This is a genomic window from Pseudomonas sp. IT-P44 (genome assembly GCF_949768225.1).
GTDB classification, from domain to species: Bacteria; Pseudomonadota; Gammaproteobacteria; order Pseudomonadales; family Pseudomonadaceae; genus Aquipseudomonas; species Aquipseudomonas migulae.
Genome location: NZ_CATKQM010000006.1, coordinates 1 through 57,671 on the forward strand (window position 1 = coordinate 1; position 57,671 = coordinate 57,671).

The 57,671-nt window shown below is 57.2% G+C and carries 43 protein-coding genes and 1 pseudogene (1 of these 44 running past the window's edge); 18 read left to right on the top strand and 26 right to left on the bottom strand.

Annotated elements, in window-relative coordinates; all coding sequences use genetic code 11:
- Positions 1-203: 203 nt before the first annotated feature.
- From ACM6IO_RS02375 to ACM6IO_RS02385, 3 genes are all read left to right on the top strand, one after another.
- Positions 204-791 (top strand): YecA family protein, encoded by a 588-nt coding sequence (locus tag ACM6IO_RS02375; RefSeq protein WP_008035840.1) that lies wholly within the window; start codon positions 204-206, stop codon positions 789-791.
- A gap of 10 nt (positions 792-801) precedes the next feature.
- Positions 802-1,188: a YbaN family protein gene (locus ACM6IO_RS02380; RefSeq protein ID WP_008040608.1), complete on the top strand. Its 387-nt coding sequence runs from the start codon at positions 802-804 to the stop codon at positions 1,186-1,188.
- A gap of 149 nt (positions 1,189-1,337) precedes the next feature.
- Positions 1,338-2,846, top strand: a complete 1,509-nt coding sequence (locus ACM6IO_RS02385; protein WP_192225990.1) for a hypothetical protein — start codon at positions 1,338-1,340, stop codon at positions 2,844-2,846.
- A 63-nt stretch (positions 2,847-2,909) separates the two neighbouring features.
- Here the strand turns inward: ACM6IO_RS02385 and ACM6IO_RS02390 are convergent, their stop codons facing one another.
- From ACM6IO_RS02390 to ACM6IO_RS02400, 3 genes are all read right to left on the bottom strand, one after another.
- Positions 2,910-5,189: an autotransporter outer membrane beta-barrel domain-containing protein gene (locus ACM6IO_RS02390; RefSeq protein ID WP_414910837.1), complete on the bottom strand. Its 2,280-nt coding sequence runs from the start codon at positions 5,187-5,189 to the stop codon at positions 2,910-2,912.
- Between the two features lie 211 nt (positions 5,190-5,400).
- Positions 5,401-7,362 (bottom strand): hypothetical protein, encoded by a 1,962-nt coding sequence (locus tag ACM6IO_RS02395; RefSeq protein WP_414910838.1) that lies wholly within the window; start codon positions 7,360-7,362, stop codon positions 5,401-5,403.
- A gap of 287 nt (positions 7,363-7,649) precedes the next feature.
- Positions 7,650-13,529 carry a retention module-containing protein gene (locus tag ACM6IO_RS02400; RefSeq protein ID WP_414910839.1) on the bottom strand — a complete coding sequence of 1,960 codons (5,880 nt, stop codon included), beginning with the start codon at positions 13,527-13,529 and terminating at the stop codon, positions 7,650-7,652.
- 590 nt (positions 13,530-14,119) lie between these two features.
- On the opposite strand from ACM6IO_RS02400, the gene ACM6IO_RS02405 reads away from it, so the two are divergent.
- From ACM6IO_RS02405 to ACM6IO_RS02415, 3 genes are read left to right on the top strand one after another with little or no spacing between them, the layout of a single operon-like run.
- A complete protein-coding gene (locus tag ACM6IO_RS02405; protein WP_008040966.1) occupies positions 14,120-15,478 on the top strand; it encodes a TolC family outer membrane protein in 1,359 nt (452 codons plus the stop codon).
- 18 nt (positions 15,479-15,496) lie between these two features.
- The gene (locus ACM6IO_RS02410) at positions 15,497-17,656 is read left to right on the top strand and encodes a type I secretion system permease/ATPase (protein ID WP_008034252.1); all 2,160 of its coding nucleotides are present in this window, start codon (positions 15,497-15,499) and stop codon (positions 17,654-17,656) included.
- 10 nt (positions 17,657-17,666) lie between these two features.
- Entirely contained in the window at positions 17,667-19,022 is a 1,356-nt protein-coding gene (locus tag ACM6IO_RS02415; protein WP_223481428.1) for an HlyD family type I secretion periplasmic adaptor subunit, read from the top strand.
- A 138-nt stretch (positions 19,023-19,160) separates the two neighbouring features.
- Here ACM6IO_RS02415 and ACM6IO_RS02420 read toward each other — a convergent pair whose 3' ends face one another.
- On the bottom strand, positions 19,161-19,757 hold the full coding sequence (locus tag ACM6IO_RS02420) for a tRNA-uridine aminocarboxypropyltransferase (protein WP_414910840.1): 597 nt from the start codon (positions 19,755-19,757) through the stop codon (positions 19,161-19,163).
- Positions 19,758-19,761: 4 nt separating this feature from the next.
- Positions 19,762-20,655 carry a LysR family transcriptional regulator gene (locus ACM6IO_RS02425; protein WP_008034255.1) on the bottom strand — a complete coding sequence of 298 codons (894 nt, stop codon included), beginning with the start codon at positions 20,653-20,655 and terminating at the stop codon, positions 19,762-19,764.
- Between the two features lie 333 nt (positions 20,656-20,988).
- On the opposite strand from ACM6IO_RS02425, the gene speB reads away from it, so the two are divergent.
- From speB to ACM6IO_RS02455, 6 genes and pseudogenes are all read left to right on the top strand, one after another.
- Positions 20,989-21,939 carry an agmatinase gene (gene speB / locus ACM6IO_RS02430; RefSeq protein ID WP_008034256.1) on the top strand — a complete coding sequence of 317 codons (951 nt, stop codon included), beginning with the start codon at positions 20,989-20,991 and terminating at the stop codon, positions 21,937-21,939.
- A 9-nt stretch (positions 21,940-21,948) separates the two neighbouring features.
- Positions 21,949-22,371, top strand: coding sequence for a YybH family protein (locus ACM6IO_RS02435; RefSeq protein WP_008034257.1), 423 nt, complete (start codon positions 21,949-21,951; stop codon positions 22,369-22,371).
- Between the two features lie 54 nt (positions 22,372-22,425).
- Entirely contained in the window at positions 22,426-23,937 is a 1,512-nt protein-coding gene (locus ACM6IO_RS02440; protein ID WP_008034259.1) for a purine-cytosine permease family protein, read from the top strand.
- Positions 23,938-24,127: 190 nt separating this feature from the next.
- Positions 24,128-25,507, top strand: coding sequence for a sodium:solute symporter (locus ACM6IO_RS02445; protein WP_008034261.1), 1,380 nt, complete (start codon positions 24,128-24,130; stop codon positions 25,505-25,507).
- 85 nt (positions 25,508-25,592) lie between these two features.
- Positions 25,593-26,318: an MBL fold metallo-hydrolase gene (locus ACM6IO_RS02450; RefSeq protein ID WP_008040969.1), complete on the top strand. Its 726-nt coding sequence runs from the start codon at positions 25,593-25,595 to the stop codon at positions 26,316-26,318.
- Between the two features lie 34 nt (positions 26,319-26,352).
- Positions 26,353-26,442: pseudogene (locus ACM6IO_RS02455) on the top strand (acyl carrier protein); the annotation flags it as partial.
- Between the two features lie 93 nt (positions 26,443-26,535).
- On the opposite strand, the gene ACM6IO_RS02460 reads toward ACM6IO_RS02455, so the two are convergent.
- The 3 genes from ACM6IO_RS02460 to ACM6IO_RS02470 all read right to left on the bottom strand — a co-directional run bounded on the left by ACM6IO_RS02460 (position 26,536) and on the right by ACM6IO_RS02470 (position 28,782).
- Positions 26,536-26,664, bottom strand: a complete 129-nt coding sequence (locus ACM6IO_RS02460) for a PA1414 family protein (protein ID WP_007914492.1) — start codon at positions 26,662-26,664, stop codon at positions 26,536-26,538.
- A gap of 183 nt (positions 26,665-26,847) precedes the next feature.
- Positions 26,848-27,780, bottom strand: a complete 933-nt coding sequence (locus ACM6IO_RS02465) for a DMT family transporter (protein ID WP_223435077.1) — start codon at positions 27,778-27,780, stop codon at positions 26,848-26,850.
- 165 nt (positions 27,781-27,945) lie between these two features.
- Positions 27,946-28,782, bottom strand: coding sequence for a S1 RNA-binding domain-containing protein (locus ACM6IO_RS02470; protein WP_192225978.1), 837 nt, complete (start codon positions 28,780-28,782; stop codon positions 27,946-27,948).
- Positions 28,783-29,133: 351 nt separating this feature from the next.
- On the opposite strand from ACM6IO_RS02470, the gene ACM6IO_RS02475 reads away from it, so the two are divergent.
- Both ACM6IO_RS02475 and ACM6IO_RS02480 read left to right on the top strand, forming a co-directional pair.
- Positions 29,134-29,322 carry a hypothetical protein gene (locus tag ACM6IO_RS02475; protein WP_028621608.1) on the top strand — a complete coding sequence of 63 codons (189 nt, stop codon included), beginning with the start codon at positions 29,134-29,136 and terminating at the stop codon, positions 29,320-29,322.
- A gap of 275 nt (positions 29,323-29,597) precedes the next feature.
- Positions 29,598-30,467 carry a DUF6279 family lipoprotein gene (locus tag ACM6IO_RS02480; protein WP_414910841.1) on the top strand — a complete coding sequence of 290 codons (870 nt, stop codon included), beginning with the start codon at positions 29,598-29,600 and terminating at the stop codon, positions 30,465-30,467.
- A 124-nt stretch (positions 30,468-30,591) separates the two neighbouring features.
- Here the strand turns inward: ACM6IO_RS02480 and ACM6IO_RS02485 are convergent, their stop codons facing one another.
- Positions 30,592-30,981, bottom strand: coding sequence for a transcriptional regulator (locus tag ACM6IO_RS02485; RefSeq protein ID WP_414910842.1), 390 nt, complete (start codon positions 30,979-30,981; stop codon positions 30,592-30,594).
- Between the two features lie 177 nt (positions 30,982-31,158).
- Here ACM6IO_RS02485 and ACM6IO_RS02490 point away from each other — a divergent pair, with 177 nt between their 5' ends.
- On the top strand, positions 31,159-31,893 hold the full coding sequence (locus tag ACM6IO_RS02490; protein WP_414910843.1) for a DUF899 domain-containing protein: 735 nt from the start codon (positions 31,159-31,161) through the stop codon (positions 31,891-31,893).
- A gap of 143 nt (positions 31,894-32,036) precedes the next feature.
- Here the strand turns inward: ACM6IO_RS02490 and ACM6IO_RS02495 are convergent, their stop codons facing one another.
- From ACM6IO_RS02495 to ACM6IO_RS02565, 15 genes are all read right to left on the bottom strand, one after another.
- Positions 32,037-32,456, bottom strand: coding sequence for a DUF2846 domain-containing protein (locus tag ACM6IO_RS02495; protein ID WP_414910844.1), 420 nt, complete (start codon positions 32,454-32,456; stop codon positions 32,037-32,039).
- A 100-nt stretch (positions 32,457-32,556) separates the two neighbouring features.
- A complete protein-coding gene (locus tag ACM6IO_RS02500; protein WP_414910845.1) occupies positions 32,557-32,892 on the bottom strand; it encodes a hypothetical protein in 336 nt (111 codons plus the stop codon).
- Positions 32,893-33,116: 224 nt separating this feature from the next.
- Complete coding sequence (locus ACM6IO_RS02505; RefSeq protein ID WP_414910846.1) at positions 33,117-33,677, bottom strand: hypothetical protein; 561 nt, start codon at positions 33,675-33,677, stop codon at positions 33,117-33,119.
- A gap of 341 nt (positions 33,678-34,018) precedes the next feature.
- Positions 34,019-34,426: a contact-dependent growth inhibition system immunity protein gene (locus tag ACM6IO_RS02510; RefSeq protein ID WP_207286314.1), complete on the bottom strand. Its 408-nt coding sequence runs from the start codon at positions 34,424-34,426 to the stop codon at positions 34,019-34,021.
- A gap of 261 nt (positions 34,427-34,687) precedes the next feature.
- The gene (locus tag ACM6IO_RS02515; protein WP_414910847.1) at positions 34,688-34,972 is read right to left on the bottom strand and encodes a hypothetical protein; all 285 of its coding nucleotides are present in this window, start codon (positions 34,970-34,972) and stop codon (positions 34,688-34,690) included.
- Between the two features lie 266 nt (positions 34,973-35,238).
- Entirely contained in the window at positions 35,239-35,709 is a 471-nt protein-coding gene (locus ACM6IO_RS02520; RefSeq protein WP_414910848.1) for a hypothetical protein, read from the bottom strand.
- Between the two features lie 97 nt (positions 35,710-35,806).
- Entirely contained in the window at positions 35,807-36,154 is a 348-nt protein-coding gene (locus ACM6IO_RS02525; RefSeq protein ID WP_414910849.1) for a hypothetical protein, read from the bottom strand.
- 90 nt (positions 36,155-36,244) lie between these two features.
- On the bottom strand, positions 36,245-36,514 hold the full coding sequence (locus ACM6IO_RS02530) for a hypothetical protein (protein ID WP_414910850.1): 270 nt from the start codon (positions 36,512-36,514) through the stop codon (positions 36,245-36,247).
- Positions 36,515-36,820: 306 nt separating this feature from the next.
- On the bottom strand, positions 36,821-37,165 hold the full coding sequence (locus ACM6IO_RS02535) for a hypothetical protein (RefSeq protein ID WP_414910851.1): 345 nt from the start codon (positions 37,163-37,165) through the stop codon (positions 36,821-36,823).
- A gap of 5 nt (positions 37,166-37,170) precedes the next feature.
- Positions 37,171-39,675 carry a DUF637 domain-containing protein gene (locus ACM6IO_RS02540; protein WP_414910852.1) on the bottom strand — a complete coding sequence of 835 codons (2,505 nt, stop codon included), beginning with the start codon at positions 39,673-39,675 and terminating at the stop codon, positions 37,171-37,173.
- 65 nt (positions 39,676-39,740) lie between these two features.
- Positions 39,741-40,328, bottom strand: coding sequence for a hemagglutinin repeat-containing protein (locus tag ACM6IO_RS02545; protein WP_414910853.1), 588 nt, complete (start codon positions 40,326-40,328; stop codon positions 39,741-39,743).
- Positions 40,329-40,381: 53 nt separating this feature from the next.
- The gene (locus tag ACM6IO_RS02550) at positions 40,382-40,741 is read right to left on the bottom strand and encodes a DUF6124 family protein (protein WP_207286306.1); all 360 of its coding nucleotides are present in this window, start codon (positions 40,739-40,741) and stop codon (positions 40,382-40,384) included.
- Between the two features lie 1,149 nt (positions 40,742-41,890).
- A complete protein-coding gene (locus ACM6IO_RS02555) occupies positions 41,891-42,127 on the bottom strand; it encodes a hypothetical protein (RefSeq protein WP_207286305.1) in 237 nt (78 codons plus the stop codon).
- 10 nt (positions 42,128-42,137) lie between these two features.
- Entirely contained in the window at positions 42,138-51,044 is an 8,907-nt protein-coding gene (locus tag ACM6IO_RS02560; RefSeq protein ID WP_414910854.1) for a hemagglutinin repeat-containing protein, read from the bottom strand.
- 24 nt (positions 51,045-51,068) lie between these two features.
- Positions 51,069-52,775 (bottom strand): ShlB/FhaC/HecB family hemolysin secretion/activation protein, encoded by a 1,707-nt coding sequence (locus tag ACM6IO_RS02565; protein ID WP_414910855.1) that lies wholly within the window; start codon positions 52,773-52,775, stop codon positions 51,069-51,071.
- A 292-nt stretch (positions 52,776-53,067) separates the two neighbouring features.
- Here ACM6IO_RS02565 and ACM6IO_RS02570 point away from each other — a divergent pair, with 292 nt between their 5' ends.
- Positions 53,068-53,343, top strand: a complete 276-nt coding sequence (locus tag ACM6IO_RS02570; RefSeq protein ID WP_253405724.1) for a hypothetical protein — start codon at positions 53,068-53,070, stop codon at positions 53,341-53,343.
- 152 nt (positions 53,344-53,495) lie between these two features.
- Here the strand turns inward: ACM6IO_RS02570 and ACM6IO_RS02575 are convergent, their stop codons facing one another.
- Positions 53,496-54,842, bottom strand: a complete 1,347-nt coding sequence (locus ACM6IO_RS02575; protein WP_008034278.1) for a DEAD/DEAH box helicase — start codon at positions 54,840-54,842, stop codon at positions 53,496-53,498.
- A 193-nt stretch (positions 54,843-55,035) separates the two neighbouring features.
- Here ACM6IO_RS02575 and ACM6IO_RS02580 point away from each other — a divergent pair, with 193 nt between their 5' ends.
- Positions 55,036-56,334, top strand: coding sequence for a mechanosensitive ion channel family protein (locus tag ACM6IO_RS02580; protein ID WP_008034280.1), 1,299 nt, complete (start codon positions 55,036-55,038; stop codon positions 56,332-56,334).
- Between the two features lie 132 nt (positions 56,335-56,466).
- On the opposite strand, the gene ACM6IO_RS02585 is transcribed toward ACM6IO_RS02580, so the two are convergent.
- Entirely contained in the window at positions 56,467-57,111 is a 645-nt protein-coding gene (locus ACM6IO_RS02585; protein ID WP_008040938.1) for a hydrolase, read from the bottom strand.
- Between the two features lie 159 nt (positions 57,112-57,270).
- Between ACM6IO_RS02585 and ACM6IO_RS02590 the strand changes: the two genes are divergently transcribed.
- Positions 57,271-57,671 carry the beginning of a LysR substrate-binding domain-containing protein gene (locus tag ACM6IO_RS02590; protein ID WP_414910856.1) on the top strand. The gene runs 487 nt beyond the window's last position, so only the first 401 of its 888 coding nucleotides appear in the window; it begins with the start codon at positions 57,271-57,273; the stop codon falls past the right edge of the window.

Below are 57,671 nucleotides of genomic sequence, written 5' to 3' on the forward strand. Positions count from 1 at the left end.
GATAGCAGCCATCACCACAGAAACGGATATGTACACCATCAAAATCCTCGCCGACAGACACACAGCATTCGCGAGCAGGCTCGCTCCCACAAGGATTGCGGTGTTCCGTGAGGTCACTGAGCGCAAATATGCCGCGCGGCTGGCCTGAGTGCTCAAGAAGGCCTAGAATTCCCGCATCTGTTAATTCCCAAGGTAGCCCTTTAATGTCCTTCGCTGAGCAACTAACCCGCCTGCAAGTCTTCCTCGACGCCGATGAACTGCATGACGAGGCGCTGGACTACGTGGCCGCCCACGGCTACCTCACCGCGCTGTCGATCTGTTCCGAAAGCGTTCCCGACCGTGAATGGATCGACGCCCTCTTCGCCGAAGAGCCGCATTACGCCGACGACACCGAGCGTGAAGCCATCGAATCCACCCTGCTGGCCCTCAAGGCTCACATCGCCCGTCAACTGGCGTCCGATGAAGAGTTCGAGCTGCCGTGCGAACTGGACCTCGGCGACGATCCGGACGATTCCGACCTGCGTGGCTGGTGCATCGGCTTCATGGAAGGCGTGTTCCTGCGCGAAGCGGCCTGGTTCGAAACCGCCGAAGACGAAGTCAGCGAAATGCTGCTGCCGATCATGGTCGGTTCGGGTCTGTTCGACGAACAGCCCGAGTTCTCCGACATCGCGGCCGACGCCAACCTGATGGACGACATGATCGTGCAGATCCCGGAAGCCCTGACCGCGCTGTACCTGCTGTGCAACGCGCCAGACGAAAAACCGGCGATCCTCAAGCCACGTCACCACTAAGGTTTTGCCTATGGACAACCCCATAGGCAACCGCTCCCTGATGTTGCGTTACGGGCTGCTGGCCATCGGCTGGCTGAGCGTAGCGCTGGGGGTGATCGGGATTTTCCTCCCGGTATTGCCCACCACGCCTTTCCTGCTGCTGGCGGCCGCCTGCTTCGCCCGCAGTTCGCCGCGTTTTTACAACTGGCTGGTGGAGCATCCACGGCTGGGTCCGTGGATTCGCGACTACCTCGACGGCAACGGCATTCCGCTCAAGGGCAAGGTCTACGCCATCGGCCTGATGTGGGCGAGCATTCTGTTGTCCTGCTACCTGGTGCCCCTGCCGTGGGCGCGCGGGTTCATGCTGACCAGTGCGGTGCTGGTGACGGTATATATTCTTCGGCAAAAAACACTCTGAAAATCCGGGCCATTGCGATGTGATGCTGGCTGTCACTCCAACCGCTTATCGGAAACCCTCCCACAACTGTTATTTCTGACAGTAGTCAATGCTGATGCTTCACGCATTAAATCAATCCGGCACTCACACCAGGACCGGAGTCCATCACCATGACAGCCAGACAACCGAACGTCCCGTCGGGCACTGCGCCCGAGGAAACAGATTTGACATTGAGTATCACAGCCGTCTGGGACTCCGAAGGGGTCCTTGTAGGTCAAAACCGCGAGACCTCCGACACCTTCTTCAAGGTCGGTGGAACCGCTGAGCCGAACAAGCCGATTCTGGTACGGGACGGCTTCAGTGTATTGGCACCCGCCCAAAGCGACGTGGACGGCATTTGGAAGACCGAGTTGTTCGAAGTCAGGGAAGTCAAACGCTACAGCCTGACGGCCTTGGGTGATTACGGCAGTAAGCCCGTTTCTACCCCCCCTCGAAACTTCACCGTGGTCGCCGACGCCCCCATCATCGAGTCCCTGAAAGATGAGGAGGGAACGATTGATGAAGGCGCAACGACCTACTACCGATTGGTGAACGTCACAGGTAAAGCCCTCCCGAATCAGAGAGTTCAGGCGTTCAATGGCAGCACACCACTTGAAGAGGCGCCGGTTAGTCCAGGTGGCGATTACACACTTGAACTCAAGAATCTGCTGGTAGGCACCTCCTACACCATCACCGTCAAGGCACTCTACGGCGAAGGTAAAACATCCGAACCACGAAGCTTCGCCGTTGCAGCTGACATCGGCTTGTCTCTCGATGCTGTCGGTGACTCGGACGGCAATCCTGTCAACGAAGGTGACACTACCTCCGACCAAAACCTCACCGTCGTGGGCAAGTGCAGGCCAGGCAAGAATGTTCAACTCCTCGACCACGACGACCCAGAAGGATTTCCGCCGGCGACCGCCAAGGGTAACGGAGAGTGGGAAATCAAAATCAAACTGGACCCTGGCGACTACGAACTGAAAGTCCAAAAACTATACGGTGACGGGGAGGTAACCCCTACGCCCAGAACCTTTACCGTTAAAGGAGCGGATCTTGTAACGCTGGACACCGTGACTGACCCCCATGGAAAAACCGTCGATGACGGCGGTTTCACCTATGAGAGCAACCTGATTGTCAGAGGCGAAGGCGAAGCAGGCGAGTACGTCGAGATCTTCAACGGCGACGACTCTTTAGGTGAGGGGCAAATCGGAGCTGACGGCTACGAAGTCCCCATCGGCCCGCTGCCACTCGATAATTATCGCCTTGTTGCCAAGGCAAAATACCCCGATGGCGGTGAGTCTGGCCCGTACTCGTTTGAGGTCAGAAAATCCATCGCACCACGCGAAACCCAAGTGCATGATGCCAAAGATGAAATCGTCGATAACGGTCACACCACCTCCAGTTATGTAAGAGTCGGCGGCAAAACCGAACCGCTATCGTCGGTCAACCTCAAGGTCAACGGGACCGTCGACCCGAAAGCAGAGTTGGCCAACGAGGATGGAAATTGGGCGACACTTCTCACCGGTTTAGAAGTAGGCAGAACCTATGTGGTCAGTGGCGTTGCTTCCGACGATCATAACGCCGAATCGAATAAAGTAAGGTTCATGCGCGTTTCGGCGAACGGCTCTACCGACAGCTAGCAAAGTCCGTTGCCGGCAGTGCAAAAAAAACCGCTAATTAGCGGTTTTTTTGTCCCTCACATTTTAAAACCGATAGTCCACACCAACGGTGAAGGCCATTGGCTGTTCGATGTTTTTACCCTTGGCATAATCGACGCCGACATCAAAACGCAACTTCTCGGAAAACGAAGCGGTCAACCCGATACCGGCTTCAATACCGGAACCCGCAAGGTTGGTATTGATCGAGTTTCCATTGACCCGCACGTTGTTATCGTTCGATGCAAATTCATGGACCACCGCCACTCGCCCGTATGGACGCAACTGAGTGTCGCCCAGGTTGATGCTTCGACCCGCCATGACGCCGAGCTTTGTGCGCAACGAATGCGTGTCGTCACCTTCAGCGTTCATGCCATTGTCCAAGTAATAGTTTTCTCCCTGGATGATTGCAGCGGAGACCTGAACAGAAGGTTTGGCAAACCAGCCATCCCCCAGATCAATTTGGCGCCCCCCTTCTACCATCGCACTCACAGCCGAGTTGTTGTAATCGCCTTCGGCACGTTTGCCATCGCTCATACCGACTTTGGACTCGTTACGGAAATGGTTGAACTTCAGGGCGCCATCAACGAAGTAGCCATTGTCCTGATTCAGCCAGCCGAAATAGGGACCGAAGTAGTAGCTGTCAACCGTGGCCGAAGTGCCGCCGCTGAGATTCAGATCGGACTGGCTGTAACCTGCCAGCATACCGACAGTCCAGGGACTGTCGCCCAGTCGGGTATCGGCGCCCAGAGTGAAACCCTGTTGCTCTTGACGATAACCCACACCCATCGAACCGTCGTCAACGTTCCACTTGTTGCCATAAGCTCGTACCCACAGGCCATGGCGTTTGTCATCCGCCTGCAACTCGCCCATGCGGTTTTCCAGCGACTTCAACTCGCCATAGGACACGGTAAGGGCTGTCTGAAACAATGCCGCTACCGATTGAGCACCGGAACTGAGCCGGGTGGTAGGGTTCAGGTAATACTCCGCTTCGCCGGAGGCATTGGTTCTTTCAGCTAAATCGTATTGCCATGTCCCCACATCGACCCGGCCACCCAACAGCGCGAAATCTGCCTGGTTATTGCCGATCTGCACCAGCGTCAATTGTCGAGGAGACGTCGCGTCCTTGCCCGAAGCGTTGACGGCCAATTCATAGCTGCCAGTGGCCGCACCGGCTTTCAGCAAGTCACTTTCACCGGTCTGGAAGTTGCCCTGCATGGCAATGATGCCGCTGCCATTGAGCGTACCCACCTCAAGTTGACGATTCGCACGTGGCGCGCCAGGCGTACCGAAATTAACCGTGCTGTTGCTCAACGTCAGGGTGCCGATGCGGTCATCGCCAACCATGGTCAGGTTCGAACCGCTGTTAAGGCTGAGGTTGCTGTTGTTCAGGCGTCCGGTGAACGATGAGCGATTGTTCAAGGTGACATTGGCCGTCGAGCCGTTCTCGCGCAGGATATCGCCTACCATCGAAGCGCTATTGAAGGTGAGATTGGCGGTGCTATTGCCAGTCACTTGCACATTGTCTTGCAAGGTGCTGTTCGCAACCCGCATGTTCGCCGTCGAGGCCCCTTCTACTTCGAGTACATTGCCGTTTCCGCCAATCAGCGTGGAGTTGTTCAACACCTCGATGGTGGCGTTGATGCCCTGCTCCACAACAATGGCCGCTCCATTGCGCCCTTCAGCTGTCGAGTTATCCAGCACCAATGTGTTAGCGCCGACGCCGGCAGGGTCCCTGTCCATTATCACGCCAGCCCTGTCACCGCTAATACGAGAACCGGCCGATGCGAGCACTTCACCGCCGCGCACGTTCAAGCCAACACTGCCGACGTCGGTTCCCGTCAAGCTCGTATTGAACAGGGTAAGAGTGCTGAAGCCTGTCACCCTGGCGCCGAGTTCACCGCCATGGAACTCACTGTTTGTGGCAGAAACAACCGAACCTTGTAGCGAGTTGTTGACCCGATTGACCACCAGGCCGTCTGTATCGCTGAAAACCTTGGTGGACTTGATGGTCGCACTGCTGTTGGTAATCGATATACCTTCAATGCCAGTGTCGGCATTAATGGTCCCGCCGTCGATGTTTAGCGTAGATCCGGTTTCGACAAAGATACTCTTGGTGGTACTACCTGCCACATTCAAAGTGCTGTTGTTGCGCACCAGATAATCAGTAACGGGGGTTCCCGTATCGATATCCTTAATGTTGCCGTTATCGATAATATCAGCAGCAAATAGCGACGAATTTACGAAAAAAAATGCTGGCAGCATTGCCAGTTTCTTGAATGAGCCTGTGCCTGCGGCTGTACGCGGCCTGATATTTTTAAAAGTCATGTTCGTGCGTCCTGTTCGTCAGTTCGTCAACCTCATCGAATTGCGGGTGACGTCGAGAGGTGCGCACGATACCGGCTCGTCTTACAGAAAAATGTAGGATTAATCTCTCTGAGCATGAGGAAATCACCCCGCGTCAAACCAGAGAGCTCAATAAAATAAAACTAAAAACACGCCGTAAAAAAAGGAGGCGCATAAAGCGCCTCCACTTCAGTTACTCCAACGGAGGGACAACACATGACCCGCCTCCACCCTCCCTCATATGCACCTGAACCAAATGCCTATCGGATTTTGTTGGAACCCCCCCTAGCGTCACAGTGTATTCAACAGCACCGTAGGCACTGCCAGTCTGATCGAAGACGGCGAATGGGAAATTGATATAGACGCCATCGATGGACTCCTGCACACTGATTTTGTAATTAACCTTGTCGGTTACACCAACGATTGGAGTAATACCAGCGGCATCTGAATACGCCTGATAAACAAGCTCGATATCTTGATCCGCCAGTTGAGCATCCGGTGGAATAAAGACAATAATTGCCAATCCACCGCCCGAAACTCTGCGAACGGAATTACAGTTAAGATAACCAAAGTCCTCATCAAGATGCTGGAATACCGGATCAGACACATCAACATCATGAATTTGAACATCAACTTCTGTCGGCAGAGAAACAGCATAGCCATCCGCAACAGCATCAAAGGCGATGTAGTGAACCAGCGTATCGATATCATTGCCTGATTCATTAACTAACGCCCATGGGACCGTGAAAGTAATTTCAAAACCGGTGGCTTCGGTACCAAGAACGGTGTAACGCCCGCCTTCATTCGGCGCGGCAGATACCGGAACTTCTACGCCGTTCCAGTAAAGCTGCACTTCTTCGCCTGCTTTAGACCCAGCGTACAAAAGTACAGTGACTGTCACTGGCCCCGACGAGTCAACTTTACGTATCACATTGTCCTCAGGTGTAACGGTGCCTTTCGCCGTCACCTTAGGCAAACTTTCGTCCGGTGGCCCTGGTTCTTCAGGGTTTATGGTGCCGGGCCTTCTCAAATCTTTGTTGACAAGTGTAACGAGAGGGCCTGCATCAGGGTAGAGTTTGTTACCACGCCGAACCCGCAGCCCTACCGGGACGTCATCCTTAAAGGCAACACCGTTATAGACGTCTCTAAAATGCACGTCAGTAAAAACTGGAAAACCAGTGATCAACTTTTCCTGTTGTACCTTGCCATCCCAGGTAATTTGCATATAGTCACGACCGGACACATAACCCACATACTGTTCTTTGATGCCAACTCCCACGCCGGTAACGGTCTGCGCGTCAATCAAGCTGATGACCCCGTCGTCATCGAACAGTGGAACAAAGGCTGGTACCAACACCGGAGGATCAGTCAGAACCAAGTCAAGATGCAGACGATCCGATTGCGCCGATCGATTGCCTTTACGGTCAGTATGATCAGTCCAAAGCGCTTTAGGGATTTCCTCCGTGCCTACCATCTCTTTGGTTAAACGGAACACCGGCGCAGTAATCGGGCTTTTGAGAGTCTCTGAACCGACCAATACGGTATCGTTTATGCGTGAACCAAACCAACAGCGGATGACATCACCAATTTTGTTGGCTTGAGTCAGCGGCGCTGTCACTTCTATATATCCGTGAAGATCTAGGTATTCCTTGGTAATTTCAGTAACCGGGGCAGTCGGCTTAATGGGCGGAGGTGCTTCCCTGTCGACATTGACAGTCAATGGAGTGACTACAGCTCCGGTATTCCCCCCATGATTAATACGGTACTTTAACTCGTGCTTACCGGCTTTATCTGTCAATCCGGCAGGCAACGTCAAATTAAAAGGGAAATCAGCAGGATTAACGGGGGTTCTATAACGCTGACTTGGCTCATTCAGCACAGTCCCGTTCCACATAAGCCGAATGATCCCGTCGATGGGAGGATTAGTTTGCTGCGACTGTTCAAACTGGTCTATCTGGACCTTAAGTGGCAAACCCTGAAACTGGAAATGAAGCTGATTCACATCATCATCGACTTCATGGTTCATGAAGGCGTTATCCGAGTGTAGTCTTGGCGGAGCAGCCGGTACTGGGTCGGCTGAAAATCGCAGCTTTCGGTAAGCCAGTGCGTTTTCCTGTTCCTTCGTCAGTCGAGTCAGCTTGATGTAGTTCGACATATTATCGTTCCTTTCAGTGCCTGGGCTTTACCTGCCCTTAGGTATAACAACCCAGCGCCTGACCAACGACTGCAAGGCGCCGATAAACAACCTGCTTTGCAAACATTCGCTACAACTAAAAACCTGCAACCTCATGGTTGGATTTAAAGACAGGCCGCTAGCGCTGGCTACTGTCAGAAATCACAGGTTTTGCTACCGCTGGTCGGACACTTCCCTAAACAACGCACAACAAAAAACCCGCCATCCCTTACACAGGGATGGCGGGTTTTGTTGTTTAAGGTTTCAGGTCACACGGTATCCACCTTCAACGAATGGTCATTCAGCATGCCGTTGATGATGGTCGCCGTATCCGCCCCGGCAATCACCCCACCCGCGCCCGGTGTCACACCGTAATGGCTGGCCAGGTCCACACCGGCCAGGTCGATAGTCTGGTTCGGCGCTGCCCCCGCCATGCCGCTGACGTCGATGCTGGTGACCAGTGAATCGCCGCTGCCGGTGACTTTGAAGTGCAGGTAGTCATCCAGCGACGCCGCCGTGCCGTTCTCCCCTTGCAACAGTTGCGACAGGTCGAGTTTGTCGGTGCCTGGCGTGAAGTCGGTAACCACGTCGTGGCCGCTGTTGCCTTTGAGCCACAGGAAGGAGTCGGCACCGGCACCACCGGTGAGGGTGTTGTTGCCGAGGCCGCCGATGAGCACGTCATCGCCGCCGCCACCGTTGAGCACGTCGTTGCCGAGGCCGCCGGTGATGATGTTGTTGTGGCTGTCGCCGGTCAGTTTGTCATCGAAGCTGGAACCGGTGAGGTTTTCGATGGCGGTCAGGGTATCGGTGCCGGCACCCACGGTGTTTTGCGCGCCGAGCAGGCTCAGATCCACTTTGACCCCGGCGGTGGCGTGGGCGTAGCTCGCGGTGTCGATACCGGTGCCGCCGTCGAGCAGGTCGTTGCCCGCGCCGCTGTAGAGCAAGTCATTGCCGGCGCCACCGTGCAGCTCGTTGTTGCCTGCACCGGCAGTGAGCACATCGTTGCCGTCGCCGGCGTTGATCACGTTGTTGCCGGTGCCCGCCACCAGCATGTCGTCACCCGTTGTGCCGGTGAGGGTGTGACCGTCCTGATAGCTGATGGTCACCGCTGTGCTGTCGTCGACGGCGTAGGCGCCGTGATAGTCCGGGGTGGTGTTGTGGGCGCCGGAGTAGTCGACGGTCATGGTCAGTTGATAATTTTCCGTGCCCTTGCCGTTGCCATGCCCGCCGTCATCGATGTTGATGATATGGATCTGGTAGGTGCCGTCTACTGCGGCGGTGATGGTCTGGCCATCGCCGATGCCGATGAACGAGCCGCCGTTGACCGAGTACTCCATGGTGACGTGACCGCCCGCCAGGTTGTGATCGAGGTTCAGGGTTTCACCCTGTTTGAGGGTGACGGTGATGTGGTCCTCGTCATTGGTGTTGCCGTTGCCGTTGCCGTTGTTGTTTTTGACTTCGCCCAACGCTCCGCTGACCACCAGCACCGCGGTCATGGCTGCGGTGTTGGCGACGAATGCGCTGCGCGCGATGGTCACCGATTGAGCGTTGTTGCCGGTGAAGCTGTAGCTCTGGTTGCTGCCGGTAAAGTCCGCACCTTTGACAATCCAGCCAGTGTTGAAGGTGGTTGGCGCTACGGTCAGCGGGTTGGAGTTGGCATCGATGTCGTTGGCCAGCAGCACGTCGCCCGGCACCGTGACGTTGCCCGACAGGACGTTGGTGATGATGGCGACGCCATTGTCGCTGACTGCGTTGATGCAGCCGTTGCTGACGTCGATGGTGATGGTCGTGGTGCTTTCGTCGCCGTCGTTATCACGCAGGGTGTAGGTGAACACGTCGGTCGCACCTGGGCCGTTCACGGCATTCGGGGTGCTGTGGTATTCGACGTTGCCCTGGGCGTCCAGGGTCAGGTAACCGTAGGTGCCGTTGATGTGAGTGTTGAGCCCGCCGTTGACCGGGGTCGAAGTATCCGAGCCGGCGCGCACGCCGACCACGCCACCGCCGAGCAAGGGTCCATCGGAGCCGGCGACGTCATTCCACAGCACGTTGCCACTGACGGTGCCGCCCTCCACCACCGACGTTGCCTCTGGGTTGGCGTTCGGCGTGTCATCGACGATGTTGACGTTGATCTGCCCGGTCGCAGTGCTGCCGTTGACATCCTTGGCCGCCACGTCGAAGTGCTCGGAGATGCTGTCGGCACCACCGGCATTCGGGTGGTCGCTGTCGTAACGCAACGTGTAGCTGTAACTCACCACACCGGTGGCCGGGTTGTAACCGGTGATGGTGAAGATCGCACCGGTATCGGTCTCGCTCGATTGCGGGAAACCTGCCGCCACGCCCGCCGTAACCACGGCGATGCCGCCCACGGTGAGGGTCAGTAGGCCATCCGGCGCGTTGACGTTGAAGGTGCCGGTCTGGGTCAGCGCCGGGGCATCCGGGTCGGTGCCGTAGGTGAGGTTTTTTTCGTAGACGGTCAGTTCACCGCCATACGCGTCGAGGCCGCTGAGGGTCACCGGGCTGATGCAGCCGTTGCTGACGTCGATGGTGATGGTCGTGGTGCTTTCGTCACCGTCGTCATCGCGCAGGGTATAGGTGAACACGTCGGTCGCACCGGGGCCGTTCACGGCATTCGGGGTGCTGTGGTATTCGGCGTTGCCCTGGGCGTCCAGGGTCAGGTAACCGTAGGTTCCGTTGATGTGGGTGTTGAGGCCGCCGTTGACCGGCGTCGAGGTGTCCGAGCCGGCGCGCACGCCGACCACGCCACCGCCGAGCAAGGGGCCGTCGGCGCCGGCGACGTCATTCCACAGCACGTTGCCACTGACGGTGCCGCCCTCCACCACCGACGTTGCCTCAGGGTTGGCATTCGGCGTGTCATCGACGATGTTGACGTTGATCTGCCCGGTCGCGGTGCTGCCATTCACATCCTTGGCCGTCACATCGAAGTTCTCGGAGATGCTGTCGGCACCACCGGGATTCGGGTGGTCGCTGTCGTAACGCAACGTGTAGCTGTAGCTCACCACGCCGGTGGCCGGGTTGTAACCGGTGATGGTGAAGATCGCGCCGGTATCGGTCTCGCTCGATTGCGGGAAACCTGCCGCCACGCCGGCAGTGACCACGGCGATACCGCCCACGGTGAGGGTCAGCAGGCCATCCGGCGCGTTGACGTTGAAGGTGCCGGTCTGGGTCAGCGCCGGGGCATCCGGGTCGGTGCCGTAAGTGAGGTTTTTTTCGTAGACGGTCAGTTCACCGTCACACACGTCGAGGCCGCTGAGGGTGACCGGGCTGATGCAGCCGTTGCTGACGTCAATGGTGATCGTCGTGGTGCTTTCGTCACCGTCGTTATCGCGCAGGGTGTAGGTGAACACGTCGGTCGCGCCCGGGCCGTTCACCCCGTTCGGGTAGCTGTGGTATTCGGCGTTGCCCTGTGCGTCCAGGGTCAGGTAACCGTAGGTGCCGTTGATGTGGGTATTGAGGCCGCCGTTGACCGGGGTCGAAGTGTCCGAGCCGGCTCGCACGCCGACCACGCCACCGCCGAGCAAGGGGCCATCGGCACCGGCGACGTCGTTCCACAGCACGTTGCCGCTGACGGTGCCGCCCTCCACCACCGAGGTCGCGTCAGGGTTGGCGTTCGGCGTGTCATCGACAATGTTGACGTTGATCTGCCCGGTTGCGGTGCTGCCGTCGACATCCTTGGCCACCACGTCGAAGTGTTCGGAAATGCTGTCAGCACCGCCGGCATTCGGGTGGTCGCTGTCGTAACGCAACGTGTAGCTGTAGCTCACCACGCCGGTCGCCGGGTTGTAACCGGTGATGGTGAAGATCGCGCCGGTGTCGGTCTCGCTCGATTGCGGGAAACCTGCCGCCACGCCTGCGGTGACCACGGCGATGCCGCCGACGGTGAGGGTTTGCAGACCGTCCAGCGCGGTGACGGTGAAGGTGCCGGATTGGGTCAGGGCCGGTGCGTCCGGGTCGGTGCCGTAGGTGAGGTTTTTCTCGTAGACGGTCAGCTCGCCGCCCTCTACGTCGAGGCCGTTGAGGGTCACCGGGCTGTTATGGATGTTCAGCTCCAGCGTCGCAGTGCTGATGTCGCCGTCGGCATCGGTGAGGGTGTAGTTGAATTTCTCCTTCCCCTCGCCGCCATTGTGCAGCGCCTTGAAATCGGCATCGCTGATGTTCAGCGTGTAGGTGTAGGTGCCGTTGGCATTCAGTACCAGGGTGCCGTAAGTCCCGGTGAACGTGCCCGCGGTAATCGGTCCGCTGTCCGGCCCGGTAGGCACGCGATCCGCGCCTTGCACGTCGTTGCTCAGGACGTTGCCTTCGAGGCTCAGGTGCGTTGGCGTGGCGACACCGTCGTTGCTGTCATCCATCGCTTTGGGCACGTCGTCGACAATGTTGACCTTGATCGTGCTGGTGACGGTGTTGCCCAGGGAGTCGGTGGCCTGGTAAGTGAAGCTTTCGCTCAGGGTGTTGGCGCCGTTGTCCGCGTGCGGCGTGGTGCTGGCCGGTGAGGTCAGGGTGTAGGTGTAAGTGCCGTTGGGGTTGAGCAGGATCTGGCCATAGGTTCCGGTGGCGCTGCCGACCAGAGTGTAGGTGATCGCGCCCGTCGCGCCGCTGACCGAGCCGACCAGTGTGCCGCTGGCAGTTTCGCCGATATGGCCCGGCTCGCTACCGGTGACGGTGCCTGCCGCGAGGTCCTGGCCATCCTTGCTCAGGTCGAGGGCTTTTTCGTAGACGGTGACGTCGTTGTCGGTGGCTGCCGTGATGCAGCTGTTGGTGACGTCGATGGTGATGGTCGTGGTGCTTTCGTCGCCGTCGTTATCACGCAGGGTGTAGGTGAACACGTCGGTCGCACCGGGGCCGCTCACCCCGTTCGGGTAGCTGTGGTATTCGGCGTTGCCCTGTGCGTCCAGGGTCAGGTAACCGTAGGTGCCGTTGATGTGGGTGTTGAGGCCGCCGTTGACCGGGGTCGAAGTGTCCGAGCCGGCGCGCACGCCGACCACCCCGCCACCGAGCAACGGACCGTCGGCGCCGGCGACGTCATTCCACAGCACGTTGCCGCTGACGGTGCCACCCTCCGCCACCGAGGTCGCGTCGGGGCTGGCGTTCGGTGTGTCATCGACGATGTTGACGTTGATCTGCCCGGTTGCGGTGCTGCCGTCGACATCCTTGGCCACCACGTCGAAGTGCTCGGAGATGCTGTCGGCACCACCGGGATTCGGGTGGTCGCTGTCGTAACGCAGCGTGTAGCTGTAACTCACCACACCGGTCGCCGGGTTGTAACCGGTGATGGTGAAGATCGCGCCGGTGTCGGTCTCGCTCGATTGCGGGAAACCTGCCGCCACGCCTGCGGTGACCACGGCGATGCCGCCCACGGTGAGGGTTTGCAGACCGTCCAGCGCGGTGACGGTGAAGGTGCCGGATTGGGTCAGCGCCGGTGCGTCCGGGTCAGTGCCGTAGGTGAGGTTTTTTTCGTAGACGGTCAGCTCGCCGCCCTCTACGTCGAGGCCATCCAGGGTGACGGGATTGTCTGGATTATCTGGATTGTCTGGAGTATCCGGAATGTCCGGACGATCCGGGGTATCCGCCACAATCGGTGCAGCGGTCGCATTGCCGCCATTGTCCGGATCACCGGCGTCCGGATCACCGGCCAGACGCTCCCGGGGAAATTCGGGAACACCATTGAAGCCCGCAGTGGGAAAACCGACAGTCGGATCGACCCGCCCAGCCACTTCCTCCAGCAGCACAAAACTATGGCCGCCACCCAATGCACCGCCGGGCGCACCCGGTGTGCCCGGCCCCGCCGCGGTCGCTTCAGCGGTTTGGGTCGGGTCGTCGCCCGCAGCGATGGCTTTTTGTACTCGCTCGACATCTGACAGTTGAGCCTGAGTCGGCGTAGTCGCTTCAGGTGTATTCACATGGGAGGCGTGATCCACCAGCAACTGAGGGTTCATTTGCAGACTGCTGCCACGCCCGAGCGTCAGTTCCTGGCCATTTTGCAGGTGCACCGCCACCGCGCCTTCGGCCCCGGTGATCAGTTGATCGCCGGCAAACAGCCGGTCCCCCTCGATCAGCACACGCCGGGTACCGTCGCTCCCCTGGGCGAACACCTGACCAATGACCTTACTGACGATACCGATGAGCGTAGCCATGTGCACTTCCTCCGCTGCCGACTGACGTCGGCATCCTGTTGTTTGCGAAGAACGTGCTCATGGGTCAAGCGGTGGCCAGCGAGCCTCTTCCGGGGAGCAGCTCGTCAACACCAAGCCACTGCCCTGGCGACTATCTCGCCAAGCGTGTCGCTCACGGGCGACGTGTCCGCTACGGAATAAAACCCTCTGCAATCAAAGGCATCGGGATCCTGTTCAGTAACACCTCGTCCAGTGAGCGATGCGTAACGGTTCTGAACCAACCAAGTGACAAAAAACCGTCACCAAGAAAACCGTTTCGCGTCCCTCCCCTCCAGCACTTCTACGCCCTAGTCGATATGTGGGTGGAACTTTCCTTTTGCCCTTTCGAGCGCCCTAACGCTCATAAATCAAGGGCTTTCGACGTGAACAATGTGCTGGATTTTGCAGAGCGCATAAGTTTTTTTTGGCATAACCCTTATGAGAAATCCTTCTTAGATTCCTCCCAGAATGTTCTTAGCTCTGTTGTAAAGAGCATGAAACGGTTTCACCTATAAATGTCGTCAAATAATTGGCGACCAATAAGCACCATTAGGACTCAGGGAGATGTACCCATGCGCCGATTGAACCCCATCTGCAGTGCGATTCTATTGGCGATGGCCTGTACTTCTCAGGCTCACGCCATGTCACTGACCGAGGCGATCCAGAGCACCATTGCGACCCACCCGGAACTGGCGTCGCGGGTGGACAGCCGTCTGTCGGCCGATGAAGACGTGAAAGTCGCCAAGGGGGGCTTTTATCCTTCCGTGGATCTGAACGCCTCGTACGGGCGCGGGTACAGCGATAACACCAACACCCGGGCCTTCGGCAATCACCACACGGAAATCCTGAATTACACCCAATCGGAACTGCGCCTGCGGCAGATGCTGTTCGATGGCTTCAACACGGCCAACGAAGTCGAACGCACCAAAGGCGTGGTTAATTCACGGGCCTATTACGCACAGGGCACCGCTCAGGATCTGGCCCTGCGTACCATCGAGGTTTACCTCGAAGTGCTCAAGCGCCGCGAACTGGTGACGCTGGCCAAGAACAACCTGCAAGCCCACCTGCGGGTCAACGACCAGATCGGCCTGCGCACCCAGCGCGGGATCGGCAGCACCGCTGACGCCGACCAGTCCGTGGCGCGTCGGGCACTCGCGGAAAACAACCTCGACACCGCGGAAGTCGATCTGGCCGATGCCGAAGCGAATTTCTACGCCGTCACGGGGCGCATGCCCGATGAACTGGAAACGCTGCCATCGATTCGCGGCGAATTGCCGGCCACGATCCGGGATGCCCAACAGAGCATGGTCGACAACAACCCGTACCTGAAATCGGCCCAGGCGGATGTGCAATCGGCCGAGAGCCAGTACGAAGTCGCCAAGTCGCCGTTCTACCCACGCTTCGACGCTGAAGCTGCGGTGGGGGCGAATAACAACATCGCCGGTGAAGAAGGTCACGACAACGAATGGCGCGTCGGCGTCGTGATGAACTACAACCTGTTCCGTGGCGGCAGCGACAAGGCGCGACTGGCCTCCGACGCGCACAAGATCAACCAGGCCATGGACATCCGCAACAACGCCCTGCGCCAGCTCAACGAGAACATTCACCTGGCCTGGAACGCCATGGTCAACGCGAAAAAACAAACCCCGACTGCCCGCGAATACGCCGAAACCACCACCCGTGTACGGGCGGCGTATCAGGACCAGTTCGGCCTCGGCCAACGGACCCTGCTTGACGTGCTCGACAGCGAAAACGAACTCTACAACGCCAACCGTCGCTATACCGAAGTGCGCTACACCGAGGAATTCTCGATGTACCGCGTGCTGGCAAACATGGGCCAGTTGCTGAGCAAACAACGCGTGGTACTGCCCGCCGACGCGATTGCCCAGACCGAAGTGAAAAACGAAGCCCGTTTGCCTGAACTGAAGTAGCGTACTGGAGCGAGCAATGTGACCAGCATGGAATCCGGCAACACTGGTGTCGATCCGCGGCTGAGCTTCGATGACCCGCTTCTGGACGGTCTGTTGATTCTCTGCAAACTTCATGGCGCGACGGTCAGTCGCGCCAGCCTGAGTGCCGGGCTGCCAATGGCACACCAACGCCTGAGCCTGGACCTGCTGCCGCGCGCAGCGGCCCGGGCCAGTTTGCAGGCGCGTTTGTTGCGCCGAGAACTGGACGACATTTCTGCGCTCAACCTGCCCGTACTGCTGATCCTCGACAACGGTCGCACCGCCGTGCTGCGTCGCTTTGGCGATGATGGTCGCCTGCTGATTCTGCCGAGCGAAGCCGACGGCGGCGAGCAATGGGTCAGCCGTGAAGAGCTGGCCGAAAGCTACAGCGGCCAGGCCTTGTTCGCCCGGCCACGGCATGAACTCGAAGACCTGCGTTCGCCTCTGGTGCCGCGTGTGGAGGCGTGGTTTCGCGACACCTTGAAGCTGTCGAAATGGCTGTACAGCGATGCGATCCTGGCGAGTTTCCTGATCAACCTGCTGGGGTTGATGGTGCCGTTGTTCGTGATGCAGACCTACGACCGAGTGGTGCCGAACCAGGCCACTTCGACCCTGTGGGTGCTGTCCATCGGCTTGCTGATCGGCACCGGTTTCGAGCTGGCATTGCGGGTGGTCCGCGCGCATTTGCTGGACACCGCCGGCAAGAAGACCGACGTGATCCTGTCCGCGACCTTGTTCGAACGCATCACCGGCATGTCGATGAAAGCGCGGCCGGCGACCATCGGTGGTTTTGCCCAGAGCATCCATGACTTCCAGGGCCTGCGCGAATTCCTCACCGCCGTTACGCTGACCAGCCTGATCGACCTGCCCTTCGCCGTGCTGATGCTGGTGGTGATCGGCCTGCTCGGTGGCTGGCTGGTAGTCATTCCGTTGCTGGCGTTTCCGATCACGATCCTGTTCGCGATGGTGATTCAGGTACGGCTGCGCGACACCGTGCAAAAAAGCCTGACCCTCGGCGCCGAACGCCAGGCGTTGCTGATCGAGACCCTCGGCGGCCTGGAAACCCTCAAGGCCTGTAGCGCCGAAAGCGAGCGCCAGCACAAATGGGAAAGCACCCACGGCGCCCTCACCCGCCTCGACAGCCACGCGCGCAACCTCTCGGCGCTGGCCACCAACGGCACGTTGTTCATCCAGCAGTTCTCCGGCATGGCGACCATCGTCGCCGGGGTCTACAGCATCATCGCCGGCAACCTCAGCGTCGGCGCGCTGGTGGCAACCTACATGCTTGGCAGTCGCGTACTCGCACCGTTGGGGCAGATCGCCGGGTTGATCACGCGCTATCAGCAAGCGCAACTGACGATGAAAAGTACCGATGCGCTGATGGGCCTGCCGCAGGAGCGCGATGCGAAACAGCGGCCATTGGAGCGCACGCAACTGCAAGGCGCCCTCGACGTCAGCGGCGTGACCTTTCGCTACAACGGCCAGAATGCACCAGCGCTGGCCAACATCAGTTTCAGCCTCAAACCCGGTGAGCGGGTCGGCATCATCGGTCGCAGCGGTTCGGGCAAAAGCACCCTGGGGCGACTGGTCATGGGGTTCTACGAACCGGAGGAAGGCCAGTTGCTGCTCGATGGCCTGGACCTGCGGCAACTGGACGTCGCCGACCTGCGCCAGCAGATCGGTTACGTCGCCCATGACCTGCCGTTGCTGGCCGGCAGCCTGCGTGACAACCTGACCCTCGGCGCACGCTACATCAGCGACGCGCGGATGCTGGAGGTGGCCGAACTGACCGGCGTCACCGAGCTCGCGCGTCAACATCCACAAGGGTTTGACCGGCCCGTCGGCGAACGCGGGCAGTTGCTGTCGGGGGGGCAACGCCAGGCGGTATTGCTGGCCCGCGCCTTGTTGCTCGACCCGCCGATCATGCTGCTCGACGAACCCACCAGCGCCATGGACAACAGCAGCGAAGATGTTTTGCGGCAAAAACTTCACGGTTGGGTCCAGGGCAAAACCTTGCTGCTGGTGACCCACCGCACCTCGATGCTCAGCCTGGTGGATCGCCTGGTGGTGCTCGACAACGGGCGGATCGTCGCCGACGGTCCGAAAGAAGCGGTCATCGATGCACTGCGCAAGGGCCGTGTCGGCTCTGCGGCCGTCTAGGAGTCCGCTCATGTCATCGTCACAAAGCTCACGCGGCTACTTCGACAGCTTCAGCAAAAGCGCCGAAAGCGAGTTCATGCCGGAGACGGCCGGCGCTTCGTTGCAGGATTCCCCACGCTGGTCGCGGATCACCGTGTGGCTTGCCGCTGCGCTGATCATCAGCGCCGTGGTCTGGGCCAAATACGCCGTGTTGCAGGAAGTCACCATGGGCGAAGGCAAGGCGATTCCGTCGAGCAAGGTGCAGGTGATCCAGAACCTGGAGGGCGGCATCGTCACCGAAATCTTCGTGCGCGAAGGGCAAATGGTGAACAAGGGCGACACGCTGCTGCGCCTGGATGACACGCGGTTTCTGTCGAACAAGGGCGAGAGTGAAGCGGATCGTTATGCCTTGACCGCGCAGGTCGAACGTCTGTCTGCCGAGGCCGAGGGACGGCCGTTCAGTTTGTCGCCGGAGGTGATTGCCAAGGCCCCGCAAGTGGCCGAGGACGAGCGCTCGCTGTACGAACAACGGCAACGCCGGTTGGCCAGCGAGCAACGCACGCTGACCGAGCAACTGCGGCAGAAAACCCAGGAGCTGGCGGAGTTCCGCTCCAAACAGGGTCAATACAGTTCAAGCCTGGCGTTGCTGCAACAGGAAATGAACATGTCCGCGCCACTGGTGGGCACCGGGGCGGTGTCGCCGGTGGAAATCCTGCGGCTCAAACGCAGCGCAGTGGAAATCCGTGGTTCGCTGAATGCCACGACGCTGGCAATTCCTCGCGCCGAGTCGGCGATCAACGAGATCAAAAGCAAGATCGACGAGTCGGAACAAACCTTCCGTTCGGACGCGGCGAAAGAGCTGAATGAGAAACGCACCGAGCTGTCGAAAATCACCGCGTCGAGCATCGCCATCGATGATCGCGTGAGCCGCACCACGGTGGTATCGCCGGTGCACGGGATTATCAAAGTGCTGAAGGTCAACACCATCGGCGGCGTGGTCCAGCCGGGCAGCGATATGGTGGAAATCGTGCCCATCGAAGACAACCTGCTGATCGAAGCCAAGGTGCGCCCACAAGACGTGGCGTTCCTGCATCCGGGGCAGAAGGCGATGGTCAAGTTCAGTGCGTACGACTACACGATTTATGGTGGGTTGAGTGCCAGGCTTGAGCTGATTGGTGCGGACACGATTACTGACGACAAGGGCAACAGCTTCTATCTGATTCAGGTGCGGACCGATAAAAACCACTTGGGCGGGGATGTGAAACCACTGCTGATCATTCCGGGGATGGTGGCGACGGTGGATATCATTACCGGGGAGAAAAGTGTGCTGGATTATCTGTTGAAACCGGTGCTTAAGGCCCGGACAGAGGCGATGCGGGAGCGGTAATCACTTTCCGAAAAATTTGGTGTTTGACCCGGCCTCTTCGCGGGCAAGCCTCGCTCCTACAGGTTATGCGTTGATTTCGACATTACGCATAACTGTAGGAGCGAGGCTTGCCCGCGAAGAGGCCCTCACTGACACCGACTATTTCGGACCATGGTTGCGCTGGAAAACCTCCTCCCCCATCGCCGCAATCTGCCCCTCGATCAACGCCTCGAACGGTTTCAACAACGGCTCGAAACTGACAGGCGCTTCCAGCGTCTGCAACGCCTGCACAATCGCCTCCACCGTCGACAACGCCCCCGGCGCCGGCGCCTTGCGCAACCGATAACGCGACACGCCGCCATCCGCCAAAGTCACTCGGGGCAATGCCGCCAGCAGCGGATTGAGGTGCAGCATTTTGCGCGCCTTGCGCCAGGTGCCGTCCGGCACCACCAACAAGAGTGGCTCATCGTTTGCGGTGTAAGCCTGCATCGGTTGCGCATCATCGGCCGGAAACAATAATCGCGCCTGATAGCCCGGCTGATTCAACAGTGCCGGCAAATCCTCGAACACCTCACCCACAATCAACTCGGCATTCTTCAACCCCAACGCCGCCAGCCTTGCGGTGTTCAGCGCATGGTTCACTTCGCTCGGATGCTGCAGCAGCAACACCCGAGTGCGGCTGTCGAGGCTCGGGATCAATGGGCACAGGCAGTGGGTTTGCGGGCGCAGGCAGCGCGGGCATTGGATTCTGGACATGGTTTCAAGCCTGATTGAGCTGCGCCTTGAGCAGGTCGCGGAAGGTCTGGATCAACGGTTCGCGGCTGCGGCCCCGGCGCATGATCATCGAAAACGGCGCCTGGTAACCGAAGGTCGCCGGCAGCAACACGCGCAAATCACCCTTGTCGGCCCAGGCCTGGGCGTAATGCTCCGGCAGGTAACCGATGTAGGCGCCGGACAGCACCAGAATCAACTGCGCCTCCATACTTTCCACAGTCGCGGCACTGTGCTTGAAGCCATGGCGCGCCAGTTCGGCCTGGCTCCAATAACCGCGACCGACCATGCGCTGCTGGGTGATGACCTGTTCGGGAATGCGCCGCTCGGTGAACAGCGGATGACGGCTGCTGCAATACAGCCAGTGTTGCTCGCGGTACAACGGCATGTAGACCAGCCCGCTCATGCGCGTGGAAAACGCGCCGATGGCCAGGTCGAGGCGGTTGTCCTGCACGCCGAGTTGCAGCTCGTACGGGCTCATCACCGACAGGTGCAAATGCACGGCCGGGTGTTCCTGGCTGTAGGCGCCGATGGCTTCGGCGAACGGCAAGGCCTTGTCGCTGACGGTGGAGTCGATGACGCCGAGGTTCAGCGTACCGCGCAATTCGCCCTTCAGCGCCGCCGCGTATTGCTCGAAGCCTTCAAGTTCGCCGAGCAGGCGCAGGGTTTCCTGATGGAACAGCTCGCCTTTGCTGGTCAGGCTGAAACCGCCGCGCCCGCGATGGCACAGCACCAGGCCGAGGGCCGCTTCGAGCTGGCTCATGTAGGTGCTGATCGCCGAGGTCGAGAGGTTGAGCTCTTGCTGGGCGTTGGCAAACCCCTGATGGCGGACCACGCTGACGAAGATGCGTAATAGTTTCAGGTCGGGTAAAGCGTTGGCCATGGGGGCTCCGTAGCGTGTATCGGTGAGTCCGCGTTGTTTGACGGCGGTTGCTGCGCAACCGATCGCCAGCAAGCCGGCTCCTACAGGTCGGCGCCGATTTCGAGACACACACAAATCCTGTAGGAGCGAGGCTTGCCCGCGAAGAGGACCTCCGGACAGACGAGAAGTCTATCCCCCCTCCCGCCATTAGTTTAGAAAAATCTGAACTAAGTATTTGTCCGTAGCGATTCTTCCCGGCCACTACATTTCGCAGAATCGGCCCCTAACGGTGCCCGAGCCTCCCCGGTGCGGTGCAACCGACATAAATAAAACAACGACGATGAGGCCTTACCCGTGGACAAGATTCTTCACCAACCACTGGGCGGCAACGAAATGCCGCGCTTCGGCGGCATCGCCACCATGCTCCGACTCCCCCATGTACCTACCGCTGCCGGCCTGGACGCTGCCTTTATCGGCATCCCACTGGACATCGGTACTTCCCTGCGCCCTGGCACCCGTTTCGGGCCGCGTGAAATCCGCGCCGAATCGGTCATGATCCGCCCGTACAACATGGCCACCGGTGCGGCACCGTTCGACTCGCTCTCGGTTGCCGACATCGGCGACATCGCGATCAACACCTTCAACCTGCTCGACGCCGTGCGGATCATCGAAGAGTCTTACGACAATATCCTTGAACACGATGTGATCCCCCTGACCCTCGGCGGCGACCACACCATCACCCTGCCGATCCTGCGTGCCATCCACAAAAAGCACGGCAAGGTCGGCCTGGTGCACATCGACGCTCACGCCGATGTGAACGATCACATGTTCGGCGAGAAAATCGCCCACGGCACCACCTTCCGTCGCGCCGTCGAAGAAGGTCTTCTGGATTGCGACCGTGTAGTGCAAATTGGCCTGCGCGCTCAGGGCTACACCGCCGATGACTTCAACTGGAGCCGCAATCAGGGCTTCCGTGTGGTTCAGGCCGAAGAATGCTGGCACAAATCCCTGGCCCCCCTGATGGCCGAAGTTCGCGAGAAAGTCGGCGGCGGTCCGGTGTACCTGAGCTTCGATATCGACGGTATCGACCCGGCCTGGGCACCTGGCACCGGCACTCCGGAAATCGGCGGCCTGACCACCATTCAGGCAATCGAGATCGTTCGTGGCTGCCAAGGTCTCGACCTGGTCGGTTGCGACCTGGTAGAAGTCTCGCCCGCTTATGACACCACCGGCAACACCTCGCTGCTGGGCGCCAACCTGCTGTACGAAATGCTCTGCGTACTGCCTGGCGTGGCCCACCGCTGAGGATTGGTCATGAACGAACGTGATCAGGTTTTGCACGCTGCCGCCGATCTGGTGGCAGCCTTTGCCCGTAACGATCGCGAAGCCTACTTCGGCGCCTTCAGCTTTGACGCCAGCTTCGTTTTCTACACCCTCGAGCAGCCTCTGCTGTCGCGCGATGCCTATCAGGCGTTGTGGGACACCTGGCGTGCCGAGGATGGCTTCGAGGTGCTGTCGTGCACCTCGAGCAACGCTTTCGTCAGCCTGCAGGGTGACGTCGCGATTTTCATCCATGACGTGGCCACCGAGCTGCGCATGCAAGGGGAGCAACACTTCAGCCAGGAGCGCGAGACGATTGTTTTCAAGAAACAAGCGTCTGGCCAAGAACAACAAGGCCTATGGCTGGCCTGCCACGAACATTTGTCCGCAATGCCGGAAGGGCTGCCAACCCCTTAGCCAAACAGGTGACGCTCACACACGATGAGCGCGCCTTTATGATCGGAGCAGATCATGAATAACAACAACAACGACCAAAGCCTTACGCACATTGAAACCTACGGGGTCGAACAGATCCCGGACAACGAACGCACCGCAGGCCCGACGGACTTGTTCCGGATGATCTTCGGCGGTTCCAATACCTTTGCCACCGCCGTGCTCGGCAGTTTCCCGGTGCTGTTCGGCCTGTCATTCCAGGCGGGCGTCTGGGCGATTGTGCTGGGCGTGTTGCTGGGTTCGTTGATCCTCGCGCCGATGGGCCTGTTCGGCCCGATCAATGGCACCAACAACGCCGTGTCTTCCGGTGCGCACTTCGGCGTGCACGGGCGGATCGTCGGTTCGTTCCTGTCGCTGTTGACCGCCATCGCCTTCTTCTCGCTCTCGGTGTGGAGTTCGGGTGATGCGCTGATCGGTGGCGCAAAACGCCTGATCGGCCTGCCGGAAACCGACCTGACCCTGGGCCTGGCCTACGGTCTGTTCGCGATCCTGGTGCTGACGGTTTGCATCTACGGCTTCCGTTTCCTCCTGTGGGTCAACAAGATCGCGGTGTGGAGCGCCAGCCTGCTGTTCCTGCTGGGCATCTTCGCTTTCGCCGGTCCTTTCGATGTGAACTACGCCGGTACCGTGAGCATGGGCCAACCGGGTTTCTGGGCTGCCTTCATCGGCGCTGCGCTGGTGGCGATGAGCAACCCGATTTCCTTCGGCGCGTTCCTCGGCGACTGGTCGCGTTACATCCCGCGTGAAACCTCCAAGCGCCGGATCATGGCCGCGGTGGTGATCTCGCAGATCGCAACGTTCATCCCGTTCCTGTTCGGCCTCGCCACCGCCACTATCGTAGCGATCAAGGCGCCGGACTACATCGCCGCGAACAACTACGTCGGCGGCCTGCTGGCCGTCTCGCCGAGCTGGTTCTTCCTGCCGGTGTGCCTGATTGCGGTGATCGGCGGCATGTCCACCGGCACCACCTCGCTGTATGGCACCGGGCTGGACATGTCCAGCGTGTTCCCGCGTGTGCTGTCGCGGGTCAAGGCCACCCTGTTGATCGGTGTGATGTCGATTGCCTTCATCTTCATCGGACGCTTTGCGGCAAACCTGGTGCAGAGCGTGTCGACCTTCGCCGTGCTGATCATCACCTGCACCACTCCGTGGATGGTGATCATGATCATCGGCCTGCTGGTACGCCGCGGCTTCTATTGCCCGGATGACCTGCAAGTGTTCACCCGCGGCGAGAAAGGCGGTCGTTACTGGTTCACCCACGGCTGGAACTGGCGTGGGCTGGGTGCCTGGATCCCGAGTGCATTGGTCGGTTTGTGCTTTGTGAACCTGCCGGGGCAATTCGTGGGTGTACTGGGGAACCTGGCGGATGGCATCGACATCAGCCTGCCGGTAACCCTCGGCCTGGCCTCGCTGGTGTACCTGGCGCTGCTGAGCCTGTTCCCGGAATCGGCTGCGGTGTTCGGCCCGAATGATCCACGCAGCAAGAGCACGGATTCGCTCGGTAAACCGGCGTTGCGACAAGCCGCCTGATTAAACGCATTACCTGTGGTTAGGGATGACCTGTAGGAGCGAGGCTTGCCCGCGAAGGCGGCGGCACATTCAACATCAATGTTGACTGACACACCGCCTTCGCGGGCAAGCCTCGCTCCTACAGAGATGGTTTTTCCACAGGGATTGATTTTCGCCTCACCATAAAAAAGACAATCGGAGACACGCCATCATGGCATTGGATTTATTCGTCGTACTCATCTACGCCGCCGCGATGCTGATACTCGGCTACTACGGCATGCGCAAGGCCAAGACCAACGAAGACTTTTTGGTCGCCGGTCGTAACCTCGGCCCGAGCCTGTACATGGGCACCATGGCCGCTACCGTTCTGGGCGGCGCATCTACCGTCGGCACCGTGCGCCTGGGCTACGTCCATGGCATTTCCGGTTTCTGGCTCTGCGCGGCCCTCGGTTGCGGGATCGTGGCGCTGAACCTGTTCCTCGCCAAACCGCTGCTGAAACTGAAAATCTACACCGTTACCCAAGTGCTGGAAAAACGCTACAACCCGATGGCCCGCTCCGCGAGCGCGGTGATCATGCTGGCGTATGCACTGATGATCGGCGTGGTTTCGATCCTGGCCATCGGCACCGTGCTGCAAGTGCTGTTCGACCTGCCGTTCTGGCTGTCGGTATTGGTCGGCGGTGGCGTGGTGGTGATTTATTCGGCGATCGGCGGCATGTGGTCCCTGACCCTGACCGACATCGTCCAGTTCGTCATCAAGACCGTGGGCCTGATGTTCATCCTGTTGCCGATCTGCCTGTACCGCGTCGGCGGCTGGGATCAGTTGGTGGCCAAACTGCCGGAGGCGAGCTTCAGCTTCACCACCATCGGCTGGGACACCATCATCACCTACTTCGTGATCTACTTCTTCGGCATCCTGATCGGTCAGGACATCTGGCAACGGGTGTTCACCGTCAAGACCGCCAAGGTCGCGCAATACGCCGGTACTGCCGCAGGCCTCTACTGCATCATCTACGGTCTGGCGTGCGCCCTGATCGGCATGGCCGCTCACGTACTGATCCCGGATCTGGACAACGTCAACAACGCTTTCGCCGCCATCGTCAAACTGTCGCTGCCTGACGGTATCCGTGGCCTGGTCATCGCCGCTGCACTGGCCGCCATGATGTCCACCGCCAGCGCAGGCCTGTTGGCTGCCGCCACTACTCTGAGCGAAGACCTGCTACCTAAACTGCGTGGCGGTAAACAGTCGAGCCTGAGCCTGAACCGCCTGGTGACGCTGCTGACCGGTATTGTCGTGCTGGGTATCGCCCTGGTGGTGAACGATGTGATCAGCGCCCTGACCCTGGCCTACAACCTGTTGGTCGGCGGCATGCTGATCCCGCTGATGGGTGCGATTTTCTGGAAACGCGCCACTACCGCCGGCGCCATCGCCAGCATGGGCCTGGGCTTCGCAACCGCTCTGCTGTTCATGGTCAAGGACGGTCTGGATGCCAACACCCCGATCTACTACAGCCTGCTCGCAGGTCTGGTGAGCTTCATTGTGGTGAGCCTGATGTCTCGCCGCCCGGCTGCGGTGGCGAACGCCATCTAAGCTTTCTATAACGACTTGATGCTTTCTTCGACGGGTGTGGCGTCGGTTGCCACACCCGTTTTTTTTCGTCTGGAGAAAACCTTTGATGAAGATTGTTTCTCGCGATCAGTGGTTCGAGGTCAAGCAACTCAGCGACGGCATCCGTCTGATTCACGAGCCTTACATCCGTCCCTTCTACCGCTGCAACCTCTGGCACATTCAGGGCCGCGACAAGGACCTGCTGCTGGACAGCGGCTCCGGTTTGGTGAGCCTGCGCGAGCAACTGCCGTGGATCACTGAACGGCCATTGGTGGCGGTGGCCAGTCATTGCCATTTCGACCACATCGCCGGCCATCACGAGTTTGCCGAACGCCTGGTCCATCCGGCCGAGGCCGACATCCTGGCGGCACCTGACGGCGAAAACGATTTGAGCCGGGCATTCGTCGGCGACGATATGTTCGAGGCGCATCCTGATTGCCCGCTGTGCTACGCCGAGTACCGGGTCAAAGCCGCGCCGGCCACGGGAATGATCGAGGAAGGTGACGTGCTGGATCTGGGCAATCGCGTGTTGCAGGTGCTGCACACGCCGGGACATTCACCGGGCGGCATCAGCCTGTATGAAGCAGCGACCGAAACCCTGTTCAGCGGCGACATCATCTACGACGGGCCGCTGATCGAAGACGCTTACCATTCCAACCTCGACGACTACGCGCGCAGTCTGCAACGCTTGCGTGAGCTGCCGATCCGCACCGTGCATGGCGGGCATTTCGGCAGTTTTTCCGGGGAACATCTGCGCACGATGATTGATGAGTGGCAGCGCTCGCATGGCTGAAGCCTGCTGTACTCGACATCAGGGAAAACAACAGGCATTTAGCGCCGAGGAAGAGCGGATGCTCAAAATCGCCAGGACGGCGAATGATCTGAGTCGGTTTTTGATGGAGATCGGGCGGTACTGATTTCGCCCGACTTTTGAATTTACACCTGCTACGCAGCCGAATGCAGCCGTCGACAGCTGCTACAACACGGCTGCGGTGTTCCAGACCTTGACGTTACCGACGACGCTGCTGGCGTCGACGCTGTTCATCGTCAGTGCGAATAGGCACAGGTTGCAGAGGCGGTTCGATCAAACCGAGTGCGACACCCAGGTCATGCAGCCAGTTTTGAATTTTCTCTTTCATGGTGCCCCCTTCAGGGTAGTGCCGAGCGGCTGAAATTCTGTAGCCCCTTCGCACTGATAATAGTCCGAAGTCCTACGAAATGCTCGGCAAAATCCGCAATGATCTGTTACTGAATTGATCAAAATACCTGACCATTAGCTCAGGCAATCGCCTGGGCCTGGATCGACACCCTGGGTTGACCGGTCACTGCTGGCCAAGGGCTTTGCGCAAACGACGGCGCACCCACTGCTCAGCGCTGACAAACGTAATGCCGAGCAGCACCAGCACGGCACCGATGACAAAGTTGAGACTCAGCGCCTCACCCAGCAACACCACGCCGAACGTGACGCCGAACAACGGCGTCATGAACGAAAACACCGCGAGGTTCGCCGCCAGATACCGGCGCAACAGCCAGAACCACGTCAGGTAGCTGAAAAACGAGACCACCAGCCCCTGGAACAGCACGCTGGCCACGGCCACGGTGGTCAGACTGACGTGGGTAACCTGGCCGCTGAGCATCGCGATCAGCAGCAGGCCGACGAAACCGACAATCAACTGATAGAACAACGTGAGCGTCACTGGCGCTTCCGACAGGCGCGAGGCCCGCACCACGACCGTGGTCGCCCCCCAGGAGGCACCGGCCAATACGCCCAGTGCATCGCCCATCAACATGCGGTGATCGAGGTTGTCCCAGGACACCCCGCCGGCAAACGCGATGGCAATCCCGACAAACGCCAGAAAAATCCCCAACCATTGCACCGGTCTTAAACGCTCACTCGGCAACAGCCAGTGCACACCCAGCGCGGTGAAGATCGGCGCCGTGTAAAGGAACACCGACATGTGTGCGGCCGTGGTCAGCTGCAAGCCTTCGGAAATGAAGAAAAATTCCAGTCCAAACAGCGCGCCGGCCAGTAGTCCACCGCGCCACGTATGGCTGACCTGATCCCAACCGCCCTTCCAGCAGATCAGCAATCCTACAAGCAACGCAGAAATGCCTGACCGACCGGCCGCCTGCATGACTGGCGCGATGTCCGGCGCCGCCCACTTGATCATGACTTGCTGTACGCCCCAGATCAGGCACAAACCGACCATCACTTGCAGGGCAAACCCATCGGCGCTACGCCGGCTGGCGCTCACCGGAACACCTCGACAATACAATCCATGGCAGTGACTCACAGTAGAAAGCAAAGCCCCGACTCAAGGTCGGGGCAAATATTTATGCTGTCGATTATTAACCAGATGGCCAGAAAAAGTAGCCTGTGGGAGACCTTCAAGTCACCACGGACGCCATCTTGCGCGACGTCACTTCAGTTCAATGCGATCGGCATGAATGACGATCTGGCCATTCTTGTACAACGCGCCGATGGCCTTCTTGAAGTTGCCCTTGCTGACACCGAACATGCTGGTGATCACCGCCGGATCGCTCTTGTCGCTCACCGGCAGCGCGCCGTTGTTGTCGCGCAACTTGGCGAGGATCTTCGAGTTCAGGCTGGTGGCGGCTTCTTCGCCCACTGGTTGCAGGCTCAGGCTGATCTTGCCGTCGGCACGGACTTCTTTGATGAAGCCCTTCTCTTCTTTACCGGCGCGCATGAACTTGAAGATTTCGTTCTTGTGGATCAAGCCCCAGTGCTTGTTGTTGATGATTGCCTTGAAGCCCATATCGGTGGCTTCGGCAACCAGCAGATCAACTTCCTGGCCAGGGGTGTAGTTGGCCGGGGTCTTGTCCAGGTAACGGTCCAGACGCGCGGTCGCGGTGATACGACGGGTGTGCTTGTCGAGGTAGACATGCACCACGACATATTCGCCCGCGGTCATCTGACGCTTTTCTTCGGAAAACGGCAGCAACAGATCCTTCGGCAAGCCCCAATCCAGGAAGACGCCGATGCTGTTGACTTCAACGACTTTCAAACTGGCGAATTCACCGACCTGAACTTTCGGCTTTTCGGTAGTTGCGATGAGTTTGTCATCGCTGTCCAGATAAACAAAAACGTTGAGCCAGTCTTCATCTTCGCTGGGAATATCTTTGGGAATATAACGATTAGGCAGAAGGATTTCGCCGTCCGCACCACCGTCCAGATATAAACCGAAGTTAGTGTGTTTAACCACTTGCAAACTGTTGTAACGCCCGACTAAAGCCATTTCCAATACCCTCATTGCGTGGGCGGCATTCTACCCGTTTTTGCAGGCCGCGTTCGGCGCCCGGCCCGGTGGCGCGAGAAAATCCTCTGGGGGCCTTAATTTTCCTGGGGTTTGACAGGCAGGTCTGGCCGCTCGTCAGGCCGACCTGTCGATTCATCTCCCTTCCAGCCAGGTAAAAATCCATTCTTCCCCACCGATGTTCTTATTTAAAACAGCAGCTTAGGGACATAACTCGAATAATAACTTGCGATTAATGGCGCTTTTGTGATGTGTATTTCAGGGGGATATTTGCCAAGCAATTGTCAAGTATTTCCTGTACGATGCGTGGCCAAGTTAATTTTCTACAGGTTAATGGCCGCCATGCGCGTAAAAGCATCCACCAGCAAAGCAAAGCCAGCTCCAGCCGTTGAAACCAGCGAATCGATCAACAATCAGATTGCTGCGTTCCTCAAATCCGGCGGCGAGATCCAGCAAATTGCCAAAGGCGTCAGCGGCCAGACGTTCGGCCCGTCCAAGCAGATTACCTTGGGCAAAAAATAACACCCGCGTTACCTGGTCCCTAAGCGCTTTGAGCTTCGAAGCGCTTGGACTGGAACCCTCCCCGCAACACCCCGCCAAACCCCATCAATATTTCAAAAATCGACGAACGGCCCTCGATGCCGAGCATTCGCCGGTAGCTCCGCTTATTCCGGGCACAACAGTCAGTGCGATGGCCTGGTCACCCTCAAGGCTGAACGCGCGTTTTATTGATTGGCTGAACTGGCGGGCTCATCCTGCGATCACATGAGAACCTACGCTTTCGCAAGGACTCGCCCATGTCGCGCTGGTTGAAGTGTCTCGCCGTCGTCATCACCCTCAGTCTTGCCCTCGGTGCCTGCAGCCGCATGGGCCTGGCCTATCGCAACCTCGACGTGATCATCCCGTGGACGCTCAGCGACTACCTGGACATGAACGGCGAGCAAAAAGGCTGGTTCAACGAGCGCCTCAAGGAACACCTGAGCTGGCACTGCACCACGCAACTGCCAGGCTATCTCGACTGGCTGGACCGTTTGCAGGTGATGGTCGAAACCAATCAGGTCACCGACGCCGCGCTGCAATCCCGCACCCAGGAAGCCAAACAAGCCATCGCCCAGACTGCCCGGGAAATCACCCCGTCGGCCATCGAGTTGTTGCAGGGGCTGGACGACAAACAAGTCGCGGAAATGAACGAAGCCTTCGCCAAGGACCAGCGCAAACGCCAGCAGGACTACGTAAAACCATCGCTCGTTCAACAGATCAAGGAGCGTAGCGAGCGCATGGAAAAACGTCTGGATGGCTGGATCGGACCGCTGATCCCGACCCAGCAACAACGGGTCGTAGCCTGGTCAAATGCGTTGGGCGACCAGAACACGCAATGGATTGCCAACCGCGTGCATTGGCAGAAACAGTTCAGCGCGGCGGTTGCGCAGCGTCAGAGTCCTGGATTCCCACAGCGCATCGAGACGCTTCTGGTGAATCGCGAGAGCTTATGGACAGCCGATTACCGCAAGGCCTACGCCAACACCGAAGCACAGGCACGAAGCCTGTTTGTGGATTTGATGGCCGAAAGCACACCGGCTCAACGCCAGCGGCTGCTGAAAAAAATCGAAGGAGTGCGCAAAGACTTCAACGACTTGAAGTGCCTTAAGGCAGCACAACAGAGCTAAGAACAACACAAAAACAATGTGGGAGCGAGCCTGCTCGCGATGGCGGTGTTTCAGACAACATCGATGTCGACTGACACACCGCCATCGCGAGCAGGCTCGCTCCCACATTGGTAATCGAAGTTCTTCAGGCAATCTGCGCGTGGGACGCCACCTCATCAAACGTCACCTCATCCAGCGCATCGTCCTGCTCATCCAGCACCTGCCGCGGATGATCATTGCCCGGAATGCTGCTGTCGATCAGGCTCAACAACCTTGAACCCCGCATCGTCAGCCTGTAATTCGAACCGGTTCCACCCTGCTCTTCAGGTCGAGGCTCGATGAAGCCACGCGCCAACAGTAACTTTTCATACTCGCCGGCCACCGCTTTCAGGTGATCCAGGTTTTCAGTCTCTTCGCCCTCCGTGGCTTTCTCCGCCGCGTACTGTTCGGCATAGGGCCGTGGCGTGAAGCTGGGTGCTGCGTTCTGCACTTCGTGCAGCAGGCGTTCAATCAAATCCCAGTTATAAGTCGTCATCCTGTCCAACCTCCAAAACCTGTGAGTGTGATGGCCTTCATAGCTTGTGACCGACAGTGCTCGCCGCCGTTCAGCGCAGTTCTTTAACGGCGCTGACCGGCGGTATGTCGAATTTGGCATAGGTCAAACGACAAGGTTGTGTCAGTCACCGCCCAGCATTGCGCAGGAGAAAACCCGATGAACGTTCAGAACCATCCGGTCGTGTCGCGAGAAGAATGGCTCACCGCCCGCAAACAACACCTGGCCCACGAAAAAGCCTTCACCCAGGAACGGGACAAACTCAGCGCCGAACGCCGCGCCCTGCCCTGGGTAAAAATCGACAAGGACTATCACTTCCAGGGCCCCAATGGTGAATTGAAGCTGGCCGACCTGTTCGGCGGTCGCAGCCAACTGGTCATCTACCACTTCATGTTTGCCGACGGTTGGGACGAAGGCTGCCCCGGTTGCTCATTCCTGTCCGACCACATCGACGGCGCCAACCAGCACCTGGCGCATCACGACGTGGCGGTGGTGGCGGTTTCCCACGCACCCTTCGCCGAATTCCAGGCGTTCAAGCGACGTATGGGATGGAAATTCGACTGGGTGTCGTCAGAAGGTTGCGACTTCAACTACGACTTTGGCGTCTCCGCCCGAGCTGAAGATGTTGCTGCTGGAAAGGCCACCTACAACTACGAAAAAACTGACGGCGCCGAAGAAGAACTCCCAGGCCTCAGCGTGTTTTATCGCAACGAAGCAGGCGAGATTTTTCACACCTATTCAACTTACGCCCGTGGCCTGGACATGCTGGTCGGCGCCTATAACTACCTCGACCTGACACCCAAGGGGCGCAACGAAGAGCAGATCATGGAATGGGTACGGCATCACGACAGGTATGAAGACAAGGTGAGTTCGAGCTGCTGCCATGGGGGGTAGACCACACCTTCGCGAACCAGCTTGCTCCCTCAGCGGTCAGGGCCGGACACAATGTCCGTGAACACCGCGACTCCTGTAGGAGCAAGCTTGCTCGCGATACTTACTTACAATCAACGCCGATACAACTGACACACCGCTATCGGCTACTTCACCGGTATATACGAATACCCCTTCACCATGGCTTTCCCGTCCTTGGCATCCCGCACCCGCACCATCTCCGCCGCGTACTCCTGCGTGTATTCAACGAAGTACTCTTTACCCGGTTCGACCGAGAGGGTCAGAAATACGTTCCGGGGATGCGGACGCGGCCCGGCCGATACCTTGTGCAGGCCCGGACTCACCATCACCCAGGAATAGGTCTTGTCATTAAGCCCCACCACCGCACTGTCATTGATGCTGAACACGCTGTCATAAAAGCTGCCTTGAATGACCTGGGTCCGCATCATGTAAACCAACGCCTTGCCCTGAGGTGGCGCCGGTGGCTCGAAATAAGGCTGGCTGGAGCTAGTGTGACCGCAGCCGGCCAACAACAGCATGAGCAACAACGCCGGAATACTTTTCATTGCTGCGCTCATTTGTTTTGCCCCAGTAACTGGTTGATCACCGGCCCCATCTTTTCCTCGACCGACGCCACTTTGGACGGATCAAAACCGCCCTCGCCCGTCAGGTGGTATTGCCCGAAACCGATCTGCTGATCGCCCTTGAAGAGCCGGACATTGGCATCGGACAAGTACGGGAAAAGTCCCAGGAACGAATAGCGGTGTAAGTCAGGCGATACTCACAACTGTCCGGAATGGGCGTCGCGTAAAGCCGACTGTCGATGTTGTGCTTGCGCAACAGCGTCTGCAGGCCATCGACGAAATCGCCCACCACCACTTTCGGGTTCTCTTCGATGCAGAGTTGGGAGATTTTATATTGAGGTGCGACCGGCTCGACCTTGATGTTGGTACAACCGGCCAATACCAGTAGAAGGCTTGCCGTGATGGCTCTGGACAGCATATTCGGTCCCTGAATCCAGAATGATGGCGCAATGATGCCGCATACTAGATCAGCAGAATTTCGGGGTCAATTTACGTCGTTTGACGCGGAGCAGATCGCAAGAAGCTCGCGTTTAGGCCCCACGAGAACGGCACTGTTCTCAGCAAAAATTGCGCAGCCAATGAAAACGGGCGACCTTTTGGGTCGCCCGTTTTTTTATCGCGTGAGCAATAGATGAATCCACTTCACACCGCAGGTACGCTCGCCACGGGAATACGTTGATCAGGCTGGGTGACATCGTAAACATGCTGTTCGCAATCGGAGCCAATAAACTGGAACTCAACCAGGTAAACCTTGGCTCTTTCCGGGACAAAGGAACTTTGCAGCGGACCGCAACTATACAAGCCGCCTGCCACCCTGCTATTCGAATATCCCGACACTTGAAACGCCTGATCGGCATCGGCCTGTGCTTCCAACTGCGGGAAGCGTTTGACCGTGGCACTGTTGGCCACTTCGTTGAGTTTGGCTATCCAACCGAACACCTTGCCCTGGCCCGAATCCACTACAGTTCCAAGCAACTCCATTCGCTGGTCAGGATCGGCGGCACGCTTGACTGAAAACTGTACGGGATGGGTGCTGCCTGTAGCTTTCATGATGACCTTGGCGTGCTGGGCATCGACGGTCACCGTGTTCTGGCGCAGTTGAATGCCGTCTTTCAGCATGCTGGGGGAAGAGTCCCTGACGTTGGAATGGCAGCCGGTCAATGCGACAGCCAGGGTCAGTGGTAGCAGTGTAATTTTCTTCACGACGTATAGATTTCCTTATAAACGCGTATTTTTTGACTGATAAGAGGACTTACACCAAGTGGCACGTTCTAAACGCTGAACCACTGAACGCAGCGGGGAGATTTTGCAGGGAAAAATGGGAGGAAAATGAGGCTATACCACGTTTTCCACCTAAAAACTGAGAGTTTACTCAGTCTCCCGGCATCAAGATACGTGCTTTGCGAGACATACAGTGAGTCCTTTCATACAAGTCAAACCGAATGCTTAGTCAACCCAAGAAAAATATAACTCCCTTATATTTCCTATCATTTCGACCAATCAAAATATGCCTCAGACAACGTAGTCCGCCCCCGTCATCCCCACTAATTAATAATATCCAGCAACTTACCATCAAGGACACTTGCAGATTTAACCGCATTAGGATCCACCGCCAAATCATCTTCACCCTCTAACAATAGAGACATCATTTTTTTGGCGAGAACAATATTCCCACTCCAATAATGTGGCGATAGCCGCGATACCGCCCCCAGCAACTCACCATCATCTATGAAGCCCGACAGCAAATCTTTCTCTAGAGTAGAAACCACTATTGGTAATAAGTCAGATATAAATAATTCTTGCCTCACTGCACGACATAGGTCCTCCATCGGAAGATCTTCAAGAGGTATATCGCGAATGGAAAGATACCATTGAGTCAAGGATGACATTTCAGCCTCGGGTTGCCACGAGCTATTATTTTCTTTCGCTACTGACCGAAATGTCTTTTTCATATACCCATCCCAGAAATTTCATCTTCAATTAGTTTAATCGGAGAAAATGGGAACAAACCACGTTTACCACCTAAAAACTGAATGTTTTCTCGACCTCCCCGGGCATCCTATCTGGGTTCATCGTCCAGATATAACGTGATCGACCGCTGACTAAATACTCCTAAACACGCACCACCATAGCCCCCATTAAAAACCTCTTTAGATAATAAACCTTGATTCATAAGCAATACTAAGCAGCTGCTGTTTCTGTTGGCTTTTTACCTAACCTATGATTTTAAAGGCCTCAGTTATTTTCTTTACCACTCCCCCATCCACATTTTTCTCCATGGAAATGAAACATCCTTCAAATGACCCGCTCGTCAAAATCAACTTATGCCCCGCATAACAAACAATAACCAACACTGAATACGGGCCATACTCACGACTTTCCACTTTAGAATTCAAAGCTCTAAGTACAACATCAACAAACTCTTCAAACCGCTCTTCCTCATAACCCTCAAAAAACATGAACCGATTTGACTCAGAGCACGACTCAGAAACATTCATACGTCTACATCCCTAAACCATTATAGAAAAAAGGGGCCAGACCACGTTTCCAATCGAAAAAATTTAATATTTGTTCGATCTCCCGGCATCAAGATACGTGCTTTGCGAGGAATATGGTGAGTCCTTTCATACAAGTCAAACCGAAAGCTTAGCCAACCTAAGAAAAAAATAAAACTCCTTTCTATACCCTATCATTTCAACTAAGGGAAAATGGGGACAGACCACGTTTTCTATACAGGAAATGTGGTCTGCCCCCCTTAGCCCCTCTAACCTTCAACCTGGCTTCCCTCAGGTAAAAAGAAATGGGCCGTTAACCAACAGGTAGCCATTGATGCGGCGAACAGCACCAGTAATTCAATAACATAGTCCGAATACTGGGCCCCCTTGATGTTTTGCACCACATTTGAAATAAAAAACAACACCCATGACGCGGCCACACAGCTTCCAAAAAAGGAAACAACCATACAGTTACGAGGTGTCTTCTTGACTTTAATTAATACAATCACCAATGCGTAACCCAGAAATGGCAGGAAGAAAGCCAACTGTATGAGAAGCGGGGTCAAAAACGGCATCAACAGCAATTCAGCCCCCCTCACCGAACCTAGCAATTTTGGATTACTCACTAACTCGGCGAGTACTGCTACTGTTTTGATAATTCCAGCAATGAATCCAAGTATTAGCGGACAAAGAAAAAAAGCCAGGAAAACTTTACGACGAGGATAAATAATTTCACTCATGGCGCACTACCTTGGATTTTAGAGCACCCCAGTAATTTGCAACCAAACTCCACCCGAGACGTGTAGAAAATGTGGTCTGCCCCCGTTATCTTATTTTCTATTTATTAAAGGTTTTTGTAGAAACACTGCCACACTCCAAATTTACCAAATAGTCAACTCCATTCCAATTAGCCGCAACCAAGCCCTCATCCTTATCACGAAAAATCACGACGTAGGGTTTGTCCGTCTCGGTCCCATGAGGACTTTCTGCAATTTGCCAAAGAACTTTTCCATTCCGTGCTACCGCAAATACATTTCTATTAAAAATAATACCAATCGCTGGTTCAACCCTAACCGCAAGAAAGTCACCACACTCCACAACTTCACCAACCGCATACGGAAGATCAACCAACCTTCCACCGATGAAAAGTCTCCCATCCTCAACGCGAAACTCAACCGTACTCATTGACTAAGCCTCACAGGAGGGAATTGGGGGGCAGACCACGTTTTCTATACAGGGAACGTGGTCTGTCCCCGTTATCTCGCATTATCCCAGCTAACAAGAGACGTTCAAACCGCAAGTAGAGATAAAATCACTCATAGCTAAATCAAGAGAACTACCCCCTCCTGCGGAAAGAACATCATGCAAGGTGACAATACCTTTCTCAAAATCTAGAGCAACGTCAAAGCAATTAAACTCGAACTCCCTTAGCAGAACGCCCTCTGAGCGCATCCGTTCATCAAAGGCATCTTTCAAAATAGAACGAACGCTATCGTCCAACTCTTGATCGACAAATCTCTCTATTAGTGTGCCGCCACTGCTCATAACCATTCCTAACTATCGGAAAAATGAGGACAAAAAAAAAATGGGGACAGACCACGTTTCCACCTGAAAAATTTAATGTTTGCTCGGTCTCCCGGCATCAGGACACGTGCTCTGCGAGACATATGGTGAGTACTTTCATACAAATAAAATCGAAAGCTTAGCCAAACCAATAAAAACAAAACCCCTTTCTATGCCTCATCATTTCGGCTAATAAAAATACGCCTCAGAAAATGTGATCTGTCTCCTTCTTATAATCTTTCCCTCAGCAGTTACAACTGGAGAAATACCTTTTGCACCAAAGCCTGCTTACTCTTCATAGCGAGAGTCTTCTCGCATAAGCCGTAAAACCTCAGACCAGTTCCACAACACCCCTGGAATGTGACTCTCTGGAACTAACTTCCCTCGCTCACTCTCAGGAAAACCATCCATTGCTGTTTTGCAATGGCGATAGAACAGATTGAAACACTCATCTGAGACCTTATCTAAAATGATAAAGCTCTGTGCCTGCTCATCTAGCGCTTCGTATATTGCTCTCATACAGCTTTCTTGGTTTTTAGTGAAAAACTTTCTTGTGCCTTCAACAATACAATCAAAAACACCACCTGACGTTCCCCAACCCGAATTGTCATTTATCGATATATACATACCCATAATTTTCACCGCAGAATTAATATTTTATCTTGCTGTTCCGGGGTTAGCAATTTTATCCAGCCGTTAACCATACCCTGATTTCCGGGTGTAAGATTCCTATAATCAATTGGAACGATATCCGCCTTATCCAAATGGTCTATAAGTTGTCTTTGATTTTGCGATGCATTGTTTGAAAAAAACTTATTAATTTGAGCCGATCTACTTGAATCCGTCCACATAAAATCAACCGTTTTCCCAGAATATGGACCATCGACAAATACAAAGTCTGGATTTTTAGATCCAAGCGTCGGCTCTACCCGTTTCAACGTACTACCAAACGTATTCTCTAGTTGAACAGCTGCTTGTCCCTCATGCAACGCTAACTTCCCCTTATCAGGATCAAAGCCCAACTCTTGAATTCTTCCTCGATTACGCGAGGTGATCGGATTGATGGCATTCAGACCTGTATCTGTATCTTTATATACAGGTGATAACGACGTACCGACTCCTTTTGCACCAAGACCACCAGCAAGATACCCCTCCTCTGCCGTTTTCGCCACGCCACCTACGGCTCCCGAGGGTTTGATCTTTGGAATCCTCAGGCTGGCAGCATTCAAGGCTCCGACCACGATATTGGCGATTCCATTCCAGGTATCACCGTCGTAGACCTGGCCTGCGCCGTGCCCAGCTTGGAGTACGCCATTCGCTGCTGCGGCGACCCGAATCATCGTGCCGAGATTACCCGTCAGAAAATAGAGTGCTGGTGTCCCCAAGTCGCTCATGGCCTGCATTTCACGATTGATGCGCAGGTAGCCTTGAGCATCGCGATACAACATTTCGCTGGCGCTCTGGTCCCTGGACCAAAAGATGTTGCCGACTGACACACCGTCCTGAGCCCTCAAGCCATCGGCGTAGGCAATTCGCTCCTGCAGAGTACCGCCCGCAAACGGGTAATCCCGATAAGGAACTGGGCCGTTTTCCAACAAGTTGGCGATGCTGGCCTTGGCGGACTCTTCTCCGTATTTGAGGCTCTGCTCATAGCCGTACACCTGCAGGTATGCCACTAACTCGTTTTTTTCTGACATAGACAGGGACGCAGGATCGGCGTGAAAGCGCGCTAACAACCCATCACTGCGTTGATCTGCCCCCTGCAGCGTCATTATCTTTTTGGCCGCATCCAGGCTCTTGGTTTCCTCGTACTCCTTGAGAGCTCTGTCTCGCTCTGCTTGAGAGTGATTACCAAGGAAGTTGTACCGGGTGCCATTTTCAGCCACTTCCGCAGCAACGTTGGGATCCCCATTGGAGGCCGCAGCCCCCAGTACGCCGACGATCTTCGATAGCGCGACCAGATTTGCTTCCGCCTGGATGTATTCGGGCGTACCTGGCTTGAGATTCGAAGGCAGCAGCTTATCCCCAAGCAAGCCGATCAGAGCTTCGTTGGCACCACCTGCTATCGCGCCCGTGCGGAAGTCGCCCCCCATGGCCTCTGCCATCAACCCGCCCAAGGCCGAGTGAAGGAGAATTTTCTCCAGGCTACCGTCTATGGGTATCAGATCACCAATTTTTCCAGCGCCGTAGGCCCCGCCAACGCTCGCCGCTGTGCTGAGCAACGAAGTTGCGAGATTGTCCTTGAAGCTACCGCCATAGACGGCAGTTTTGATGGCAGCATCCGCGGTCACTTTCAAAGCGACCACCTTCAGGCTCTCGGTATTGAGGCCAACCGCCTTGGGGTTGTATTTGAGCCCCTGCGTAACGCCTGCCGTCGCCACCGAGACGGCATACCCTTTCAGGCTGTCCTTGGAAGTGACGTCCTTGAGCACCGCGCCGAGGTTGCCTCGGTTATCAATGGTACTGACCGTGGCCTTGGTCGCTACGCTTATCGCTCCAGCCTGCAACATCGCGTTCATGCCAACCATCATCGGCCCCATCACGGCCGCCAAGGCAATGGCAATGATCAACTGCGACGCGGGACCTAGCCCCGAGTTGTTGTACTTGAACGACTCATGGATTTCCTTGACCTGCCTCCAGTCAACATCCCCCCGTGCCTCCGCCTGCTTCAGCCAAGCCAATTGCGGATCAGCCTGGACCATCGCATCAATGGTCTGACTGACGGTTTGCTGATCAACCTGTTTGATGTCGATCTTCAGACCGTCGACCGCTTTGATCACGATGTTGCCTTTGGCAATCATCTGGGTCTGGCGCAATGTCTCGTCGGTATTGCCCTTGCCTTTGGATGAGTTCCAGAAAGCGTCGTTATCACTCTTGGTGTGGCTTTCATCATGCAGGTCCTTCACCGCCTCAAACGTGATGCTCCCACCACTGTCCAGCGTAATGTCCTTACCACTCTCAAGCTTGGCCACCTGATACAACTGATCCCCACCGCTCTCCAGCGTCAGGTTCCCTCCGCTGGTGATGTGACTGCCGACATATTTCACATCCGTCACTTCATCACGCTTGGTTTTCTTCGCCCCAAACGAACCTTTGGCCGTCATGTCATACAGCGTGTAATCCCTGTTTTCCGCGGCGAGCACGTTGAGGTTGTTGCCGGCGTAAACGTAGGCCTCGTCGCCTGCTGTCAGGTTACTGGCCCGCAGCGTTACATCCCCTGCGGCTTTGACCGACAGATTCCCCCCGCACTAAACTCGCTGGCTACCTGACGAGTCTGGTCATCGATCTCATGAATCTTTTTGTTGCCCTTCTTGTAGCGGCTCTCAAGGTTGTGTTCGTCCTCGGCCGAGATCAGGTTGATGTCTCCGTCGGCGCTGGCGTTCAAGTCCTTTCCGGCACTGGCCTTGCTGGCGACGGCGTTGAGGTCGCGACCGGCGTGCAGGGTCAGGTTGCCCGCGGCGGTTACGCTGGAGCCCAACTGGGTGAGGGTTTCTTCGGTGCGCATGCCGCGACGCAGGGCGTCGCGGGTGACGGTGCGGTCCTCCACTGCGAGCAGGTTGATGTCGTTGCCGGCGGTCAACGTGGCATCGCCGCCGCTGCTGATCTGGCCTTTGCTGGTCAGGTTGTTCGCGGCGTTGATGGTCAGTTTTGAACCGGCGCTGATGCTGCTGCCGGCATCGACCTGCGTGGCGCTGCCGGCGCCGATGTTGAAGGTCGTGGCGGTGCGGTCTCGTAAAGGGTGCGAACGACGCTCCCTGCCTCCAATTACTTCAATTGCAGTAATCGAACCATTCAAAAGAAGATCGTTTCTGTGGCAAGGGGCGGTCCCCTTGCCACAGTGGCCCGGACCTACTCAGTTGGGTCTATCTGATCCAACATCCGATTAGCCGTGATCTCCGCCAGCATGATGCTGTTGGAGATGCCCAGCAGGGCATTACGCGCTCCACCATCGAGAAGGTCCACCAAGTGATGGACCATCACATCGACCGAGGCCAGCGTCTCAACCAAAAAAACCGCCAGGGTTTCGGTCGTGACCTCTGGATCCACAGTAAATAGGGTGCTGGGTGTACGCGGGGTAGCTTTGATGTCGGCAGCCGACGGAAAGTGATAATCGAGAGCCCGCTCGGCGGCCTCGTTGAGTTTGTTTGAATCGGGTTCGTACGGGGATGCCGGATCGGTATCTGGCGGATTCGGTGTAGGCTTTATCATTTGCTGATACTCCTGAAGGAGCCGCCAATACTTCTCTACTAAAAGAAGGGTGGCGGCTGTGCACAGGTTAGTAGACCGGGGAGTATCAGCATTTACCGGCGCGCCGAAGCGCCCTGCGCACAGCCACCATCAAGGATAGGTAGGGAACTACCTGCCTGACAGAGCTTGAACACCTAACTGAAAACACCACGAGCTACTAAACCCGACCACTGATGGGCAGTGGCAGGGAAACAATAGAGTTCAGGGTCAAGGCACACAAGCCGGCGGATTCTGGCGTAACCGTAGGCAACGGCGCAAGGTCTTGTAGCTTTCAGGACGTAACGCTGAGCACTTTTAAACAAGCATCATTTCACGACCAAATGGAAGAGCGAGATAACGCACAAAACCCACGACGTTTTTCGAACTTGAATGATCCACCTATGGCGCCCCCTCATATACCACTCAGCTGGCGCAACTAATCACTAGAAGAGACCTGCTTCATCCAGTCCTCCCCAAGCCCAACCAAAATATTCATAACATTAGAGTACGTCAAGAATGGTATAGATAACGACGAGTGAAACAACCCAAACTCTACATCTAACGAAACGTAAAAATCCAAGTACCCTGAACGACTGCATTCGAAAAAGACTCCACATCCAAGTGGCTATGAATACTAGAAATATCGGCAAACAATATTTTGCACTCAACGTCACTCTCCATAAAGGAGAAACCTTCTACATGCACATCTATCTGTCCATATTGCAGATTAATCGAAAACAGGACTCACCCCTCTTTAGCAGCCTCATAAACGCACCCCCGTCCTAAGCCCTCTATACTTTTCATCCTTTTTAAAAGAGATCGTCGAGTTTTCACCCCCCTTTAAAAACTCCTTCAACCCATCCCTAGCTGCTAAAAATCCAAAAGAAAAACTTTGATTTATATTATTAACGCTGCCAGTTCCAAGCAAAGACCCTTCCGGAGATGCATAGCGACCTTTTATAGTAATTATTCCTGCGCCTTGGGACTGAGCGTAATTTCATCCCCTATCATTTCAGCATAATCAAAATATACCTCAGGACATGTCGCCTGCCCCCTTCACCTCTCAAAAATGTGGTCTGTACCCGTTATCTACGCATAGCAAAAACACGTCCTCTTCCATTCATTCTTTCGTCAAGAAGCCCACTGAGTTCTCTCGGGAAAATCACCACTTCTCATAAGACGAATTAGCTTCATAGCAGCTCTTTGAGACCATTCTCCTTTCATATCGAGAGGGCACTCTTTCAACACATGAATGGTTCCATCCTTCTTCCCAAGCCGGATTACTCCAATCTCAAGACCCCTACCGAACGTGTATTCAACATACTCTTCAGTTTCTGCAACTTTATCCATTTCAATATAAAATGCCATACAACCTCTCTCAGTTTCCTAGTGGACTCGGGTACCGAATCTGTGTTTTGTCATGCGAAACACCATAGTCAACTTTAAAAATGCCTTCAAATCTAGCTTCAAAATACTCATGTTTAAACAACTGGACGTCTTCTGCCTTGTAGGTTCCATTTTGGAATCTAGACCATGCGTCAGCGATACCTGCATCAGGATCAAAACGCCCTACACTTCCATCACGCATTATATGATCATTGAAGAACAGATGCTCCTTTACCTTTTCAACTTGAAACTCTGGAACACCTAAACTCTTAGCAATATCGGAAACATCCGTAGTAGAAGCCCGGATATTTTCGTATTGATCTCCCGCCCATTGTTCGCGCTTCAGATATTCCTCGACTGAGATTTCGCGAGCGCCAGTGGTATATGCCTTGCCGCTCCTATCTGCACCAGTAGCATTTAACCAGTTCGCCTCCGCACCAACCTCACCCAGCTTACCAATCCGCCCCGCCGGCAACAGATTAATTGCCATTTCCGCATCATATTTAGCTCGAACCGCCGCGCTAGCAGAAGTGTCGCCCTGCAACTGATACAGATAGGACAGTATTTCTACGTCATTCTTGTTATCACGGTAGCTGTTGAACAGCCTATCGGGGCTTGCCATCGAGAACAATAGACCGTTGGCGACCTGACTCATCGTGTCCGCGGGCTGGTTAAAAAGGCTACCGCCCAGCGCCCAGAAATTGGAGGCAGCTCCCGCAGCGGCGTCCCAATACCCTTTCGGCAACCCTGTGATTGAACCGGCAAGGAAACCGCCGATACCGTCACGGAAATTCAGATTTTTGTTATAAAAATCCTGGTTACGATAGTCCTCAGTTGTCGGAAAGAAATTGAAGTTTGGATTCAGATACTCGCCGTTAAGACGGTTATTCGCATACGCCTCTGGATGAGTAACGGCGTAATTTTGAAGCAGACGAACGGTTTCTTCTGGCGTGTAGCTCTTTTTGTCTCCGGGCACGGGAAAACCGTTGACCGTTGCAATGACATCATAACTATCCGCCAACGGCGCTAATGCAGCGCCTAAATGCTTGAGGGTGATGTCATCGGGTACCGACGATTTGGAGTCAATGACCTTACGCCAGCCGGCATCGGTGTAGTACACCAACGCTCTGGCCAATCGTTTCTCAGCCTCGGCTTCTGTGATACCAGCGTCCTTGGCCAATGCTTCCGCTTGCGCCTTAATCCACGGAATTTCTATAGGGTGTATCTGACGGTTGTACCGCTCAACATTGGAAGCAATTGCAGCACCGCTCATCTGCGCAATCGAACCACCACCTCCGGCTGCTGCCCCCAATCCTGCGGCGATCAAAGTGCCAAACGCATCTCGGCTTGCCAGTCCAATGTCGTAACTTTTCAGCACCTTGTCCAACGCAGGCATAATTGCCGCCGACGCGCCCGCGCTCAGGGCTCCATTCGCGACCGTGCCACTGGACAAGCCTTGTACTGCGCCCGCCAAGCTGTGCAACAAGACACGTGCTGAGCCACCTTCGACCCATGCCGCTTGTAGGTTTTTGTCTTCTCTGTGTATCGCATCCGCTAATTGTTGATCGGCATAGTCACCTATCTTTTTGTAGGTATCTGCCGCCGTGGTATTAGCGACCAAACCTACCGTCGTCGCCCCCCCCACACTCCCCATGCCTGCCGCAATCAAGCCCGCAGCGATGTCCGCCATAAAGCGTTTATCGCCTCCCACACCCCAGCTATCGTAATCATCACGCGCGGCATCGCGCTCCTTTTCGGTCGGCGCCGAATTGGCTTTGTCCAACGCCGCTTGCTGCTGGGCGTTGGCCATTTTGTCGATGATGTTTTGCGCGAGCTTAACCGTGCTCTGGACAAGTTCTATGCGCTCCTGCATGGCTTTTTCATCAGGCTTGTCCAGCGCCTGATTGGCGTTTTCAGTATCGCGATTCAATCCAACCAGATCATTCGCGCCTTCAGCGTTGCGCACGATGATGGTGCCTTCGCTGACCGCACTGCGGGTGCTGCTGTGCTCCGAATCTTTCAGTGACAGCGGAACGCTACCGCCCAGGCTCGAACCGGCATAGCTGCCATAGGACACCGTAAGGCCTGCCGATTGGGCGCTGATCTCGCTGGTGTTTTTGATGTCGCTGACGAACAAGCGATCGGTGCTGAGCAGGTTCTTGTCTGCCGAGGCCTCACTGGCAATCACCGCACCTTGAAGGGCGGTGTTTTTACCGACAGTGATGTCGTAACCGCCCTTCCCGGCGAACAAACCGCTCTGGTCTGTCACAGCCTTGTAGTCGCTGTTCATGTTGCTCGCAGCGAGGTTTACAGACGCCGCTACCGTTGAGCCATAACAGAAGGGTGGAATACAAATACTGGCGCCGAAACCGGTACTGCCTTGTTTGTTTTTCTGGCTCTCGGTGTCCTGGCGCGAGGTAATGTTGAGGTTGCCGTCAACTAACGCTTTGATGCTGTCGGCACGGATTTGCGCGCCAGCCAGGGTGGTGTCCTGCCCGCTGTGCAGTGAAAGAGTGCCGGTCTCCAGCGTGGTGTTGACTTGGGTGACCGAGCTGCCGGTGCCCATGCTCTTGGCGATGGAAGCGCCCAGGTCGAGGGTAAATCCATTCTGCTCACCCAGGTTGAAGCTGGCACCGATGGCGGTTTTGTTGTTGCTGTTGTTGTTAGCCCAGTCGGCGGTGTTCTGTGCGCTCTCCAGAATGATGTTGTCTTTCGCCAGCAATACGGTATCGGCGGCCTTCAAGCTGCTGCCTATAACATGAATATCACCCGCCGTTCCCGGCACGCCGCCATCGGCGATGATCAACAAGCTTTTGCCAGCATTGATCGTGCTTTGCTTGGCAGTCCGACTGGCGTACTCGCTGGTGCTTTTGCTGTGGGTGTTTGCCAGTTCGGTGCCGATCTTGATCAGAGATCCGTTACTGGCACTCCCCTGTTTGTTTGCATAGTCCGAACCCGCATTTTCGGTATCACCGGCCATGCTTCCCAGATCGTTGAGCGCCATTACCGCCTGAGCCAGCTTCACCGCTTTGAGTCGCGGATCGTCTGCGCTGTTGGCCGCTTTTACTGAACTGCGAATCGTATTGACCGTATCGAGGACCATGCCGCCTATGACCCGGCCTACCGCTAAACTGCTCGACTTGTCGGTACTGCTCTGACTCGCGCTTTCCATGCCGGCAGCGATGGTCACCTTGGCCCCGATCAGGCTCATGTTCTTGGTGCTGACGAGGTCGCTGGCAATCACGCTCAGTTCGCGACCACTGGTGAGGCTGACATTGCCCTCGCTGGAGCCGATGGTGCTCCCCGTCAGCGTGGTTTGCGCAGACTTGCCGGTGTGATTCTGACTGCTGACCGACAGGTGCTGGTTGCCGGTAATGTCATCGACGCCGAGCTTATTGCCCGTCAGTACACCGGTCAGATCGCGATTCTTTTCCTTATGGCGTTCATCACGGGTAAAGGTGTTTTCTGCTGCATTGATTGTCAGGTCGCGCCCGGCCTGTACGGTCAGATCCTGGGTACTGACCAGGGATGAGCCGGTAATTATGGCGTCGCGCTTGGCGGCAACATCCACGGTATTACCCGAGATCATGCTGCCGACAGCATTGGTTTGCGTCTCGGAAACCTGATCCTTGACCTTGCTCGACTTAAAACCGCCCCAACTGCTTTTGCTTGAGCTGCTTTCATGACGCATGCTGGTTGAATCAGTGGCAGCCACAATCTTCACATCATTGCCGGCAACCAGGCTGACGCCACTTTTCTCGGAGATGACATTGCTGCCTTCGACCAGCAGGTTGTTGCCGGCGAGTAACACGGTTTTGCCCTGAGCCGTCACCGAACTCCCGACGCTGGTCGTGCTGAAAATCTCTTCAAGCAGGCTCTTTTTGCTCGACGAGGTTTTCTTGGTCTGGTTGAAGAAGCGGTAGTCTTCGTCCTGTGCTGCCCTAATCAGCAAATCCTTCCCGGCGGCCAGATAGGCCTCATTCCCGGCACTCAAGTTACTGGCCAACAGCGTTACATCCCCTGCGGCCTTAACGGACAGATTCCCCCCCGCACTAAACTCGCTGGCTACCTGACGAGTCTGGTCATCGATCTCATGAACCTTTTTGTTGCCCTTCTTGTAGCGGCTCTCAAGGTTGTGTTCGTCCTCGGCCGAGATCAGGTTGATGTCGCCGTCGGCGCTGGCGTTCAGGTCCTTTCCGGCACTGGCCTTGCTGGCGACGGCGTTGAGGTCGCGGCCGGCGTGCAGGGTCAGGTTGCCCGCTGCGGTTACGCTGGAGCCCAACTGGGTGAGGGTTTCTTCGGTGCGCAGGCCGCGACGCAGGGCTTCGCGGGTGACGGTGCGGTCTTCCACTGCGAGCAGGTTGATGTCGTTGCCGGCGGTCAACGTGGCATCGCCGCCGCTGCTGATCTGGCCTTTGCTGGTCAGGTTGTTCGCCGCGTTGATGGTCAGTTTTGAACCGGCGCTGATGCTGCTGCCGGCATCGAGTTGCGTGGCGCTGCCGGCGCCGATGTTGAATGCCGTGGCGGTGCGGTCGTTGACGATGTCGCCTTTGAGGCTGGTGAGGTTGACCTTGTCGGCGCGGATTTCCCCGGCCATGGCGTTGCGGATGCTGTCTTGTGCCAGCAGGGTCAGGTTGGCGTTGGCCTGCGCCAGGCCGCCCTGCAAGATGCTGCCGCCGCTCAAGGCGCTGAGGTCTTCACTGGCGCGCAAAGTCCCGACGTTTTTCAGATCACCGCCGGTGATTATCTCTACGTTGCGCCCTTGAATCAGGCTGCCGCCGCGCAGATTTCGCGAGTCGACTTTGGCCAGGTACAGCACCGGCACCAGCACGGTTTCGCCGTTGATGACCCGTTCTTCCATCCAGACGATGTCGTGGGTCAGGGCGGCCACCTGCTGCGAGGTCAGCATGACGCCGACGCTCAGGTTCAGGGCGTTTTTGCTGCTGATGGCGTTGTCCATCAGGTACTGGAATTGCTCGTAGTCGCTGCTCAGGCCGTCGGCGAGGAAGCGCTGGCCGGTCTGGGCGCGCACGGCGTCGGCAATCAGTCGCGTTTCGTAGCGGCCGTCGCCCAGTCGGCGCGCGGCCTGGTCGGGGTCGTAGCCCAGCTTGCCGATCAAGTAGTCCGAGCTCATGAACTTCGAGAGGTCGACGAACGAGGGGTTGGTTTCGATCAGGTATTTGTTGGCCGGGTTGCGGCTCTGGGTGAACAGGCCGTAACTGCCTTGAGGCAGGCGGAAACTCGGGAGCGAGGTCGGGTCGATGCCGACGAAGGCTGCGCCGGTAAAATCGACCGGGACAAAGCTGACTTTTACGCTGCCGTCGACAGCGACGGTTTCAATGCGTTTGACGTCCTTCAACGGGCCCGGGCTGCCCACCGGGCTGGCGAGGATTATTTGCTGGCCACCGGCGCCAAAGGCCTGGCTGTCGAGGGTGGCGCCGATGAGTTGGGCGTTCCCCTGGTTGGTGAGGCTGCCGTTGACCAGCTCACCGCTGACGTTCAGTTTCAGCGCCCCACCGGCCTGCACGGTGCCGACATGGGTCGTGTTGTTGCCGGGCATGATGGTGTTGGTGATGTTCTCGATCGGGTATTTCGTCACCTCGATCGGAATCGGCGCTTGACTGGCGAGTGGCTGCCCGGCGTAGTTGGCGTTCCAGGCGTTGGTCGCGGCCTCGGTGACCCGGTAGGCACTCTTGCTGACGCCGTCGAGGAAGTAGTTGATGTTCTCTTCGCGATTGTCGAGGGTGAAGCCACGGTTATAAAAATTGCTGGCCGTGATGGTCGTGTGGCGGTTGGCGGCCAGCAGGCTCTGGCCGTTGGTGACGGTGACCGCGTCTAGCAGCAGGTCCTGGTTAGCCAGCAGTCGCGACGCCGGGGAGTCCTTGAGAATGCTGCCTTCGTAAAGGGTGCGGACGATGTAATAGCCGGAGTGAGTACCGCCGCTGCAATCGGTGCAGTTGATCACGATGCGGCGGCTGGCGATGCTTTGGGTGGCTTCGAATTCGGCCTTTTCGTTGGTCAGCTCGCGCACCTTGATGTCGATGTCACTGCCGCTTTCGATGCTGCCGGAGCGGTTGATCAACTGGCTGGCCTTGCCGCCATCACGGGCCGCGAAGCTGAGTTTTCCTTTGCTGTAGAAGTCGGCGTAGCGGTTGAGCAGGCTGTCGGCGCGCAAGGTCATGTCGGCGCCGCTGAAGATCAGGCTGTCCGCCCGGTTGTTGATGTCTCGGGTAGCGCTGAGGGTGAGTAGCTGTTGGGCGCCAAGGGTGCCGCCGTTGTCGATGCGGTCGGCGACGACGCTCAGATTGGCGCTGGAGGTCAACCGGCCGAGGTTGTCGAGCGTGCCGCTCAGGACCAGTTCGCCGTCGCCGGCACTGGCGATTCGGCCGTCGTTCTGGGTCACGTTGACCGCTTTGATTTTCAACGCCTGCTGGGTCGAAATCAGCCCTTGGTTCGTCAGGTTGCCGGACAGCTTGAGGGTGAGGTCGCCGTCGCTGAGCAACTCGCCGGCATTGCTCAGGCTGACCGCATCCAGGCTCAGGCTACTGGCGCTGGCAATGCGGTCACCGGCTTGCAGGGCGATGCTTTGCAGGCCGCTGATATCCAGCGCACCGTTGACATGCCAAAGGCCGATACCGTCGACGTTTGTGATTTTCCAGTCGCCACTGCCGAGACCGACCAAGCGCCCCTGGGCGCTGAACAGGCTGGCGGTGTTCACGCTGAACTGACCGGTGGCCGCGTGTTCGATCTGCCCGGCGCCGTTGCGCAAGGTGCCGGCCTGCAGGACGAAGTTGTCGCTGCCGATGGCGATGTGTCCGCCACGGTTATCCAGTTCGTTTTGCAGGGCGATTCGACTCAAATCACCGAAGTGCGCCAGAAGTCGGCCCCCGGCACTGTTGTCCAGGCTCTGCCCATCGAGCTGCAACTTCTGGCTGGATTCGATCAAGCCACCCTGGTTGATCAGACGATCCACCGTCAATTGCAGGTTGCCTGCCAGGCTGACAAGGCTGCCGCCACTGTTATTGACGTCACCCGCGGTCAGGCTGACGCTGCTCGCGCTGAGGGTGCCCGACTGGTTGTCCAGACGGCCCTGACCCAAATCGAGTTCAGCGTGGCTGCCACCGGCGGTGATGTTGCCTTGTTGGTTCTGTAGCCCTTTGGCTTTCAGTTTCAAGCCGTCGCTGCCCGCGAGCAGTTGGCCGCTGTCACGGTTATCAACGGCGGTTTTGGCGTCGACCTCCAGACGGTTGCCAAGCACTTGCCCGGCGCGATTGTCCAGATTGCCTGACGTGGTGGTCACTGCCACTTTTTGCCCGACTACGACACCTGCGCGGTTGTCGACGCTGCCGGCTTTGAGTGCAACATCACCGGCGGTGGCTTGCAGCCGTCCCTGCTGGTTGTTGACGGCTTGATCCACCGTCACGGTCAGCGCGCCGCTGTCCGCCACTACGCGGCCCTGCTGGCTGTTGTCGAGGTGGGTGGCGGTAACGGTGACCGCCTTGCCGAGCATCGCACCGTTCTGGTTGATGACCGTTGCGCCGCTGACCACCAGATCAGTCTTTGCCTGAAGGGTGCCTTCGGTGTTGTCGAGCCGTCCGCCGACCGTCACTTTTGCGAGCGCCGCGTTCGCGCTCATCAGCCCCTTGCGATTATCGAAGTCTTTTTCGACGTTGGCGGTGAGCTTGCGCGCAGCAATGACCTGGCCCGCGTTGCGCAGGTTTTTGGCGTTGATCTGCACGTCGCCCGTCAGGTTGTGGGTGTTGTCGGCATTGATCCCGGCTTCGATGATGCCGAGGTTGGTCAGTTGGCCGTTACTGGCCAGCATCACGTTGCCGCCTGCAGCGATGCTCTTCTGATTGAACAGGTCTTCACTGGCCGTGACGTTCAGGTTGCCGCCGGCGTACAGCGGGCCATCCGCTTGCACACTTTGCGCCTTGACCGTGAGCGCGCCGCTGGCGCCGGTGGTCGCCAGTGTCAGCTTGCCATTGACGTCGAGGTTGAGATCACCGGCACTGGTCGCCATCTCCCCGCCGAGTTTGACGCCCACGCCCTGCTCGGTGCCCACCAGTTTGATCGCACCGGCGTACATGCCGCCGAGCGCGCTGCTGTCGATTGCCAGCATTGGCGCTGTGGAACCATCCGCCGCCAGTGGCTTGGCCGACAGGCTGGTGGCGTCAACGTTGTTGCGCCCGGTAATGACGTTGAGTTTTTTCGCGTAGAGGTTGGCGTTGATCGTCGCCGAGCGGGTGATGAGGTCGAACTGATCGATGTTGCTCGCGTTGAGCCCGGCACCTTCAATGGCAATGCTGCCTTGATCGACCTGGAAGTGATCGACGCGACCCGCGCCATCAAGCACCGGTTTGCCGGTGGTCAAGGTCACGCGCGGGGTGTTGATGAAGCCGCAGCCGTTGCAGGTGATGCCATAGGGGTTGGCGACAATGACGTGTGCCGACTGCCCCGCCACTTCGGTGTAACCGCGCAACTGGCTGGGGCTGCCGCCGATGACTTCGTTGAGGATCGTCTGCGCCGAACCGCTGTTTTTCAGGTTCGGGTTACCGATGATGATGCCGCCCATTTGCGTGAGCGAAGTCTGCGCCGAGCCGTTGTTGAGAATCAGCCCTTGGGCGCTGACGTTGTAATCATGGAACTGGTTATGCGACAGACCGCTGCCATTGGGCGTGGCGATGTTGACGATTTGCATGCCGTTGCCGGCATTGTCCAGCGTAGTGCCCGGCGTAGCGACCACAATGCCGTCGGCCTGTGCCCACATCGGTTGCCAGAACATGACGTTGGCCAGCAGGAACGCCAATCCGCGCTTGGGCATGCCCCAGAAGTGCTCGCGGGTTTTCACCACGGCAGAAGACTGGCGAGCGAGGAAAGCGTACTGGCGAACGTCCATGTGGAAGGTCTCGATGCAGCGAAATTAAAGGAAGAAATCCACGCGGAAATAGATCGGCGCTTCACGCTCGGTCAGGGTGTCCGGGCGTTCCAGGGAGTGGGCGAAGGTCACGCTGGCGGCGACATGCTGACCGCGTGCAAACAGCTCCACCGAGTTGCTGGACATGCGCCCGTGCTGATCGTCATTGAAACGATTGCCGCGGATCACGCCCTGGTCGTAACCGAGGCTAGTGCCGTATTCAGCGAACACCGGGCGCAGCCATTCGGCGCTCACTGGACGGGTCCAGCGCAGATCGTTGCGCCAGTAACCGCCACTGTCGCCCGACAAGGATTGGTCCTTGTAGCCACGAATCGACGATTGCCCGCCGAGGCTGGTGCGTTGCGAACTGAACAACACGTCTTCACTGCGCTGGCCGGTCATCAGGCTGGTGAAACTGAACGACTCGCCCCACACCTTGAACGGTTGCAGGTAGGACGCGACGGCCATGTATTTGCGGTAACGCGCATCCGGCTCGCCGGGGGCGGGATGGTCATTGCCCTGAGCATCGAGTGCGCCGATGCCTTCCTGCATACCCAGGTCGAGGTTGACGAACGCGCTGCCGACGCGCCGACCGTGATTGATGCCGAACTGCGACTCGGTAATCCGGTTGCTGCTGAACTTGAGCTTGCTGTCTTCAATGAAGTTGTTGGTGCGCAAATAAGAGAGGCCGGCGCTGAGTGAGGTCTTGCTCATGGCATCGCGGTGAATCACCCGCTCGGCCCGCAGCTGATGGTTTTCGGTGTCGCCGGTCAGCTTAAAGGGGTAATCGTTGGCGACAAGCTGCGTGCGGTACTCGTTCTGGGTGTAGGTGTAACTGAAGTCCCACCAGCCCCACGGCAGGCTGTAATACAGCGTTGCGTTGTTGGATGTGTGCTGGTGATCGGTCATCACATCGCCACCGCCGCGCAGCATCAACTGATCGGCCAGCCCCAGCGGACTGTCCCAGTCCAGCGTCGTGCGCCACTGCTGCTCGCCGGTGCTGCGCTGACCGTCGTTGCTGCGCGACAACCCGACGCGCCAAGGCTTTTGCGGTGTGTTCTTGACCAGGATTTCGCTGCCGCCGACGTTCTGGCCCGGGGTCAATTCCATCTGCGCCTGATTCGACGGCAAGCGGTTGAGCTGATCAACCATCTGTTCAATTTCACGCAGATTGACCAATCCGCCACTCTGGCCCGGAAAAGCCATGGCCAGTTCGCGGTCCGAGAGTTGGCTGCCCTGCGCACCTTTCAGACCTTCAAGCCGCCCTTCAACGACCAAGACTTTTAAATGCCCACCGGACAAGTCCTGCTGCGGCAAGTAAGCGCGGCTGGTCACCAGGCCTTTTTCGATGTAGCGAGTGGTGATGACCTTGAGCAATTCGTTGAGCTGAGAGACGCCCAGGCATTGGCCGATGTAGGGCTTGAGCAAGCGTTCGCGTTCACCGGCAGAAAGGCTGTCGGTGCCTTTGAGTTCGATGTCCTGGATAGGGAAGCAACGGCTGTCGGCAGGTGCCGAGGGCTGGACCGGTTTCACTTCCTTGCCGGGCAACTCTTTAAGCTCTTCGAGGCGCCGACGCTGCTCTTCGAGCAGACGATCCTGGCGTTCACGGATGAGGTCGGTTTCACCGGGAGTGGGCGCGGCATGAGCGAGATTCAGTGGAGAAAGGCACAGCAAAGCCAGGCACAACCTCGCCACGAGGGCGGGCAGAGACATGTTCGATCCCTCGAATTAGGGCGTAATAGCAAAATAGTGGCGCGATGTTAGATGGCCACTATCCTGACGTCAATTATTCATCCTGCCAGGAAACGCAAACCGATGAGCGCTATCGCCTGAAGCAGACCAATCCGGGAAACGGCAGGAAACCTCTGAACGCATGCCGGAAGAAAAACCAAGGGCAACAGGACGATTCCCAGGCGCTGTTTCCACCGTGTGCAGCAAGCGGAACTTTAAGGTCCCGAGTGGCCTCAACCGATTAACCGCCCAAAACGGAACCGAGGCCCATTCCATGAAAACCTTGCTGAAACTCACCCTCGCCGCCACCCTCGCTTGCGCCCTCCCCGCCTGGGCTTGCACACCCGAGGAGGCCACCGCCAAACGCGAACAACTGGCCAAGGAAGTGGCCAAGCTCACCGAGCAGAATCCGAAGAAGGCCAAGGAGATCAACGATGAGCTGCAGAAAATGGATTTGGGCACGGCCAGCGCGGATCTGCCGGACAAGTGCCAGTTGATCGATCAGCGAATGAAGGAGTTGGAAACGGCGGATAAAAAAGCTGAAAGCTGACCTGTAGGAGCCGGCTTGCTGGCGATCGCCTCAACGCGGTGTGTCAGGGAGAATCGCCAGCAAGCCGGCTCCTACAAGGGATTGCATTCCAATTTGCGGGCGTAAAAAAACCGGACATTTGTCCGGTTTTTTTATGGGATCGCTACGGCGCTTTATTCAGCAGCCGGGGCTTCCGGCTTGCGGCGCTTGAGCGGGGCCATGCCGTCCTTGCTGACCAGCGACAGGGCGTCGGTCTTCGGGCGGTTGGCGATTTTGCGTTTGGTCGGTGCCTTGGCGCCGGTTTTCTTCTTCTCGCCCTTGGCGTCGACCTTTTTCTTCTTCACGCCAACCGCTTTGCCCGATGCCTTGACCTTTTTCGGTCCGCCGTAGGTGCCTTTGACTTCCTTGATGGTGCGGCGCTCGAAGCTCTGCTTGAGGTAGCGCTCGATGCTCGACATCAGGTTCCAGTCGCCGTGGCAGATCAGCGAGATGGCCAGGCCATCGTTGCCGGCACGACCGGTGCGACCGATGCGGTGAACGTATTCGTCGCCGCTGCGCGGCATGTCGAAGTTGATCACCAGGTCCAGGCCGTCAACGTCCAGGCCGCGAGCGGCAACGTCGGTGGCCACGAGGATTTTCACGCCGCCTTGCTTCAGGCGATCGATCGCCAGCTTGCGGTCTTTCTGGTCCTTGTCACCGTGCAGCACGAACGCTTTGTATTCCTGCGCCACCAGGCGGCCGTAGATACGGTCGGCCATGGCCCGGGTGTTGGTGAACACGATGGCCTTCTGATAGGTCTCGTTGGCCAGCAGCCAGTTCACGATCTGCTCTTTGTGCTGGTTGTGGTCAGCGGTGATGATCTGCTGACGAGTGGTCGCATTCAGGTCGCTGACGTTGTTCAGCTGCAGGTGTTCCGGGTTGTTCAGAACCTTGGCAACCATCTCGCGCAGGCCCGAACCGCCAGTGGTGGCGGAGAACAGCATGGTCTGCTGGCGATTGGTGCACTCGTCCACCAGACGCTGCACGTCTTCGGCAAAGCCCATGTCCAGCATGCGGTCGGCTTCGTCGAGCACCAGCACTTCGACTTCTTTCAGGTCGAGGTTGCCGGCGTTCAGTTGCTCGATCATCCGGCCCGGCGTACCGATCAGGATGTCCGGCACCTTGCGCAGCATGGCGGCCTGGACCTTGAAGTCTTCACCGCCGGTGATCAGGCCGGATTTGATGAAAGTAAATTGCGCAAAGCGCTCGACTTCCTTGATGGTCTGCTGGGCCAGCTCGCGAGTCGGCAGCAGGATCAGGGTCTTGATGCTGACGCGGATTTTCGCCGGGCCGATCAGACGGTTGAGGATCGGCAAAACGAAAGCAGCGGTTTTACCGCTACCGGTTTGCGCTGTCACCCGCAGGTCACGCCCTTGGAGCGCCAGCGGAATAGCCGCTGCTTGCACAGGCGTTGGCTCGACAAATTTAAGCTCGGCCACGGCTTTGAGCAGGCGTTCGTGCAGGGCGAATTGGGAAAACACGGGTGCTACCTCGAAGAAATACAAAAAAACAGCTGCATAGGGTAACGGTTTCGAGCGCGAAGGCCGAGTTTCTTTATGCAATCGACCGTAAACAGTGGCTTTTTTGTTGCCTCTTTTGTCCTTAAACGTCATGCAAAGCGTCTTAAATGCTCTAATCGGTCCGACACGGACAATAGAAGAAACGGTTTTACCCATGGATATCAAACAGCTCTGGCTCAACGTCCAAGACATCTGGGGTGCTCTCGATCAGCATCCGCTCCTGCATTCCGGCCTCGGGCTGCTTCTGTTGCTGGTGGTGGCGCTGACCCTCGGACGAGTGGCGCGTTACCTGATCCTGCACGCGACCAAAATGCTCGGCCGCCAACCCGCGTTGCACTGGGTCAACGACTTTCGCCAGAACAAGGTGTTTCATCGCCTGGCGCAGATGACGCCGTCGCTGGTGATCCAGTTCGGCCTGCACCTGGTGCCGGAGCTGGGCAAAACCAGCCTGATTTTCCTCGGCAACGTCGCACTGGCCTTCACCATTCTGTTCCTGGTGCTGGCGATCAGCGCCCTGCTCAATGCGTTGCTGGACATCTACGCCCGCACCGAACACGCCCGCACCCGCTCGATCAAAGGCTACGTGCAACTGGCGAAAATGGTGTTGTACGTATTTGGCGCGATCATCATCGTCGCCACGTTGATCGACCGCTCGCCGCTGTTGCTGCTGTCGGGTCTGGGCGCCATGTCGGCGGTGATTCTGTTGGTCTACAAGGACACCCTATTGTCGTTTGTCGCCAGCGTGCAGTTGACCAGCAACGACATGCTGCGGGTCGGCGACTGGATCGAGATGCCGCAAGTCGGCGCCGATGGCGATGTGGTGGACATCACGCTGCACACGGTCAAGGTGCAGAACTTCGACAAGACCATCGTTTCGATTCCGACCTGGCGCCTGATGTCCGAGTCGTTCAAGAACTGGCGCGGCATGCAGCAGTCCGGCGGACGACGGATCAAGCGCAGCCTGTTCATCGACGCCAGCGGCGTGCGATTCATCCGTGATGACGAAGAGCAAAAGCTGTCCCAGGTGCACCTGCTGACCGACTACATCAGCCGCAAACAGGCGGAACTCAAGGCCTGGAACGAGGCTCAGGGCAACGTCGCGGCAATGTCGGCCAACCGTCGGCGGATGACCAACATCGGGACCTTCCGCGCCTACGCGCTGGCGTATTTGAAGAGTCACCCGGAGGTCCAGCCGAACATGACCTGCATGGTGCGGCAGATGCAGACCACGGCGCAGGGGATTCCGCTGGAAATCTACTGCTTCACCCGCACTACGGCGTGGGCGGATTACGAGCGGATTCAGGGGGATATTTTCGATTATCTGCTGGCGGTGCTGCCGGAGTTTGGCTTGAGCCTTTATCAGCAGCCGAGTGGCGGGGATCTGCGGGCCGGGTTGCTCCCGGCGATGCTAGGCGCAAGCCACATCCCCGAACCCGAAAAACACATCATGTAAACACCGCCTCTGTAGGAGCGAGGCTTGCCCGCGAAGGCGGTGTGTCAGGCAACATTGATGTCGACAGACACACCGCCTTCGCGGGCAAGCCTCGCTCCTACAGGTTGCAGAGTTGATTTAGCAACACCGGGGTTACTTGACCTGACGCTGCGGCGCCTTGTGCACCATGGTGTAGGCGTAATCCACACCCATGCCATACGCGCCGCTGTGTTCCAGTACCAGTTCCATTACCGCCTCGTAAGTGTCTTTGTGTGCCCAGTCACGCTGGTATTCCAGCAGCACTTGTTGCCAGGTGACCGGCACCGCGCCTGCCTGAATCATCCGCTGCACTGACATGTCGTGAGCTTCTTTGGTGGTGCCGCCAGACGCGTCGGTCACGATGTACACCTCGTAGCCTTCAGCCAGGGCTTCCAGCGCCGGGAAGGTCAGGCAGACTTCAGTCCAGAGCGCAGCAATGATCAGCTTCTTGCGGCCGGTGGCTTTCACCGCGTCAACCAGCGCCTTGTCTTCCCAGGAGTTCATCGAGGTGCGCTCGATCGGCTTCTGCTCTGGGTGAACAGCCAGCAACTCCGGCCAGATGAAGCCGCTGAAGCTTTCGGTTTCCACCGAGGTGTAGATCGTCGGCACGTTGAAGATCTTGGCGGCCTTGGCCAGGCCGACGGTGTTGTTCTTCAGGGTCTGACGATCGATCGACTGCACGCCGAACGCCATTTGCGGCTGGTGGTCGATCAGGATCAGGGCGGAGTTGGTTGGGTTGAGCAGTTCACGAATAGACATGGCGCGTTCCTTTTGATGTCGATAATTCAAATCAGTAATGGGTTAGTCGACGCGGCTTCCAGAGGCTTTGTCGTCGGCTTGGATGTCACTTTAGGGGCTAGCAAGGAAAGGGACAATTACCTAAAATCGAGAATCATTGATTCTAAAATAGGGACAATCATGGATCGCATCGAATGCATGCGCGCGTTCGTCGTCACGGTCGGCGAGAACGGCTTCGCCGCCGCTGCACGGGCAATGGATGTGCCGCGATCAAAAGTCAGCAAACAGATTCAGGCGCTGGAGGAAGCCATCGGTGTGCAACTGCTGCAGCGCACCACGCGCAGCCTGCACCTGACCGAGGCTGGCGCGGAGTATTTCGACGCGGCGCGGGAAGTACTGGCCTCGCTGGACGAGGCCGAACAGCGTGCCCGTAACGGCATCGGCGAGTTACGCGGGGTGCTGCGGGTCAATGCGCCGATGTCCTTCGGGTTGCGTCGACTGGGGCCGCTGATTCCGCTGTTTCATGAACAACACCCGAACATAGAGCTGCAACTGGTGCTCAGCGATCAGCAGGTTGACCC

What these genes read in the sequence shown, in the direction of transcription:
- ACM6IO_RS02480 (WP_414910841.1), top strand. Translation starts at nt 29,598, where the DNA reads ATGTCGCGCTGGTTGAAGTGTCTCGCCGTCGTCATCACCCTCAGTCTT.
- ACM6IO_RS02375 (WP_008035840.1), top strand. Translation starts at nt 204, where the DNA reads ATGTCCTTCGCTGAGCAACTAACCCGCCTGCAAGTCTTCCTCGACGCC.
- ACM6IO_RS02435 (WP_008034257.1), top strand. Translation starts at nt 21,949, where the DNA reads ATGAACGAACGTGATCAGGTTTTGCACGCTGCCGCCGATCTGGTGGCA.
- ACM6IO_RS02440 (WP_008034259.1), top strand. Translation starts at nt 22,426, where the DNA reads ATGAATAACAACAACAACGACCAAAGCCTTACGCACATTGAAACCTAC.
- ACM6IO_RS02470 (WP_192225978.1), bottom strand. Translation starts at nt 28,782, where the DNA reads ATGGCTTTAGTCGGGCGTTACAACAGTTTGCAAGTGGTTAAACACACT.
- ACM6IO_RS02425 (WP_008034255.1), bottom strand. Translation starts at nt 20,655, where the DNA reads ATGGCCAACGCTTTACCCGACCTGAAACTATTACGCATCTTCGTCAGC.
- ACM6IO_RS02510 (WP_207286314.1), bottom strand. Translation starts at nt 34,426, where the DNA reads ATGAAAAAGACATTTCGGTCAGTAGCGAAAGAAAATAATAGCTCGTGG.
- ACM6IO_RS02400 (WP_414910839.1), bottom strand. Translation starts at nt 13,529, where the DNA reads ATGGCTACGCTCATCGGTATCGTCAGTAAGGTCATTGGTCAGGTGTTC.
- ACM6IO_RS02450 (WP_008040969.1), top strand. Translation starts at nt 25,593, where the DNA reads ATGAAGATTGTTTCTCGCGATCAGTGGTTCGAGGTCAAGCAACTCAGC.
- ACM6IO_RS02525 (WP_414910849.1), bottom strand. Translation starts at nt 36,154, where the DNA reads ATGAGTACGGTTGAGTTTCGCGTTGAGGATGGGAGACTTTTCATCGGT.
- ACM6IO_RS02395 (WP_414910838.1), bottom strand. Translation starts at nt 7,362, where the DNA reads ATGTCGAACTACATCAAGCTGACTCGACTGACGAAGGAACAGGAAAAC.
- ACM6IO_RS02380 (WP_008040608.1), top strand. Translation starts at nt 802, where the DNA reads ATGGACAACCCCATAGGCAACCGCTCCCTGATGTTGCGTTACGGGCTG.
- ACM6IO_RS02535 (WP_414910851.1), bottom strand. Translation starts at nt 37,165, where the DNA reads ATGGGTATGTATATATCGATAAATGACAATTCGGGTTGGGGAACGTCA.
- ACM6IO_RS02585 (WP_008040938.1), bottom strand. Translation starts at nt 57,111, where the DNA reads ATGTCTATTCGTGAACTGCTCAACCCAACCAACTCCGCCCTGATCCTG.
- ACM6IO_RS02495 (WP_414910844.1), bottom strand. Translation starts at nt 32,456, where the DNA reads ATGAAAAGTATTCCGGCGTTGTTGCTCATGCTGTTGTTGGCCGGCTGC.
- ACM6IO_RS02515 (WP_414910847.1), bottom strand. Translation starts at nt 34,972, where the DNA reads ATGAATGTTTCTGAGTCGTGCTCTGAGTCAAATCGGTTCATGTTTTTT.
- ACM6IO_RS02415 (WP_223481428.1), top strand. Translation starts at nt 17,667, where the DNA reads ATGTCATCGTCACAAAGCTCACGCGGCTACTTCGACAGCTTCAGCAAA.
- ACM6IO_RS02445 (WP_008034261.1), top strand. Translation starts at nt 24,128, where the DNA reads ATGGCATTGGATTTATTCGTCGTACTCATCTACGCCGCCGCGATGCTG.
- ACM6IO_RS02490 (WP_414910843.1), top strand. Translation starts at nt 31,159, where the DNA reads ATGAACGTTCAGAACCATCCGGTCGTGTCGCGAGAAGAATGGCTCACC.
- ACM6IO_RS02385 (WP_192225990.1), top strand. Translation starts at nt 1,338, where the DNA reads ATGACAGCCAGACAACCGAACGTCCCGTCGGGCACTGCGCCCGAGGAA.
- ACM6IO_RS02530 (WP_414910850.1), bottom strand. Translation starts at nt 36,514, where the DNA reads ATGAGCAGTGGCGGCACACTAATAGAGAGATTTGTCGATCAAGAGTTG.
- ACM6IO_RS02420 (WP_414910840.1), bottom strand. Translation starts at nt 19,757, where the DNA reads ATGTCCAGAATCCAATGCCCGCGCTGCCTGCGCCCGCAAACCCACTGC.
- ACM6IO_RS02560 (WP_414910854.1), bottom strand. Translation starts at nt 51,044, where the DNA reads ATGGACGTTCGCCAGTACGCTTTCCTCGCTCGCCAGTCTTCTGCCGTG.
- ACM6IO_RS02390 (WP_414910837.1), bottom strand. Translation starts at nt 5,189, where the DNA reads ATGACTTTTAAAAATATCAGGCCGCGTACAGCCGCAGGCACAGGCTCA.
- ACM6IO_RS02475 (WP_028621608.1), top strand. Translation starts at nt 29,134, where the DNA reads ATGGCCGCCATGCGCGTAAAAGCATCCACCAGCAAAGCAAAGCCAGCT.
- ACM6IO_RS02460 (WP_007914492.1), bottom strand. Translation starts at nt 26,664, where the DNA reads ATGAAAGAGAAAATTCAAAACTGGCTGCATGACCTGGGTGTCGCACTC.
- ACM6IO_RS02580 (WP_008034280.1), top strand. Translation starts at nt 55,036, where the DNA reads ATGGATATCAAACAGCTCTGGCTCAACGTCCAAGACATCTGGGGTGCT.
- ACM6IO_RS02550 (WP_207286306.1), bottom strand. Translation starts at nt 40,741, where the DNA reads ATGATAAAGCCTACACCGAATCCGCCAGATACCGATCCGGCATCCCCG.
- ACM6IO_RS02520 (WP_414910848.1), bottom strand. Translation starts at nt 35,709, where the DNA reads ATGAGTGAAATTATTTATCCTCGTCGTAAAGTTTTCCTGGCTTTTTTT.
- ACM6IO_RS02405 (WP_008040966.1), top strand. Translation starts at nt 14,120, where the DNA reads ATGCGCCGATTGAACCCCATCTGCAGTGCGATTCTATTGGCGATGGCC.
- ACM6IO_RS02500 (WP_414910845.1), bottom strand. Translation starts at nt 32,892, where the DNA reads ATGCTGTCCAGAGCCATCACGGCAAGCCTTCTACTGGTATTGGCCGGT.
- ACM6IO_RS02570 (WP_253405724.1), top strand. Translation starts at nt 53,068, where the DNA reads ATGAAAACCTTGCTGAAACTCACCCTCGCCGCCACCCTCGCTTGCGCC.
- ACM6IO_RS02565 (WP_414910855.1), bottom strand. Translation starts at nt 52,775, where the DNA reads ATGTCTCTGCCCGCCCTCGTGGCGAGGTTGTGCCTGGCTTTGCTGTGC.
- ACM6IO_RS02555 (WP_207286305.1), bottom strand. Translation starts at nt 42,127, where the DNA reads ATGGCATTTTATATTGAAATGGATAAAGTTGCAGAAACTGAAGAGTAT.
- ACM6IO_RS02485 (WP_414910842.1), bottom strand. Translation starts at nt 30,981, where the DNA reads ATGACGACTTATAACTGGGATTTGATTGAACGCCTGCTGCACGAAGTG.